Here is a 56,486-nt window from a genome sequence, read left to right as displayed (position 1 = left end):
GAACTACCTAGGCGTCTGCATCGCAGGCAAGCCAGCTCCCACATTGACCGTGTTCCAACAGTGGGAGCGGTGTTGAGTTAGATATCCGCGAGCGCCGACACCAGAATCGCCTTGATGGTATGCATGCGGTTTTCCGCCTGCTCAAACGCGATGTTGGCCGGCGACTCGAACACGTCTTCGGTCACTTCCACGCCATTGGCCAGGTTCGGATAACGCGCGGCGATGTCCTTGCCGACCTTGGTTTCGCTGTTATGAAACGCCGGTAGGCAGTGCATGAATTTCACTCGAGGGTTGCCCGAGGCTTTCATCATCTTGGCGTTGACCTGGTACGGCAGCAGTTGCTCGATTCGTTCGTCCCACGCTTCCACCGGCTCGCCCATCGACACCCAGATGTCGGTGTGGATGAAGTCCACGCCTTTCACCGCTTCTTTCGGGTCTTCGGTGATGGTGATGCGCGCGCCGCTTTCGATGGCAAACGCCTGGCACTGCTTGATGAAGTCTTCATGCGGCCACAGCGCTTTTGGCGCGCCGATGCGCACGTCCATGCCCAGCTTGGCGCCGATCATCAACAGCGAGTTGCCCATGTTGTAGCGCGCGTCGCCCAGGTAGGCGTAGCTGATGTCGTGCAGCGGCTTGTCGCTGTGCTCGCGCATGGTCAGGGTGTCGGCGATCATTTGGGTTGGGTGGAATTCGGCGGTGAGGCCGTTGAACACCGGCACACCGGCGAACTTGGCCAGCTCTTCGACGATTTCCTGCTCAAAGCCACGGTATTCAATCGCATCGAACATGCGGCCGAGTACGCGGGCGGTGTCTTTCATGCTTTCTTTGTGGCCGATCTGCGACGACACCGGGTCGATGTAGGTGACGTGGGCGCCTTGGTCATGGGCCGCCACTTCGAACGCGCAACGGGTGCGGGTCGAGGTTTTTTCGAAGATCAGCGCGATGTTTTTGCCCTGCAGGTGCGGACGCTCGGTGCCGGTGTATTTGGCGCGCTTGAGGTCGCGGGACAGGTCCAGCAGGTAGTTCAGCTCGCGCGTGGTGTGGTGCATCAGCGAGAGCAGGCTGCGGTTGCGCATGTTAAAAGCCATGGTGGATCTCCTTCTGTTTAGGTTATCCCCTTGGCCGGCGCCTTGTGAGCGGCGGCCAAGGCCTGAAAGTTAGTAGTCGATTGGGTCGGTTGCGCATGTTAAAAGCCATGGTGGATCTCCTTCTGTTTAGGTTATCCCCTTGGCCGGCGCCTTGTGAGCGGCGGCCAAGGCCTGAAAGTTAGTAGTCGATTGGGTCGCGGATGATCGGGCAGGTCATGCAGTGGCCGCCGCCACGGCCGCGGCCGAGTTCACCGGCGCTGATGGTGATGACTTCCACACCGGCCTTGCGCAGCAAGGTGTTGGTGTAGGTGTTGCGGTCGTAGCCGATCACCACGCCTGGCTCCAGGGCGACCACGTTGTTGCCGTCGTCCCACTGCTCGCGTTCGGCGGCGAAGCTGTTGCCGCCGGTTTCGACGACACGCAGGGCCTTGAGGTTGAGTGCGGCGGCCACGGTTTCGAGGAAGTTGGTTTTCTCCCGTTGAATATCGATGCCGTGTGGCTTGCTTTCATCAGGGCGCAGAGTGAAGGGCACGATCTGGTTGACCACTTCGGGGAAGATGGTGACCAGGTCGCGGTCGCAGAAGCTGAACACGGTGTCCAGGTGCATCGCCGCGCGGGATTTCGGCAGGCCGGCAACGATCACGCGTTCCACGGCTTTGTTTTTGAACAGGTTACGCGCCAGTTGGCCAATGGCCTGGTGGGACGAGCGTTCACCCATGCCGATCAACACGACGCCATTGCCGATAGGCATCACGTCGCCGCCTTCCAGCGTGGCGGCACCGTGTTCCTGGTCGGGGTCGCCGTACCAGATCTGGAAGTCCGCGTTGGTGAACTCGGGGTGGAATTTGTAGATGGCCGAGGCCAGCAGGGTTTCCTGACGTCGCGCCGGCCAGTACATCGGGTTGAGCGTCACGCCGCCATAGATCCAGCAGGTGGTGTCGCGGGTGAACTGGGTGTTGGGCAGAGGCGGCAGAATGAAACTTGAGTGGCCGAGGAAGTCGCGGAACATCTCGATGGTTTTGCCACCGAAGCTGCTCGGCAGGTCATCGGCCGACACGCCACCAATCAGGTACTCGCTGATTTTGCGCGGTTCCAGGCTGCGCAACCAGGAGCCGACTTCATCGACCAGGCCCAGGCCCACCGTATTCGCGGTGATCTTGCGTTCCAGGATCCAGTCCAGGGCTTCGGGGATGGCGACGATATCGGTCAGCAGGTTGTGCATTTCCAGCACATCAATGTCCCGCTCGCGCATCTTGGTGACGAAGTCGAAATGGTCGCGCTTGGCCTGGGCCACCCACAGCACGTCATCGAACAGCAGTTCATCGCAGTTGTTGGGGGTCAGCCGCTGGTGGGCCAAACCTGGGGAGCACACCATGACTTTGCGCAGTTTGCCGGCTTCGGAATGTACGCCGTACTTCACTTTTTCCGTGGTCATTACAGATCCTCCAGTGAAAGCTAGAAGCCGTCGTAGAGGCCATAAGCAGCCACCAGGGCGCCAATGACGACGGCGGCGAAAATCAGCTTCTCGACGTTGGTGAAAATCGGTTTGCCCAGTTCATGCTTGGCCTTGGCGAACAGGATCACGCCGGGGGCGTAGAGCAGGGCGGAGAGCAGCAGGTATTTGGTGCCGCCGGCGTAGAGCAGCCAGACCGCATAGATCAACGCGATGGCGCCGATGAACAGGTCTTTCTTGCGTTCGCGCAGGGCGTTTTCGTAGGTCTCACCGCGCACCGCCAGCAGCAGGGCGTAAGCCGCCGACCACAGGTAAGGCACCAGGATCATCGAGGTGGCGAGGTAGATCAGCGACAGGTAAGTGCTGGCGGAGAACAGCGTAATCACCAAGAAAATCTGCACCATGGCGTTGGTCAGCCACAGGGCGTTGGCCGGCACATGGTTGGCGTTCTCGCGGCGCAAAAACTCCGGCATGGTGTGGTCTTTGGCAGCGGCGAACATGATCTCCGCACACAGCAACACCCACGACAGCAGTGCGCCGAGCAGCGAGATGATCAAGCCGACGCTGATCAACACCGCGCCCCAGTGGCCGACCACATGCTCAAGCACGGCCGCCATCGACGGGTTCTGCAGCTTGGCCAGTTCCGGCTGGGTCATGATCCCCAGGGACAATACGTTCACCAGCATCAGGAACAGCAGCACGGTGATAAAGCCGATCACGGTGGCCTTGCCCACGTCACTGCGTTTTTCCGCACGGGAGGAGAAGATGCTCGCGCCTTCGATGCCGATGAACACCCACACGGTGACCAGCATCATGTTGCGCACCTGGTTCATCACACTGCCCAGGTCCGGGTTTTTCACGCCCCAGATGTCAGCGGTGAAGATATCCAGCTTGAACGCGAACAGCGCGATCAACACGAACAGCACCAGCGGCACGATCTTGGCGACGGTGGTCACCAGGTTGATGAACGCGGCTTCCTTGATCCCGCGCAGCACCAGAAAATGCACGGCCCACAGCAACACCGAGGCGCCAATCACTGCCGCCGGCGTGTTGCCTTCGCCAAAGATCGGAAAGAAGTAACCGAGGGTGCTGAACAGCAACACGAAGTAACCGACGTTGCCCAACCAGGCGCTGATCCAGTAGCCCCAGGCGGACGAGAAACCCATGTAGTCGCCGAAGCCGGCCTTGGCGTAGGCGTACACGCCGCCGTCGAGGTCAGGTTTGCGGTTGGCCAGGGTCTGGAACACGAAGGCGAGGGTCAGCATGCCGATGGCGGTAATCACCCAACCGATCAACACCGCACCCACGTCGGCGCTGGCGGCCATGTTTTGCGGCAGTGAGAAGATTCCGCCACCAATCATTGAGCCCACGACCAGTGCAACCAGTGCGCCTAATCGAAGTTTTCCGGGAGATTCAGACATTGCATGACTCCAATGCAGGAGAAGAGAGACCACAGAATAATTCCGTGCGCTGTTCGAACAGCTGACTTAGATCAGGTCATTGGCACATTCCATTGTGAATTAATGACTTAGGAGTAAAATCCTGGGGCGATACTTTTCCTCGCAAAAGCGCGTTCCAGAGCGCTTCTGCGTTGCAGTGATCATGTCGTCAAGAGAGTGGACTGTTGAAACTAGCCCTTTCTGCTGAATGTGCAATCTATTTCGGGACGGGTTACCAAATAGTCAGAGGCTGGCAAAGTGCCTGCCTTATTTAAAATCTAAATAAACCTAAACTTCATAAACAGTCATACCAATGCGTTATGAGCTTGACGGTTTTATCGCTGTCTTTAATAAACGCTACACTCGCTGAATTAATTAGTTGAGTGCACGCTTGTTAGCTCAATTGTTATTTATTCAGGAGTTTGCATGTCTCAACCGGCCCCAAAGCTCAAACTCAGCGCGCTGATCGCGCTGGTGGTGGGTTCGATGATCGGCGGGGGGATTTTCTCTTTGCCGCAGAACATGGCCGCGCGCGCGGAGGTGGGCGCCGTGTTGATCGGCTGGGTGATCACCGCCGTGGGCATGCTGACCCTGGCGTTCGTGTTCCAGACCCTGGCCAACCGTAAACCCGAGTTGGATTCCGGGGTGTATGCCTACGCCAAGGCCGGGTTTGGCGATTACATGGGGTTCTCGTCGGCCTGGGGTTATTGGATCAGCGCGTGGATGGGCAATGTCGGTTACTTCGTGTTGCTGTTCAGCACCCTCGGCTACTTTTTCCCAGTGTTCGGCCAGGGCAATACGCCGGTTGCCATCGGCTGCGCGTCGCTGTTGCTGTGGGCTGTGCATTTTCTGGTGATGCGCGGGATCAAGGAGGCGGCGTTCATCAACCAGATCACTACCGTGGCGAAGATTGTGCCGTTGGTGATGTTTGTGGTCATCGCCGCCGTGGCGTTCAAAGCCGATATCTTCACTCGCGATATCTGGGGCCTGGGCAACCCGCAATTCGGCAGCGTGGTTGATCAAGTGCGCAACATGATGCTGGTCACCGTATTTGTATTTATTGGTATCGAGGGCGCCAGCGTGTATTCGGCGCGGGCCGAGAAACGTTCGGACGTCGGCCGGGCCACGGTTATAGGATTTCTTGGGGTGCTGGCGCTGCTGGTGCTGGTGAATGTGTTGTCCCTGGGGATCATGAGCCAGCCGGAGTTGGCGCAATTGCAAAACCCGTCCCTGGCGGGTGTGCTGGAACATATCGTCGGGCCGTGGGGCGCGATGGCGATCAGCATCGGCCTGGCGGTTTCGTTGCTCGGCGCCTTGCTGTCCTGGGCGCTGCTGTGTGCGGAAATCCTCTACGCCACCGCCCATGACAAGACCATGCCGGCCTTCCTGAAGAAGGAAAACGCCAACCAGGTACCGGTCAACGCGCTGTGGCTGACCAATGTAATGATCCAGATCTTTCTGGTGATCACGCTGTTTTCCCACAGCACCTACACCACGCTGATTTACCTGGCCTCGTCGATGATTCTGGTGCCGTACCTGTGGTCGGCGGCGTATGCGGTGCTGCTCAGCGGGCGCGGCGAAACCTACGAAGGCGCCCGGCGCCAGCGCATGCAGGACTTGCTGGTGGGCCTGATCGCGCTGGTTTATGCGCTGTGGCTGCTCTACGCGGGGGGCCTGAAGTACCTGATGCTCTCGGCGCTGCTGTATGCGCCCGGTGTGATCCTGTTTGCCCTGGCCAAGCGCGAGCAGGGCCAGCCCTTGTTTACCCACGTGGAAAAAGGCATTTTCAGCTGCGTGGTCGCGGGCGCGGGGCTGGCGGCGTATGGGCTGTATAGCGGGGTGTTGTCGTTGTGAGACTGGCGTATCAGGCGCCCTATGACTGGGCGGCGATGGTGGGCTTTTTGTCGGCGCGGGCGATCACGGGGTTGGAGACTGTTGAGGCTGGCGTCTATCGGCGCAGTATCAGCGTGAATGGGCTGCTCGGCTGGATCAGCGTGGCGCCGGGCGCGGGCGACTGGCTGGAAGTGGATGTTGAGTTTCCTGACGCTGCGGCGCTGCCCGAGATCGAGCGGCGCCTGAGGGCTATGTTCGATCTGGATGCCCAGCCCGAGTTGATCAATGCGCAATTGGCTGTTGACCCGCTGATGGCGCAGTTGGTTGCGGCCCGCCCCGGCCTGCGCGTGCCAGGCACTTGGGACGGGTTGGAACTGGCAATTCGCGCAGTCCTGGGCCAGCAGATCACGGTGGTCGCGGCGATTCGCCTGGCGGGCAAGTTGGTGGCCCAGTATGGCCAGCCATTGCAAACCCCATACGCCGGTATCACGCACGTTTTCCCGACGGCTGAAGTTTTGGCAGCGGCGGATTTGGCCACGCTGGGCATGCCGAAAGCACGGGGGCGCACCTTGTCCGGGGTGGCCCAGGCGTTGTTGGATGATTCGCAGCTGTTTGAGCCCAAGGCCAGCCTCCAGGAAGGCGTGGCGCGGTTGGTGGCCTTGCCGGGGATTGGTGACTGGACGGCGCAGTACATCGCCATGCGCCAGTTGCGTGAGCCGGATGCGTTTGCGTCAGGGGATATTGGCTTGATCAATGCGTTGGCGGCGCTGGAGGGTGGGCCGGTCAGTGCTCGACAGTTGCTGGCGCGGGCTGAGGCGTGGCGGCCGTTGAGGGCGTATGCGGCGCAGCATTTGTGGACGTCGTTGAGCCGGGTGGATTAGTGGCGTCTGGGAGGGCCTTATCGCGGGCAAGCCCGGCTCCCACCGTTGACCGAGTTGTCTGAACGGTACTCGGTCAACGGTGGGAGCTGGCTTGCCTGCGATAGCGGACTTCAAGTCACCACTGAGCCCGATGTGAACCCAATTCCCCCGCCGGCAAATCCCACTGCAACGGCGTACCACTGATGCTCACCGGCGCCAGCAACCGATGGGCCAGGCCCCACGCCGTCTGCTCCTCCACCACACCTTGATCACTCGGTTCTTCGGCCCGCAACGCCGGCTGCTCCGGCACTTGCCCGGCCTCCACCAGCAACTTCGCCGTACGTGCCAATGATAACCGCGCCGCGCCGCCACGCCCGGTGTTCAAGCGTTCGCTCAACGCCTGAATCGCACTGGCCGCCATCAAATACCCAGTGGCATGATCCAACGCCTGCAACGGCAGCGGCACCGGTTTGTCCGCGTGTTTCCAGGCCATGCCCGCGTCGGCAATCCCGCTGCTCATCTGCACTAGGCTGTCGAAGCCGCGCCGATTGCGCCACGGGCCGCTCCAGCCATAGGCGTTGAGGCTTACGTCGATCAGGCCGGGGGCGAGGGTTTGCAGTTTAGCGGCGGTGTAGCCCAGTTGCTCAAGGGCGTCGGCGCGGTAGCCGTGGAACAGAATGTCGGCGGACTTGAGCAAGCTTTCAAACACTTGTCGGCCTTTGGGGCTTTTCAGGTCGAGGCGTGCGCAGCGTTTGCCCAGGGTCATTTCCGGCACTACGCCGGGTTCGTTCCAGGTCGGTGAGTCGATGCGCAGCACATCGGCGCCCAGCCCCGCGAGGAAACGACTGGCCACGGGGCCGGCCAGCACGCGGGTCAAGTCCAGCACTTTAATGCCCGCCAGCGGGCGCGCTACCGAGCCGAGCCAGGGTTTGTCGGTGGTGGGGTCGAAGGTCTGGCGCTGCACCAGCGCTTCGGTATTCACCGCCAACCCTTGGGGATGGGTTTGCCAGGCCTGCCATGAACGCATCTGCGCCGCGCAGCCGCCGGCCTCGACAATCGCCTGTTCCAGTTCGGCGGCGTTCCATGTCGCAACGTTGCTGGCCATCTCGGCGCGGTCATTGACCTTGCCCAATACGCGCTCGGCGGCGGCTCGGTGGTGCGGCGCATTGGTGTGTAAACGAATCCAGCCATCGGCGCTGGCGTAGTCACCGGCTACCGGGTCCCATAACGGCGGCGTTTGCCAGCCCACGGGGCGAATCGAGGACGAGAACCAGAAGGAGGCGAGGCGCCGGTCCACACTGACGCTGGGCAAACGCCCGGTCTGTTGGCGGATCAATTCGGCGATGGCCTGGCCGGCAGCGCCGAGGCTGGCACTGGCCAGTTCGGTCACGGCAAAGGCCGAGGGCAAGGCGCCAGCCTCTGTGAAGGTCAATGGGGTGTGTGGTAGGTCGAGTGCGGCTTGGATGGGAGTCAGCAGGTCAGTCATCAAAGGCCCTCCGTAAGAGAAGGGCCACTATAGAAGATCCTCACACCGGTGTGACAACCCCCGGCGCCAACGGCAGGTCGATGCTGGCGATAAAACCACCGTCGGGGTGGTTGGCCAGGATCAGGCTGCCGCCATGGCGTTCCGCCGCGCGCCTGGCAATCGCCAGCCCCAGGCCGTGGCCTTGGGCCGTTTGGCCGGGGGCGCGGTAAAACGGCTCGCCCAGTTGGTTCAGGTGTTCGGCGTCGACACCGGGGCCATGGTCACGCACGCTGATCAGAATTCGCTCGCCTTGGCACTGCGCGCGTAACTCGATCGGCAAGCCCTGCGGGTTGAAGCGCTGGGCGTTGCGCAGCAGGTTATCCACCGCGCGTTCGATCATGGTCGGCCAGCCCTTGAGTAGCAGTTCGTTGTCGGCGGTCAGTTGCACCGTCTGGTCGGGCGCGCTCAGCTGGGCATCCTTTTGCAGGGTCTTGAGCAGCGTGTTGAGGTCCACGTCTTCGGCACTGGCGTTGTCGGCATCGACGCGGGCCAGCACCAGGATTTCGCTGATCAAGGCTTCCAGGCGATCACATTCACGGGTCAGGCGTGGCCAGAGTCTTTCGCGTTCTTCGGGGCTGGCGCGTTCGGCCAACGCCAGGGCGATGCGCAAACGGGCCAGGGGCGAGCGCAGTTCATGGGACACGTCGCGCAGCAACTGGCGCTGGCTGCCGATCAGGCTTTGCAGGCGTGCGCCCATGCGGTTGAAGTCGGTGGCCAAGACGCCGAACTCATCGCGCCGGTTGGCCAGGCGCGCCAGGCTGTTTTGCTGGTAGGTGGTCTGGCCCAAGTCATGCACCGCGCCGCGCAGGCGGCTGAGTGGGCGGGTGATGGACAGCGTCACCAGCAGGCTGAACAGGGTCAGTACCACCAGCGCAATCGCCAGCGCGCTCAGCGGCCAGAGCAGGCTGCTGCGGTGCCAGGCGTCCAGTTCCGGGTGTGGGATGCGGTAGATCAGCAGGTAGGTGTCGCCGGTTTTCTCGCTGGTGTACTCGGCGGTCAAGCGGCGCCAGGGCAGGTGGCCGTCCTGGCTGTCATTCTGGCGCGCCTCGAAGGCTGCGGCGCGCCGGGGGAAGGTGCCGCGCACCACCGGCTCGCCGCTTTCATTCAGCACTTGCACGTCGATGTGATACTGGCGTTTGCGTTGTTGCAGCAAATCCTGGGCAGCGTCCTCGCCCTGGGCTTCGTAGAGTTGCGTCCACTCTTGCGCCAGGTTGTTGAGGCCGGGGTGGCGGCTGAGAATCCAGGCGTCCTGGTTGAGCATGTGCCCAAGCAGGATCGACAGCCCGGCAACCAGGGCGATGGCCAGCCAGAAACTGGCCAGGATGCGCCAGAACAATGAACGCACAGGAAACCCTCAAACAGGAAAAGCCCAGCGGCGTGAGCCACTGGGCTGGGGGAGTTAACGCTCGCGCATTATTGCGCTTTTTGCGGCTGCTGGGCTTTCCAGGCTTGGAATTCCTTCCACTCGGCGCGACGTTCGGCTTGTTTCTTGACGATCTCGTCGAATTTCTTCTGTTGATCGGGTTTCAGCACGGCGCGGATGTCGGCCTGGGTTTTTTGCTTGCCAGCGGCGATTTCGTCCTGCATGGCTTTCTGGTCTGCGGCTGGGAGTTTGTCCAGGTACTTTTTGACCAGGTCTTTGCGAGCGTGCCATTGGTCGCCCATCAGTTTGCCGATTTGCTGGCGTTGTTCGCGGCTCAGGTCGAGCTGGCTGAAGGGGCCGCCTTTGCCACGCGGACCGTGTTCGCCGCCGTGGCCTGGGCCACCCATCATGTGGCCTTCAGGGCCGCCCATCGGGCCTGGGCCTTCTGGCATGGCGGCCATGGCGATGGTTGGCAGGGCAGCGGCGAACATCAAAGCGATAAGGGTCTTGCGCATGGTGATTCTCCTGTCTCTATTCCGGTGAGTCCGGATGTGAGTAGGTTACGCAGATCAAGGTCAGCGGCGGTCAGGTGAGGGTAAAGCTTGGGTAAAGAGGGTTTTGGTGGGGGCTGACAAAACCATTGAGGGTTGCGTTCAGAGGCTGTAGTAGTACCCGCGACTACGCAACGCCACGATCCGTGGCCGGCCATCCGGGTGTGGGCCGATCTTCTTGCGCAGGTTGCTGACGTGCATGTCCAGGCTGCGATCGTAAAGGGTCAGCTTGCGGCCCAGGGCGATCTGCGCCAGTTCCTGCTTGTCCAGCGGCTCGCCGGGCTGGCGCAGCAAGGCTTCGAGCAGGCGGCTTTCGGAGACGGTGAGGGCGAATTCCTGTTCATCGATGGTGACCACACCGCGCACTGGGCTAAAGCACAGGTCGCCCAGTTCCAGCTGGGTCGACACGGCGGTCGGGTGGCTGCGGCGCAGCACGGCACGTAGGCGCGCAGTCAGTTCGCGCGGGTCGCAGGGCTTGGCCAGGTAATCATCGGCACCCAGTTCCAGGCCGAGGATGCGGTCCAGCGGCTCGCCACGGGCCGAGAGCATCAGCACCGGCAAGTCCGGGTGGTCGTTACGCAGCTGTTTGAGCAACTCCAGGCCACTGCCGTCTGGCAGCATCACGTCAAGCACCACCGCCGCCGGGGCGCTGTCGGCCAAGGCTTTGCGCGCGCTCAAGCCGTCGTGGCAGGCGCGCACCTGGAAACCTTCCTGGCTCAGCCAACTGGTCAGCAGCTCACAGAGCTCCTGGTCATCATCTATCAGTAACAGCTCGCTCATGACTCACTCAATTTAGCCATTGTCGACGGCGACGGTGCCCACCGCTGGCGAAGATCCCGCACAGCAACGCGATCAGTGCGACGGCCCCACCAGTGACAAACCACTGCTGTTGCTCGGTCAGCCAGCGGGTCAAGGCGCCGCCCTGTGTTTCTTTGAGTTGCTGGGCCAGGCGTTGGTTCTCCTGGCGCAAGCGATTCAGTTGGGCGCTTTCGCGAGCAGCGTCTGCGGTTTGCAGTTGCTTGCTCAACGCTTCACGCAGGCGTTCGCTTTCTTTCAAACGTTGCTGCAATTCGGTGATCTGGCTGCCGGCACTCAAAGACAAGGGCGTGGAACTGCCGGTGTTCGAGGTTTCTTCAGCGTGGGCCGTAGCCCCGATCGTTAACACTGCCAACAGACACAACTGACGTAAGCGCATCGGAACTCCTGATTCCACACGAATATTCAGAACGTTGTCGGCAGGTTACCCAGAATAATGAGCAATTAGGAGCGCGCCGAACGCAATTGCTTCGGCGCGACTTTACTCAAGAAAGCTTGTTTAAGGCAGGACTTGCTTAAACGGCTTGATCACCACATCCGCGTAGACACCCGCCGCGATATACGGGTCGGCCTTGGCCCAGGCTTGGGCGTCGGCGAGGGAGGCGAACTCGGCGATGATCAAGCTACCGGTGAAACCCGCCGCGCCTGGGTCATTGCTGTCCACTGCCGGGTGCGGACCGGCCAGCACCAGGCGGCCTTCGGCTTGCAGTACTTTGAGGCGCTCCACGTGAGCCGGGCGCACGCTCAGGCGTTTTTCCAGCGAGTTGGCAACGTCGGTAGCAATGATGGCGTAGAGCATGTCAGTCCTCGGTTTTCGGCGTAGTAGGGTCGGTGTCATGCAGGTGGCGCGACAGGTAGATGCCCTGGCCGATCAGGAACAATACGGTCAGGCCCAGGCTGCCGAACACCTTGAAGTCAACCCAGTAGTCTTGGAAGGTAAAGGCCACGAACAGGTTGGCGGCGCCGCAGAACAGGAAAAACACGACCCAGGCCACGTTCAAACGTGTCCACACCGGCTCCGGCAGGGTCAGCGCGTGGCCCATGATCCGCTTGATCAGCAGGCGATCACCGATGAAGTGGCTGCCGATAAACGCCAGGGCGAACAGCCAGTTCACCACCGGGGCTTTCCATTTAAGGAAGGTTTCGCTGTGGAAGGCCAGGGTCAGGCTGCCGAAGACCAGGCAGGCGACCAGGGTCAGCCATTGGCTTTTCTCGAGTTTGCGTTGGGAGATGAAGAGGGCGCCGTAGACCACCAAAGAGCTGATGATCAGTACCGCGGTGGCGCTGTAGATGCCTCCGACGTTCAGCTCATGGCCGGCGATATCGATGACCCTGGGGTCGAGTTTGTAAACGATGAAAAACAGCAACAGCGGGATGAAGTCGATGAATTGTTTCACAGTAAGAGCCAGAAGCTGGATGTGGCGGCATAATAACAAACATCCTTGGTAGCGAAAGCGCCAGCTGACTTGAGGTTACACACTTCCGTGAATGTTGATTTGCACTGCCACAGCACGGCCTCCGACGGCGCCCTGGCGCCCGCGGTACTGGTTGCGCGTGCGTTTGAAAAAGGCGTGCGAGTTCTGTCGTTGACCGACCACGACACCCTCGAAGGCCTCGATGAGGCCCGTACGGCGGCGCATGTGTTGGGCATGCAGCTGGTCAACGGCGTGGAATTGTCCTGCACCTGGGGCGGCGCCACTATTCATGTGCTCGGTTACGGCTTTGATCAAAACGCTCCAGCGTTAGTCGCAGCCATCGCCCAATTGCACGATGGCCGCTGGCTGCGGTCCGAAGAAATAAGCCGCAAGCTCGGCCTTAAAGGCATGCCCAATGCCCTCGATGGCGCCCGCGCCATCCAGCAGGAACTGGGCGACAGCGGCAATGCACCGGCCCGGCCGCACTTTGCCGACTGGATGGTGCGTGAAGGTTTTGTTAAGGACCGCGCCGAAGCGTTTCGCAAATGGCTGGGCGCCGGCAAGTTGGGTGACGTCAAGCAACACTGGCCGACCCTGGAAGACACCGTCGGCACCCTGCGGGCCGCCGGGGCATGGGTTAGCCTGGCGCATCCTTGGCATTACGATTTCACCCGCAGCAAGCGCCGCAAGCTGATTGCCGACTATATTGGAGCGGGTGGCCACGCAATCGAAGTGGTCAACGGGCACCAACCCGCCGAACAGGTGGGCAGCCTGGCGATTCTTGCGCGCGAATTTGGTCTGCTGGTCAGCGCCGGCAGTGATTTTCATGGCCCAGGCGGCTGGTCCGAGATTGGCGAGTATCGCCAGGTCCCGGAAGACCTGCCGCTGTTGTGGGGGCGATTCAAGCATGACCCCATTATTGCCACCGTCTGAACAGGTAGAGCAAGTGAGTCAATTCTTCCAGATTCATCCGGAAAACCCGCAAGCGCGCCTGATTAAACAGGCCGTGGAGATCATTCGCGCCGGCGGCGTGGTGATCTACCCAACCGACTCGTCCTACGCGATTGGTTGCCAGATCGGCGACAAGAACGCGGTTGAACGGGTCAGACGCCTGCGTAACCTGGACAAGAACCACAACTTTGCGCTGATCTGCAGCGATTTGTCCCAGTTGGGCCTGTTCGCCAAGGTCGACACCGGCACCTTCCGCCTGCTCAAAGCCCATACGCCGGGGCCTTACACCTTTATTCTGAATGCCACCCGCGAAGTGCCGCGGCTGTTGCTGCACCCTAAGAAGCGCACCATCGGCCTGCGCGTGCCGGAACATCCGATTGCCCTGGCGTTGCTGGCTGAGCTGGGTGAGCCGTTGATGAGCGTGTCGTTGATCCTGCCCGGCGAAGAAGAGCCGTTGTACGACCCTTACGAAATGCGCCGCCTGCTGGAGAAACACGTCGACCTGATCATCGACGGCGGCTACGGCGGCAATAAAGCCTCCACCGTGATCAACCTGGCCGATGGCGAGCCGCAAGTGGTGCGGGTGGGCTGCGGCGACCCGACGCCCTTTATGGTCGAGGCCTGAATGTCGGTGGTGGAAACTGTCGACAGCCAGGCCGGCGCCCAGCAGGAACTGCCCTTTGCCATGGTCTATGGCCAGGCAGTCCTGGAAATGCCGCTGGATTTGTACATCCCGCCGGACGCCCTGGAGGTGTTCCTTGAAGCCTTCGAAGGCCCGCTGGACTTGCTGCTGTACCTGATCCGCAAACAGAACATCAACATCCTCGACATCCCCGTGGCGGAAATTACCCGCCAGTACATGGGCTATGTCGAGTTGATGCAGACGGTGCGCCTGGAGCTGGCGGCCGAGTACCTAGTGATGGCCGCCATGCTCGCCGAGATCAAGTCGCGCATGCTGTTGCCGCGCTCGGAGACCATCGAGGCCGAAGAAGACGACCCGCGCGCCGAACTGATCCGCCGCCTGCAAGAGTACGAGCGCTTCAAGGCGGCTGCCGAAGGCATCGACGGTTTGAGCCGCGTTGGCCGTGATGTGGTGGTGCCCAAGCTCGACGCCCCGGAAGCCCGGGCGCGCAAGCTATTGCCGGACGTGAGCCTGGAAGAATTGCTGATGTCCATGGCCGAAGTACTGCGCCGTGGCGACATGTTTGAAAGCCATCAGGTCAGCCGCGAGGCCCTGTCGACCCGCGAGCGCATGAGCGATGTGCTTGAACGCCTCAAGGGTGGCGGGTTTGTACCCTTTGTCGAGCTGTTCACCAAAGAAGAAGGGCGTCTGGGGGTGGTGGTGACCTTTATGGCGGTGCTTGAACTGGTCAAGGAGTCCTTGGTCGAGCTGGTCCAGAATGAGCCTTTTGCGGCTATCCACGTGCGGGCGCGAGCCGAATAAAGAGCTGAATCGATGAATTTGACTGAACCCCGCGAACTGGCGCCGCTGCTGGAAGCCTTTCTCCTGGCCTCGGGTAAACCACAATCCCTGGAGCGCCTGTTCGAACTCTTTGAAGAGGCCGAGCGCCCTGAGCCGCCTGTGTTCAAGAAGGCCCTGGAAATCCTGCGCAAGTCCTGCGACGGCCGTGCGTTTGAGTTGCGCGAAGTGGCGTCGGGTTATCGCCTGCAGATTCGTGAGAAGTTTTCCCCGTGGGTCGGTCGCTTGTGGGAAGAGCGCCCGCAGCGTTATTCACGGGCAATGCTGGAGACCATGGCGTTGATCGCCTATCGCCAGCCGATCACTCGGGGCGAGATCGAGGACGTGCGCGGCGTGGCGGTCAACAGCCACATTGTCAAGACACTGCTGGAGCGCGAGTGGATCCGCATCGTCGGCTACCGTGACGTGCCCGGCAAGCCGGCGATGTTCGCCACCACCAAGGTGTTCCTCGACCACTTCAACCTGAAAAACCTCGACGACCTGCCGCTGTTGGCCGAACTGCGCGAGATGGAAACTGAGCCGGTGCTGGACTTCGACGACGCGCCGGTCCCGGCCAGCTTGCAGGAACTGGCAGACGCCACGGCAGAGCCGGAAGAACCAAAGGATGAAACCAGCTTCCACACCTTGTTGCTGGAACTGGACGACATGGAGCAGGGGATCAAGACCGACTTCGACGACTTGCTGCGTGACGGTGCGGTTGAGCCTGAAACTCAGGTGAACGTTGAAAACGAGCCTGAGGTCGATAGTGAAGCTGAGGCCGAACCCGAAATCGAGCCTGAGGAAGACATTCTCGGTGTGGCCGAAGCTCGCGAGAAGCTCCTGGCCGCTGTCGCCGCCTTGGGGCAACCCGAATTGAGTGACGAAGAGGCTGAAGCACAAGCGTTGGCCGAAGCCATCGAAAACGAGCGCCGCTCGTTTGAGCCCTGACTCACCGCCAGCGGTAAGGTATTCAGCGTCAAGCGCCTCTGATACAGGCCGCTGTGTTTTGATCGTTCCCACGCTCTGCGTGGGAACGCCGCCTGGACGCTCTGTGTCCGTTTGTGACGCGTAGCGTGGGAACGAGAGTTATAGCGATGATTTCCACCAAAGACCCTTGCATCAGCATCTGCAAATTCAGCGACGACATCTGCGTCGGCTGTGGCCGCAGCAAGGGCGAAATCCGCGCCTGGAAGAAACTCGACAAAGTCGACAAACGCACGGTACTGGCCGAAGCCGAGCTGCGGCTGCTGGCGCTGGGCGCCACCGGTCGGCGGAAAAGCAAATGACTTGGGCGTTATCGACTAGTCTCTGATGCGTAATGCGCGCTATGCGCGTATGATTCGCGACCCTTTGGCGACGTATTCGGCCAAAGCCCCGCTTTCAACACTCTTCAGGCCACGCCTGGATCGACCCACCGGGAGGTGCTTAAGATGAACGACCAAGACCAGAACGACAGCCAGGAAATCGGCCCAGCAGGCGAAAAACTGCAAAAGGTGCTGGCGCGTATCGGCGTGGGCTCGCGCCGCGACGTCGAAGCCTGGATCACCCAGAAGCGCATCAAGGTCAACAGCGTAGAAGCCACCCTTGGCCAGCGCGTCGACCTGCACGATGCAATCACCATTGATGGCAAGGTCATCAAGCGTGAAGAGGCCGCCGAATCGGTGCGCCGCGTGATCATGTACAACAAGCCTGATGGCGAAATCTGCACCCGTGACGACCCGGAAGGCCGTCCGACCGTGTTCGACAAGATGCCTAAGCCTAAAGAAGGCCGCTGGATCAACATCGGCCGTCTGGACATCAACACCACCGGCTTGCTGATGTTCACCACCGACGGTGAACTGGCCAACCGCCTGATGCACCCGTCCTACGAGATGGACCGCGAGTACGCGGTGCGTGTACGTGGCGAAGTCGATGACGAGATGATCGAGCGCTTGAAAGCCGGCGTGGTCCTTGAAGACGGCCCGGCCAAGTTCACCGACATCAAGCAGGCGCCCGGCGGCGAAGGTTTCAACCACTGGTACCACTGCGTGGTGATGGAAGGCCGTAACCGTGAAGTACGTCGCCTGTGGGAATCCCAGGGCCTGGTGGTTAGCCGCCTGAAGCGCGTGCGTTTCGGCCCGGTGTTCTTGAACTCCGACCTGCCGATGGGCCGCTGGCGCGAAATGAGCCAGTACGAAGTCGACATCCTCAGCGCCGAAGTCGGCCTGACGCCGGTTGCTATGCCGCAGATGAACGCCAAGAGCAAAGACAAGCTTGAGCGTATGCAGCGTAAATCGTCGCGCCCTGTGGCGCGCACCGAACGTGTTGCCCGCACCCTGCGCCCCGCGCTGAATGCACCGGCTACCGGCGGTCGTATCTCCCGTGAGCCACACATCGAAGGCGAGCGTCGCCCAACGGCGCCGTCCCGTCAGGAAGGCGAGCGTGCACCGCGCACCCCGCGCCCTGCGCGTGGTGGCGAAGCCCCAAGTGGCGGTCGCGGTAACCGTGGTGAAGGCCGTGGTGCTCCGGCATCCGACCGCCCAGCCGACAGCGCCAACACCAAGCGCCCAGCCAAGCCCGCGCCGAAAAAGCGTCCAGGCTTGAAACTGGTCGCCGACGAGCCATCGGGCAAGCGCCGTGGCGCCCCGGCGGGTTCCGGTCAGCGTCCTGGTTTTGGTCGCAAGAAGCCGCAGTGATGTAACGGCTGCACAAAAACGCCAACCTTAGGGTTGGCGTTTTTTTTGGTCTCAATTTGGTAGTCCATTCAAGTGTGGGAGCTGGCTTGCCTGCGATGGCATCACCGCAGTCTGTCTGATAGACCGAGGTGCCTATATCGCAGGCAAGCCAGCTCCCACATTGATCCTCAGTGTCTCTGGTATTTGGGTTCTAAAACGCAAACGTCCCATCAAACACTGGCTTGTCATCCAGTGCCAACACCCCGCTGGCAAAGATCAAATCCAAATGATGGCTGCCTTTCTGCCCGCCACCCAAGCCCAGGTGCAAACCGCAGTGGCGCTCTTCAAACCCGGCGTTGCGCGCATACAAATCCTTGACCCCTTCATTGGTGCCAATCCCCAGCTCTTCCACGCGGCGGTTGGACGGGTTGGCATTCAGGTATTTGTTGAAGTCATCCGCCAGCCCCGGCACGTCGCTGGCCACGCTGCAAATCGTCGAGTTCTCGATCCACAGCTCCAGCGGTGATTGCAGCACGCCGTATTTGCGCGCAAACGGGATGGTGCTCAGAAAGGTGCCGACAAACCGCACCTGGCCGTTGATGGCCTCGCTGTGGGTGGCGATCTCGCCTGGCGCCAGGTCGTGGTTGCCGACGCCGTTGATATTGGTCCACTTCTTGATGCTGCTCATCGGCGCTTCCAGGCGTGAGCCGTGCTTGTCGGTAAAGCTCAGCACGTTGGCCTGGGACATGCGCCGGATCAGCGTGGCGTTGAGGTCGGCAATGCGCTGTGGCTCGACGCTGAAGGTGTCGTAGAAGTAGTCGCCATAATCCTTGAACAGCAGGGATTTCTTCCAGTGCTCAGCCATCACGCCGTGCAGGGCGCGGATGAAGTCCGGGCCTTCAGCGCGTGGGTTGGGCAGGGTCGAGGAGTCGTAGAGAAACAGGTACAGGTCGCAGGCTTCGATGGCTTGGGCCAGGGTCTCGCTGGCGGCCAGGTCCAGGCGCTGCACCTGGAAATTGAAGCGGGCGGCGCTGCCATGGGTGATCGTTTGGGCGATGGCGTCGTAGCGCTCAGTATGGCCCAGCAGCACGGTAGGGCGGCTCAGGCCGTTGAGGGCCGGGTGGTGTGCGAGGTAGTAGAGAAAGTGTTCGACGGCGCGGGCCTTGTCCATGACGTGTGTCCTTGTGTGCCTTGGGTAAGGGGGCAGATGCCGTGCACTGCATCTGCCGGATGCCTACCGGGTGTTAGAAAGGCCACATCGCCGTGCCAAATGGCACAACGGCATCGGCTTGCATCATTTCAACGGCGGCCTCATGGGTCGGCGCTTCAAACCAATCGTCGAGTTGCAGTTCGGTTTCCAGGTCGTTTTCCAGTGCTTGCATGGTGTATCTCCTAGAGGACGTTGTTTGAGAACGGCTTGCCAGCGGGCTTCGCTGGGCAAGTGGAAGAACCTAGGCGAGAGTGTTTCGGAATGCAAAAAATTTATTGACACGGTCTCATTTGGATTTTTTCTTCTGTTTTTTCATCGCTTATGTTTTTCCAGAAAAAACAGCGAGCTGGCTGAACCGATTGATCAGAAATTGCCCGCCGACAATTTTCTGGAGGGTGACGGATTCAGCTGCCTGTAACGCTGGGTTTACGCGATGTAACGTAAAAATTACGCAATGGGCCAGTCATTTATGGGCGGTGTCTTGCTGTAAGGAATCTCTGACAGATTGTCGCAAGCGCTCTGCGGGGGCGCCCAGAAGCTGTCGAGCGATGTACAATGCGCCGCGTTTTACTGTGACCCTCCTTGCGTTCCCACGCAAAAGGCCAAGACCCAGGGTTTACCCACCCTGATCACTCCGCCCTGCCACGAGCCGGACGGGTTCGATTTCGTCACAGATAAAAACAAACAGGTGACGCATGACCGTTAGAAAGACGCTGTACTCCTGGTGCCTGCGCTGGGGTTTGAGCGGCGCTGCTTGAGTCGAGATTCAAGGCAGCAACGTGCATTCAACATCATCAAACCTTGCGTGAGACCCTTTTCATGAGTGGACCCCATTCCCCTTCAGGCGAGCTGAAACGCGGCCTGAAAAATCGGCATATCCAGTTGATCGCCCTCGGCGGCGCCATCGGCACCGGCCTATTCCTGGGCTCGGCTGGGGTGCTCAAATCCGCCGGCCCTTCGATGATCCTCGGCTATGCCATCTGCGGCTTTATCGCCTTCATGATCATGCGCCAGCTCGGCGAAATGATCGTCGAAGAGCCGGTCGCCGGTTCCTTCAGCCACTTTGCCCACAAGTACTGGGGCGGTTTCGCCGGCTTCCTGTCGGGCTGGAACTGCTGGATCCTGTACATCCTGGTCGGCATGTCGGAGCTGACGGCTGTCGGCAAATATGTGCACTACTGGTGGCCTGAGATCCCGACCTGGGTCTCGGCAGCAGCGTTTTTCGTGCTGATCAACCTGATTAACTTGGCTAACGTCAAAGTCTTTGGTGAAGCCGAATTCTGGTTCGCCATCATCAAGGTGGTGGCCATCGTCGGCATGATCGCCCTGGGCAGCTACTTGCTGGCCAGCGGCAGCGGCGGCCCGCAAGCTTCGGTCAGCAACCTGTGGGAGCACGGTGGGTTCTTCCCACACGGCGTGGGCGGATTGGTGATGGCCATGGCGATCATCATGTTCTCCTTCGGCGGCCTGGAAATGCTCGGCTTTACCGCAGCCGAAGCTGACCAGCCACGCACCGTGATCCCCAAGGCGATCAACCAGGTGATCTACCGCATCCTGATCTTCTACATAGGCGCACTGGTAGTGCTGTTGTCGCTGACGCCATGGGACAGCCTGCTGGCGTCCCTCAACGCGTCCGGCGATGCCTATAGCGGCAGCCCGTTCGTGCAGGTGTTCTCGATGCTGGGCAGCAACACTGCCGCGCATATCCTCAACTTCGTGGTGCTCACTGCGGCGCTGTCGGTGTACAACAGCGGCACCTACTGCAACAGCCGCATGCTGCTGGGCATGGCCGAGCAGGGCGATGCGCCCAAGGCCTTGGCGAAAATCGACAAGCGCGGCGTACCGGTGCGTTCGATTCTGGCCTCAGCGGCGATCACCCTGGTGGCGGTGCTGATGAACTACCTGATCCCGCAACACGCGCTGGAACTGCTGATGTCGTTGGTAGTGGCCACGCTGGTGATCAACTGGGCGATGATCAGCTTCTCGCACTTCAAGTTCCGCCAGCACATGAACCGCACCGGCCAAGTGCCGTTGTTCAAGGCGCTGTGGTACCCGTACGGCAACATCCTCTGCGTGGCCTTCGTGGTGTTTATTCTGGGGACCATGTTGATGATCCCGGGCATTGACCGTTCGGTGTACGCAATCCCGGTGTGGGTGGCGTTCATGGGGCTGTGCTACTGGATCAAGAACAAGCGCAGCGCCGAAGCGGCACTGACCGCGACGAGTGCGGCGTTGAAGTAAGCCGTATCGCATCAACAGAAAACCCGGCGCCTTGCCGGGTTTTTTGTGGGCGTCGACAGGTTAAACTCGCGACCTTGTTTTTATCGACCCTTGCCTAGGAGGCCCCATGCAGCACACCGACATCGACGGCGGCAGCTTGCAGCGCGATGCGCTGGAAGACTTGATCGACCAGCACAGCGGGCCGTTGCGCCTGATTGGCGTGGACCTGAGCGGGGCGGATCTGTCGCGCATGGTGCTGGACCACTGGGTGTTCGAGCGTTGCATTCTGGTGCAGACGTCCTTCCTGGGTTCGCGCCTTGAAGGCACCCAATGGACCAGTTGCCGCGCAGCCCACGCCATATTCGAGGCGGCGAACCTGTTGGAGGCGCAGTTCAACAGCTGTGACCTGAACAACACCCGCTGGCAGCGCAGCAAACTGTCCCAGGCCAGTTTTGCCCACTGCAAGCTGACCGGCGCCAACTTCACCCACTGCGCGTCCCTGGGCTTGAGCTTCAGCGAAACCCGCCTTAACAGCGCGTTTTTGTCCGGCCTGTCGTTTGCCCGAACGGTGCTGAATAACTTGGACTTTTCCGACAGCGACTTGTCGGATGCTGACTTTCGCAAGGCCGAATTGATCGACTGCAGCCTCGCCCATGCGCGTATCAACGGCGCCAATTTTGCCGGTGCCGACCTGCGCGGTGCGGATTTGAGCGGTTTTCGCCTCAATGATGCCAAACTGTTCAAAGGCGCCGTGATTTCCAAAGCCCAGGCGTCGATGTTGTTGTCCGAGTTGGGCTTGTCCGTTGCCTAAGGTTTTTGAGTGATGCTGGTTATTTCCAACAACGTGCACCTGCCCGATGCCGAGATCGAGCTGACCGCCATTCGCGCCCAAGGCGCCGGTGGGCAGAACGTCAACAAGGTCTCGAGCGCGGTGCACTTGCGGTTTGATATTCCGGCGTCGTCGTTGCCGGACTTTTACAAGGAACGGCTGCTGGCGCTGCGCGACAGCCGTATCACCAGTGAAGGCGTGTTGGTGCTCAAGGCCCAGCAATACCGGACCCAGGAACAGAATCGCGCGGACGCGCTGGAACGCTTGGTGGAGTTGATCCTCAGCGCCACTAAAGTCGAGAAGAAGCGCCGCCCGACCAAACCGACGTTGGGCTCAAAGAAGCGTCGCCTGGAGTCCAAGACCAAGCGCGGCAGTATCAAGGCCGGGCGCGGTAAGGTCGACTTCTAGGCGTCGCGCATCTCGCGGGCTTTGGGCGCTTTCCGGTACAGGTACACGCTCAGCAGCAAGCCACCGGCGGCGGCGAGGGCGGCGAAGAGGAAGATCGAGGCAAAGCCGAAGCCTGCCGCCACTGCACCCGCCAGTGGGCCGGTGATGCCCAGCGACAAGTCGATAAACAGCGAATAAGCCCCCACCGCCGAACCACGGCTGGAGGCTGGCACCAGATTGACCGCCTCCACCCCCAGGGCCGGAAACACCAGGGAAAAGCCAAACCCGCTCAACGCCGCGCCAGCCAAGGCCAGGTGAGCATCCGGTGCCAGCCACAGCAACAACAGGCCGAGGATCTCCACCGACAGGCAGGCAATCGCTACGCGAAACCCACCGATACGGTTGATCAAGTTGCCGAACAGCAGGCGTGCGCCGATAAAACTGGCGCCGAACAGGCTCAGTGCCCACACCGCGTTGTCCCAGTGTTGGGTGGTGTAATACAGCGTGATAAACGTGGCGATGGTGCCAAATCCGATCGAGCCCAAGGCCAAGGCGCAGCCGTGAGGCAGCACGCGGCCCAGCACGTTCATGAACGGCAGGCGCACACCGGCCACAATCGGTGCCGCGACCTTGTTCCAGGCCAAGAGCACGCCCAGCACTGCCAGCACAATGATGCTGACGCCCATACTCCATAAGCCGAAATGACTGACCAGCACCACCCCAAGCGGCGCGCCGACGGCCAGCGCGCCGTAACTGGCGATACCGTTCCACGAGATGACCTTGGCCGTGTTGGCTGCGCCGACCCGGCCAATGCCCCAGCCGATGGCGCCTGAACCCACCAGGCTTTCTGCGCTGCCCAGCACCAGTCGCCCGATCAGCAGGCTAATCAGGCTGACGGCCGGCAGGCTGGAAAACCACGCTGCCAGCAACATGAACACGCCGCTCAGGCCGCAGCCCGCCAAGCCGATCAACACCGCGCGCTTGCTGCCCAGGTTGTCGATGATTTTGCCCGCGTACGGGCGGCTCAGCAGCGTGGCCAGGTATTGCACGCTGATCACCAAGCCGGCGATAACGGCGCCGTAGCCCAGTTCACTGTGCACATAGCCCGGCAACACGGCCAGGGGAATGCCGATATTCAGGTAACCGATAAAGGTGAACAGCACGATGGAAACGACTTGCAGCGTGACCGCCATCGGGCGCTGGGTATCTGGCATGGGAGAGGTCCACTGTCGCAGCAGGTAAAGATAGGCTGCTAATGATACCGGCGCGGGGGCCGGGCGGGGCGGCAAAACAGCAAAAACTTCAGATTACCCAATGATCAGGGTTTGGCGGGCGTCAGCATTTGCGTGGTCACCAGGGCGGCCAGGGCGTTTTCCTGGGTGCCAAAGCGCTTGAGCAGCAAGGCTTGTTTGTCGGCGCTGAGGCGGTTCCAGACGTCGACCATCTGCAGGGCGGCGTCGAGTACAGCGGCGTCCGGGGTATCGGGGGACGTGTTGAGGTCGTTATCGGTCATGGCGGGTATCTCGTGATTCAGGCTGTGTGGAAAGCGCTCAATGGTGCGCTTTCCACACGGTCTGGTACGGCGTCAGTCCTGGCGTTTGCTGTCGACTGGTTTTGCTTCTTTGGCCTCAGGCTGTTTGTTGCTGGCCTGATGTGGTGTTGGCTGCTCAGTTGGGTGCAGGCTTGGGAAGGGGAGATTAGGTATCTCGTGCATCGTCGTCGCTCCTCGCAAGGTCTGTTTTATCAATCGCAGTGTGATTGCGCGCTCTCAAAAAGCCTTGGCAGGATACAGCACTGAAAATGACAAAAAGAATTTTATGTCGACGGATGTACTAATTTTAATTTTTAAAGCAAGTGACAAGAGTAGAAGGAGGTCACAGGTAAAAGCGCGCACTAGAACGGCACCTTGCCCAAAATCATGTCGCGGTACATCACAAAATCGCCCAACAGGCTGTAGAACGGGTGTTGAAACGTCGCCGGGCGGTTCTTTTCGAAGAAGAAGTGGCCGATCCAGGCAAAGCTGTAGCCGGCGATCGGCAACGCCAGCAGCAGGCCCAACGAACCTCTGCCAATCGCATACGCCAGAATGCCGATCACCAATGTGGTGCCGATAAAATGCAGGCGCCGGCAGGTGCTGTTGCCGTGTTCGCTCAGGTAGTAAGGGTAGAACTCGGCGAAGCTATTGAATTGTTTGATGTTTTGCACAATGTCCGGCCCTTGGGTGGTTGTGCCGCCCAACAGATGTTCGGCGGGGAGCTTATTTGAGTCTAGAGTGATCAGTGGTAACAGCCAGTGACAATAGATGCCACTTTAGTATCCTTGGCTTCCTGGCTGCCGGTTGAGCCTGCTTTTTTCAAGAAGACGCCATGAGCGAACGAACAACTTCTGCAAGCTGGGCGATGGGAATAGTCAAGGCGTTGGAAATGGACGGCCTGGATTGTCGTGTCTTGTTCAAGCAGCTGGGCCTGGACTACGCCGCCCTCAGTGACCCGGACGCGCGTTTTCCGCAAGACTCCATGACCCGGCTGTGGCAACGGGCGGTGGAGCTGTCGGGCAACCCGGCGATTGGCCTGAACATGGGCAAGGTGGTGCGCCCGGCGTCGTTTCATGTGGCCGGTTATGCGCTGATGTCCAGCAACACCCTGGCCGAAGGCTTTATGCGCCTGGTGCGCTACCAGCGCATCATCGCCGAAAGTGCTGACCTGAGTTTCCGCCTGTTACCCGAAGGCTATGCGCTGATTCTGACGGTACACGGCGATCATCTCCCACCCACCCGACAAAGCGCCGAAGCCTCGCTGGCCAGTGCCTTGGCATTGTGCGGCTGGTTGACCGGCCGCAGCCTGCAACCGCGCAAAGTGGTGTTGCAAGGCGATCAACCGGCCGACCTGGCGCCTTACAAACAAGCCTTCCATGCGCCCCTGGAATTCAATGCGCCTTATGACGCGCTGATTTTCGAGCAGGCCGACATGGATGCGCCGCTGCCCACGGCCAATGAGGCCATGGCGCTGCTGCATGATCGGTTTGCCGGTGAATACCTGGCGCGGTTTTCCGAGAGCCGCGTGACCCACAAGGCCCGCCAGGTGCTGTGCCGTCTGCTGCCCCAGGGCGAGCCCAAGCGCGAAGTGGTCGCCCAGACCTTGCACCTGTCCCAGCGCACCTTGCAGCGGCGCTTGCAGGAGGAGGGCACCAGTTTCCAGACCTTGCTCGACGACACCCGTCGCGAACTCGCCGAGCAATACCTGGCGCAGCCGAGCATGACCCTGCTGGAAATTGCCTACCTGTTGGGCTTTGCCGACCCGAGCAATTTCTTCCGCGCGTTCCGCCGTTGGTTCGATGCCACGCCCGGCGAATACCGGGCGCGGTTGCTGGAAGCGTCGACGTTCAGTGCCGCCAAAATGCCGGAATGCACAGAACAAAGACTGTAATGATCTCCAGCCTTCCGAGCAGCATGCCCAGCGACAAGATCCACTTGGCCGCATCCGGCAGGCTGGCGAAGTTGCCGGCCGGGCCGATGGTTTCGCCCAGGCCCGGGCCAACGCCCGACACAGTGCTGGCGGCGCCGGTCAACGCGGTCATCCAGTCCAGCCCCAGCAGCGACAGAGCCAGGGCAATGGCGCAGATGGTGATGGCGAAGAAAAACGAGAACGTCAGGATCGAACGCACGATCTCTTCATCGAGGCGGTGGCCGTTGTACTTCTGCTTGATCACCGCACGCGGGTGAATCAGCTGGTTCAAGTTGGCCTTGAGCAGGATATAGGCGACCTGGAAGCGGAAGATCTTGATCCCGCCCGCCGTGGAGCCCGAGCAACCGCCGATGAACCCCAGGTAGAAGAACAGCATCAGTGAGAAGTTGCCCCAGATGCTGTAGTCCCCGAGTGCAAAACCGGTAGTCGTCACCACTGACGTCACGTTCACCGCTACATGGCGCAGCGCCTCCAGCCAATGCAAATCGGTGGTCCACCAGTACCAGGTGCCGAGCACCAGCCAGGTCACCAGCAGCAAACCGAGCATGCCTTGCACTTGCTGATCTTTGATCAGTGCCCTTCGGTTGCCGCGCAACGTGGCCACGTACAGGGTGAACGGCAAGCTGCCGAGGATCATCACCACCACGGCGACCCAGTGCACGGCAGGCTGTTTCCAGTGGGCGAGGGATTCATCGGAGGTGGAAAAGCCCCCGGTGGAAATCGCCGACATCGCGTGGTTGATCGCATCAAACAAGCCCATCCCAGCCCACCAGAACGCCAGGCTGCCGAAGATGGTGATGCCCACATACGCCGCCACAATCAGCCGCGCCACCATGTGCGAGCGCGGCATGACTTTTTCTGAGCGGTCGGAGGATTCGGTCTGGAACAGGCGCATGCCACCAATGCGCAGCAGCGGCAGGATCGCCACCGCCATGCCGATAAAGCCGATGCCGCCCAGCCAGTGCAGCATCGAGCGCCACATCAGGATGCCGGGGGACATGCTGTCCAGCCCGCTCAATACCGTGGACCCGGTAGCGGTGATGCCGGACATGCTTTCGAAGAATGAGTCGGTGTAGCTGATGTGCTGGGTCAGCAAGAACGGTAGCGCGGCGAACACGCACACCACCACCCAACTGCTGACCGTGAGCAGGTACATGTCTCGGGGGCGCAGGTGCACGTGCTCGGGGCGGCCGGGGATGACCAGGGCCAGGCCGGCGAGAAAGGTGATCAGGCTGGCCCACAGGAACGAGGGCAGGTCGCTGGTGCGCTCGAAGATCACCAGGGTGGCCATCGGGATAACCATGGCGATCGCGAGGGTGATCAGGAAGATGCCGATGATGAAACCGATGATGCGTAGGGTCGGCAACGCCATGAAGTTCGCTCGGGTGCTGGAGGACAGGCGCCATTCTACCTGGGGTGCAGGGCATGTAAACCTGAAGCCTGAGATCAATGAAGATCAACAGTGGAAGCTGGCTTGCCTGCGATGGCGGTGTGCCATTCGATAACTCAGTTGCCTGACACACCGCTATCGTAGGCAAGCCAGTTTCCACAGAGGTCACGGGGTATTCGAGAGGGCGCATAAAAAAGGCGGCCCGAAGGCCGCCTCATTCAACTCACGCCTGATCAGAACTCGTGATCAGCGCTGTCCGGGTTCAAGTCGCTGATACCCAGCTTGCCGGCAGCTGTTTCGATCGAACCGGTCTGCTTGACCAGCGCGGCAATCGCATCACGCACGATCTGGTTGCCGGCATCGTTACCCGCAGCAATCAGCTGGTCGTAGTGCTCACCCTGGTTGGCGTGGTCAACCATGACCTGGATCTTCGCTTCGGTCGACGCCAGGTCGGCCTTCAGTGCGGTGTCGGCAGCCGGGTCGGCCTTGGCCACCAGCGACGACAAGCTCGTGCCGGTCATCTTGGTACCGTCGACGCGGGTGTACTCGCCCAGGTAAACGTTACGAATACCCTTGGCATCGTAGAAGTGCGAGTTGTGCGTGTTGTCGCTGAAGCAATCCTGCTCGTCTTCCGGCGAGTTGGCTTCCAGCGAAACCTTCATGCGCTCACCGGCCAGCTCGCCGAGGGAGAGGCTGCCCATGCCGAACAACATTTTGCGCAGGCCGTCGGTGGCAGGTTCGGCTTCCAGGGTGGCGCGGTAGTTGTCTTCGACGTTGGGTTTCCAGTTGCCGACCATTTCTTCCAGGTCGCTGACCAGCAACTGAGTCACCGCGCGCAGGTAAGTGCGACGGCGCTCGTTGTGGCCGCCAGTGGCGCCATCACCGGTCATGTAGTCGGAGGCGGGACGGTTGCCCGCGCCAGGGCCGGTGCCGTTGAGGTCTTGGCCCCACAGCAGGAACTCGATGGCGTGGTAGCCGGTGGCGACGTTGGCTTCGGAGCCGCCCAGCTCATTGAGGCTGGCGAGTTTGTCCGGGGTGATTTCCTTGACGTCGATCTTGTCTTCGCCGACTTGGATCTGGGTGTTGGCGATGATGTTGGCGGTGGCGCCTGGGTTACCCAGGGCGTGCTCGTAGGATTTGTCGGTGTAGTCGATCAGGCCTTCGTCCAAGGGCCAGGCGTTCACCTGGCCTTCCCAGTCGTCGATGATGGTGTTGCCGAAGCGGAACACTTCGCTCTGCAGGTACGGTACGCGCGAGGCGATCCAGGCGGTACGGGCTGCTTTCAGGGTTTGGTCGTTCGGGTTGGCGAGGAACGTGTCGATTGCGGTTTGCAGGGTTTTCGCAGTGGATTCGGCATCGCTGTACACCGCGAACACCATGTCAGCGTAATGCGCGACCACGGCCTTGGCGGCCGCTTCGTCGACCTTGCCGGCAGGTGCGGCAGCCGCTGGAGCGGTAGTGCTGGCTGCCGGCGTCGGCGCTTGAGGCGCGGCGGCCTTGTCTTTACCTTCGCCGCAACCGGCGAGAGAAATGGCAATGGCCAGCAGACTGGCGGTGGCCAGGGGCATACGAATCATGGCGAACATCCTGCTTCGGTTGTTGATAGGACGCGCGGGGGCGCGCAAAAGCTGCGACATAATGCGAAAGATTTGCATTTTGTGTAAAGGGTTATACGCGGGAAATATTTAGTATTGCTTTGACCGTTCAGAGAATCGCTGCGTTATTGCGCTCGGACTGTTTCAAGTAAGCGGCCAACTCTCGGGCCGGCAATGGTTTGCTGTAGTGGTAACCCTGACCTTCGTGGCAGCCCTCGGAAATGATGTAGGCCTCTTGCTCGGCGGTTTCCACGCCTTCAGCGATCACCTGCATGCCGAGGCTTTTGCCCAGTTGAATGATGGCGCGAACGATGGTTGCATCGTCGTCGTCATCCAGCAGGTCCTGAACGAAGCTCTTGTCGATCTTGATCTTGTCCAGGGGCAAGCTTTTGAGGTAACTCAAGGACGAATAGCCGGTGCCGAAGTCATCAATCGCGATCAGCGCCCCGGAACGTCGCAGGCTCAGCAAGTGCTGGGCGGCGGTGCTGATGTCTTCCATCAGGCCGGTCTCGGTCACTTCCAACTCAAGGCTGCGTGGCGGCAGGCGGTAGATCTGCATCAGGTTGTTGACCACCCGTGGCAGCTCGGTGTGGTGCAACTGCACGGTGGACAGGTTGACCGCCATGCGCAGGGTGGTGAAGCCCAGGTCATGCCACTCGCGCAATTGCCGGCAGGCTTGGTCCAGCACCCATTCGCCAATCGGAATAATGGTGCCGTTCTGTTCCGCCAACGGGATGAACAAGTCGGGCGGCACCAGGCCGTGCTCCGGGTGCTGCCAGCGGATCAGCGCTTCGACGCCGACCACGCGGTGGTCGCGGTAGCTGATTTGCGGCTGGTACACCAAGTGAAACTGGTCACGGCTGAGGGCATCGCGCAGGTCTTTTTCCAGCTCGCGGCGCCGGCGCATTTCACTGTCGACGCTGGCGATATAGAACTGATAGCGGTTGCGCGAGCGGCTCTTGGCCAGGGTCATGGTCTGCTCGGCTTTTTGCAGCAGCTTCTCGGTGCTGTCGCCGTCTTCGGGGAACAGGGTGATGCCGATAGTGGCGCGCAGGCGAATCTGCTCATGATCGAGGGCGAATTCGGCTTCCAGGTCGTCCAGGATGCTTTGCGCCAGTTCGGCGGCTTCGTAAGGTTGGTCGATATCGGCCTGCACCAGCGCAAACTGGTCGCCGCCCAGCCGGGCCAAGGCGCCGAGGCGGCCGCTGTGGGCACGCAGACGGTCGGCCAGGGCCAGCAGCAATTTGTCGCCGGCCTGGTAGGTGAACTGTTCGTTGACGCTTTTGAAGTCATCCAGCCCTACGCACAACACCGCAACGCGACGTTGGCGGCGGCCGGCGTCGATCAGAATTTTGTCCAGTTGCTCCTGCAACTTCTGGCGGTTGGGCAGGCCGGTGAGAAAGTCGTACTGGGCCATGCGCAGCAGGCTGGACTCGGCCTCGTGGCGCAAGTGGGTGTTGCGCTCGATGGATTCAAGCAACTGGTTGGCGGTGTTGATCCACAGCCCCAGTTCGTTACGTTCGTGGCCTTTGAGCTGGGGAATCTTGTGTTCGCTGGGCCGGTCCGGGTTGATCGAGGTCAGGTGCTCGATAATCCGCGATAACGGCTTGGTCAGCAGCCAGTGATAAACCAGGTACAACACCAAGCCCATGGCCAGGGCACGCAATACACCGGAAATAAAGATGATCACCGAGCTGACCAGAAAGCCTTTGCCATAGGTGGCCGTGTCGAGGGTGATGCTCAGGTCGCCGTAATACTCGCTGTAGGGGCCTTTGCCGACCAATGACGTGGTGAAGGTGCGTTCCTGGCCAAGAATCAGGTCGGTCAGCCAGCGGGTGGGCGATTGCTGCAACGCGCGAGTTTTTTCCGCGAGCATGGTTTCGTTGGGGTGGCCGATGGAGGCCATGCGCACGGCTTCGTCCTGAAACAGGCCTTCGATCACCTGCATACCCATCTCGCGGTCCAGGCTGTAGACGGCCTGGGTCGAGGGGTCGCGAAACATGTCGAGGATGCGCTGGGCATCACCGGCCACGGCCTGGCGCGTCTTGTAGGCATCGAACACGATCTGCGCCGCGCTCAGCGCCACGCCCACGATCAATGCCGACAGCAGCACAACCCGTAGCAACTTCACCGACAAGCTGTTTTTGAGTTCCAGCTTCAAAGGGGCATTCCTTGTTCCATGCGGGTGGCCTCAATATGCCATGAGTATTGGCAATCTCGTGATGGCAGTCAAAGGAACATTAGGGCATCGGCGGGTTTGGTGACGAACTTGAAGGGAGGGTGACAGCGAAGGGGGAAGGCGGGGGGCAGGCGGATGGGGAATCCGCCTGCCTGAGACAGCTCCCTAAGAGCACAGGGCGCTTGGGGAGCGAATGCGCTCATGTCTCTATCAGCTGTGCTGATTGATATTGATATTCATCGATTGCGGGGCGTCATAAAATCTGACGGGGTAAAACCTGTGATTTCTGACAGTTTTTTATAGCGATTGGCTATAGACCGGGCTGTTTAATAGCAGCGATGGGCGAGGGTGTGCGGCGGGCATAAAAAAACCGGAGCCCTTGGCGGGGCTCCGGTTTTTAAGCAGATCACGGATTATTGATTAATCACACAAGTGATCAGCGGTACAGCAAGGTGTGCTTAAGCAGTAAAGGTCTTGCCTTCGAACTGCTCAGCCACGAACTTCCAGTTGACCAGGTTCCAGAACGCTTCCACATACTTTGGACGCACGTTGCGGTAGTCGATGTAGTAAGCGTGTTCCCAGACGTCGCAGGTCAGCAGCGGGGTGTCGCCGCTGGTCAGCGGGTTGCCGGCGCCGATGGTGCTGGCCAGGGCCAGGGAACCGTCAGCCTTTTTCACCAGCCAGCCCCAACCGGAACCGAAGGTGCCGACGGACGTCTTGGTGAATTCTTCTTTGAACTTGTCGAACGAACCGAACGCAGCGTTGATGGCATCGCCAAGTGCGCCGGTTGGTTGGCCGCCGGCGTTTGGCGCCAGGCAGTTCCAGTAGAACGTGTGGTTCCAGACCTGAGCGGCGTTGTTGAAGATGCCGCCCGAAGAGGACTTGACGATTTCTTCCAGGGTCTTGCCTTCGAACTCGGTGCCTGGCACCAGGTTGTTCAGGTTCACGACATAGGTGTTGTGGTGCTTGTCGTGGTGGTATTCCAAGGTTTCCTTGGAGATGTGCGGCTGCAGGGCATCGTGTGCGTAGGGCAGCGGCGGCAATTCGAAAGCCATGATGATTCTCCTAATCAGGTCAGTTGCGGTGAGCGCAAGGCCGATCACGGGCGGCCAAACAAGCGCCGGGGAGTTTGTACTCTTTGCGGCGCAGGGTCCGGATCATAGCACCGGGGGTGCGGCAAAACCACGCAACAACTGTGTGGGATAGAGGTTCCAGAGCGTTTTGGAATATTCATCAAGCACTGATCAATTGATACGCCACGCTGAACATCATGACCGCCACCAAAAGGTCCAGCAGCCGCCAGGTAGCAGGGCGTGCCAGCCACGGCGCCAACCACGCGGCGCCTAATGCCAGGGTGGCGAACCACAGGAACGACGCGCTGGCCGCGCCGGCCACGTAGGCGCCGGGTTCAGTTTGCTGAGCGCCTAAAGAGCCAATCAGCAAGACGGTGTCCAAATACACATGCGGATTGAGCAACGTCACCGCCAGGGCGCTGAGTAACACCGCGCGCAGGGAGCGCACCTTGAGGTTTTCGCCTTGACCTAGGCTTTGCTTGGAAAACGCGCGACGCAGCGCCAAGGTGCCGTACCACAGCAGGAACGCCGCGCCGCCCCAACGGGCAACCGCCAGCAGCAGCGGGTTTTGTGCCAGCACTGTGGCCAGGCCGAATACCCCGGCAGCCACCAGAATCGCATCACATACGATGCACAGCGCCGCCACCGGTAGGTGATGCTCACGGCGCAGGCTTTGCGCCAACACAAACGCATTCTGGGTGCCGATCGCCATGATCAGGCCGAGGGCTACCAGCAGCCCGTTCACGTAGCTTTGCCACATAACCTTTACTCCGCGTTTGCTGCCAAGTGGCGCAATACATCCATGGCTCGCTCAGCATCGCTGCGGCCGACAAACAGGTGGTCGTGATAAAAGCCGGCGATCACGTTGCAACTGATGCCGGCCTTGCCCAAGGCGCTGGCGAAGGCAGCGGTCAGGCCTACCGCCTCCAAGGCCGAATGCACGTTCAAGGTGATCCACGCGGCGACATAGTCGAAGGCCAATCCGGCCTGTTCAGCGTGTTGGCGGTCCAGGATCAACGTCAGGCCTTCCTGCTCGCGGAAGCTGCCGATCACCTCGCAGCCGGGCGGGATACGGTTGTCGGGCAGGGTGCAGAACACATAATCGCCCTCATTGAGCTGTGGGCTCATGCTGCGCAGCAGGGTTGCCAGGGCGGTTTCGCCAGCCATGTGTGGGTTCCTTAATAGAGAGAGACTCAATGCTGGTCATTCTCATGGGCTAGGCTGTATAAGAAAAACCAATATTGCTGATCGCCCATTAGAGAAACTGATGTTCGACTATAAATTGCTTTCCGCCCTGGCGGCGGTGGTGGAACAGGCCGGCTTTGAGCGCGGCGCCCAGGTGCTGGGGTTGTCGCAGTCGGCGATCTCCCAGCGCATCAAGTTGCTTGAGGCGCGTGTCGGCCAGCCGGTGCTGGTGCGGGCCACACCGCCCACACCTACCGAAATCGGCCGGCGCCTGCTCAACCATGTGCAACAGGTGCGCTTGCTCGAGCGCGACCTGCAAAGCCAGGTGCCGGCGCTGGACGAGGAGGGCATGCCCGAGCGCCTGCGCATCGCACTGAATGCCGACAGCCTCGCCACTTGGTGGGCTGAGGCTGTCAGCGACTTTTGCGCCGAGCAGCATTTGCTGCTGGACCTGGTGGTGGAAGACCAGACTGTGGGCCTTAAACGCATGCGCGCCGGTGAAGTGGCGGCCTGCATTTGCGCCAGCGAGCGCCCCGTGGCCGGCGCGCGCAGCCTGTTGCTCGGTGCCATGCGCTATCGCGCGCTGGCCAGCCCGGCTTTTATTGCGCGGCATTTCCCTGAGGGCGTGCGTGCCGATCAATTGGCGCGAACGCCGGCGCTGGTGTTCGGCCCGGATGATTTCCTGCAGCACCGTTACCTGGCGTCCTTGGGCGTGGACGGCGGTTTCGAACACCATTTATGCCCATCCTCCGAAGGCTTTATCCGCTTGACGGAAGCCGGCCTGGGCTGGGGGCTGGTGCCGGAATTACAGGTGCGCGACCAGCTGCAAACCGGCGTATTAGTCGAGTTATTGCCATATAAGCCCATCGATGTGCCGTTGTACTGGCATCATTGGCGCAGTGGCGGGCAGTTGTTGGGCCTGTTGACCGACCATCTGGCCCAGGCCTGTGGCCAATGGTTGGTGCCCTATCAGCAGTAACAAGCGTCAAGCTGCAAGCTGCAAGAGAAAAGCTTGCGGATCGTTTTTAACTTGTGGCTTGAAGCTTGACGCTGGCAGCTGCATCCGTAGGAGGCTACATGAAGATTCTGGTCACCGGCGCAAGCGGCTTCATCGGCGGGCGCTTTGCGCGTTTCGCTCTGGAGCAAGGCCTGGACGTGCGGGTCAACGGGCGGCGCGCCGAAGGTGTGGAGCACCTGGTACGGCGCGGCGCCGAGTTTATCCAGGGTGATTTGAACGACGCCGATCTGGTGCGCCACCTGTGCCGCGATGTTGAAGCCGTGGTGCATTGCGCCGGCGCCGTCGGGCTGTGGGGCAAGTATCAGGACTTCCATCAAGGCAATGTGCTGGTCACCGAAAACGTGGTTGAAGCCTGCCTCAAGCAACGCGTCGGGCGACTGGTGCACTTGTCATCGCCGTCGATCTACTTCGACGGGCGCGACCACCTCGGCCTGACGGAAGAACAAGTGCCCAAGCGCTTCAAGCATCCCTACGCCGCCACCAAGTACCTGGCGGAACAGAAAGTGTTCGGCGCCCAGGAGTTCGGCCTGGAAGTGCTGGCCCTGCGCCCGCGCTTTGTTACCGGTGCCGGTGACATGAGCATCTTCCCGCGCCTGTTGAACATGCAGCGCAAGAACCGCCTGGCTATCGTCGGCGACGGCCTGAACAAGGTCGACTTCACCAGCGTGCACAACCTCAATGAAGCGCTGCTGAGCAGTTTGCTGGCCACCGGTTCGGCGCTGGGCAAGGCCTACAACATCAGCAACGGCACGCCGGTGCCGGTGTGGGATGTGGTCAACTACGTGATGCGCCAGATGGACATGCCCCAAGTCACGCGTTATCGCTCTTACGGTTTGTCCTACAGCGTGGCGGCGTTGAACGAGGCATTTTGTGCGATGTGGCCGGGGCGCCCGGAGCCGTCACTGTCGCGGTTGGGCATGCAGGTGATGAACAAAGATTTCACGCTCGATATCAGCCGGGCGAGGCATTATCTCGACTACGAGCCCAAGGTCAGCTTATGGACTGCACTCGACGAGTTCTGCAGTTGGTGGCGAGCCCAGGCTCCGGGGCGCCAGTAAGCTCACACCCGGCAACACTTCGGGAACCGAATTCGCGGTTCCGGGTCGATCAGTGCGGCGCAAGCGCGGTTTATACTCGCGCTGCTCGGCTTTTCAGGTAGCTATCTCACCGATTCAGGGTTGATTCATGCGTAACGATGCTAAAGACGATTTCGACAACGTTCCCAGCCTGCGGGCCGACATCGGGGACGATGATGATTTCGAGCCGAGCCCCGCCACGTCGGTGCGCTCGCGCAATCCGAAGGTGGTCAAGGTCAAGAGCGCCAGCACCGGCCCGCTGTGGGCTTTGGTCGGCGCGCTGTTGATCGCCTTTGCGGGTCTTGCCTGGTGGAGCTTCCAGCAGATTTCCCTGATGGGCCAGCAATTGGTCGCTACCCAGGAAAGCTTTGCGCGCATCAGCGAAGAAGCGGCGGGGCGCCTGCAGGATATTTCCGGCAAGGTGGTGGCCAGCCAAGCCAGCGTGAACAACGGCAGTGAAGCGCTCAAGTTGCAGATCAAGCAGTTGGAAGCGCAGTTACAGGAGCAAGGCAAGCAGCAGGTCGGCGTCGCCGGCCAGGCCTCCGAACTGGACCAGCGCCTGGCACAAATGACCGCCAGCACCGCCGACCTGTCGAGCGCGAATGCCAAGTTGCAGGGCCAGGTGCAGGCGCTGACCGACGCAGTGGCAACCCTCAAAGCGGCGCAAGGTGAAGTCAAGGATCTGTCTGCCGACGTGGCCACCCTGAAGAAACAGGGCAACCCGAGCGCGGCCATTGCCCGCCTGGAACAGGACCTCGTGGTGCTCAAAAGCGCGCAGGACAACCCGACGGTTAACAGCGATGCGCCGACCAATAAAGAGTTTGATGTGTTCCGCATCCAGACCACGCGCAATATCACCACCCTGCAAAGCCAAGTGCAAAACCTGCAGCAACAGCTCAACGCGCCAGCGAAGATCAGGGACCATCTTTTGAATTGTCACCGGCTGGTGACATTTCCGTTCCCCTTCGTTACTTGCCCTGATCTCACCCTTGTTTAGACTCCGGTCATCCCATAAAAAATAATAAGGGCTACCTATGACCACGCAACCACTGCCTGCCAGCAGTTGGCTGAACGCACCTGCCCATCACACTTGGCTCGCCCACGAAGGCCTGCGCCTGCTAGCATTCGCCAAGGCCTCGCGCCTGCCAGATGGCTTCGGCAACCTCGACGACAACGGCCAACTGCCGGCCGATGCCCACGCCGAAACCATGAACACCGCCCGCATGACCCACAGCTTCGCCATGGCCCACGCCATGGGGTTGCCCGGTTATGCCGACCTGGTGGCGCACGGCGTTGCGGCGCTCAGCGGGCCATTACGCGATAGCGAGCACGGCGGTTGGTTTGCCGCGCCCCATGCCGTGGATGGCAACCGTGGCAAGGCCGCTTACCTGCATGCGTTCGTCGCCCTGGCCGCCAGTTCGGCGGTGGTGGCGGGCGCGCCCGGTGCACAAAACCTCTTGAACGACGCCGTGCACATCATCGACCAGTTCTTCTGGAGCGAGGAGGAAGGCGTCATGCTCGAATCCTTTGCCCAGGGCTGGAGCGGTGTTGAGGCTTATCGCGGCGCCAACAGCAACATGCACGCCACCGAAGCATTCCTGGCCCTGGCCGATGTGACCGGTGACACGCGCTGGCTCGACCGCGCATTGCGCATCGTCGAACGTGTTATCCACACCCACGCCGCCGGCAACCAGTTCATGGTCATTGAGCACTTCGACGCCCACTGGAAGCCACTGCTCGGCTACAACGAAGACAACCCTGCCGACGGTTTCCGCCCTTATGGCATCACCCCCGGCCACGGTTTTGAATGGGCGCGGCTGGTGCTGCACCTGGAAGCCGCGCGCCTGCAAGCCGGGTTGGCCACGCCGGACTGGCTGGTAACCGATGCTCAAGGCCTGTTCGCCAGCGCCTGCGAATACGCCTGGGCCGTAGATGGTGCGCCCGGCATCGTCTACACCCTGGACTGGAACCACCGCCCGGTGGTGCGCGAGCGCCTGCACTGGACCCATGCCGAAGCCAGCGCCGCCGCCCAAGCGTTGCTCAAGCGCACCGGTGAGCTGCATTACGAAACCTGGTATCGGCGGTTCTGGGAGTTCTGCGAAAGCCACTTTATCGACCGCATCCGTGGCAGCTGGCACCACGAACTCAGCCCACACAACCAACCCAGCAGCAAGATCTGGGGCGGTAAACCGGACCTTTATCACGCCTGGCAAGCGGTGGTGCTGCCTGCGCTACCCTTGTCACCCAGCATGACCAGTGCGTTAGGGCAGGGCTGCTATGTCACCAAGTGGTGACATTTGTACGTCCCTTTGTTACCTGCGCCTGGAAAATCCCTGTTTAAACTCCGTGCAGCGCAAGCTCTAGACTTGCATGCATAACAACAAGAAAAGGTACTCAGATGAACGCGATTAATCGCCTCGCCGTTGCTATTTCCATTGCCTCGTTGTTTCCCCTCAGTGCATTTGCCGCCGACTCGAAAGGGACGGTTGAAGTTGTGCATTGGTGGACCTCCGGCGGTGAAAAGGCGGCTGTAGATGTCCTGAAGGCCCAAGTTGAAAAAGACGGCTTCACCTGGAAAGACGGTGCCGTCGCAGGTGGCGGTGGTGCCACCGCGATGACTGTGCTGAAAAGCCGCGCAGTCGCCGGCAACCCACCCGGCGTTGCCCAGATCAAAGGCCCCGACATCCAGGAATGGGCGTCCACCGGCTTGCTCGACACCGACGTGCTCAAAGACGTCGCCAAAGAAGAAAAGTGGGACTCCCTGCTCGACAAGAAAGTCTCCGACACCGTGAAGTACGAAGGTGACTACGTCGCCGTACCGGTCAACATCCACCGCGTTAACTGGCTGTGGATCAACCCGGAAGTCTTCAAGAAAGCCGGTATCACCAAGAACCCGACCACCCTCGAAGAATTCTACGCAGCCGGTGACAAGCTCAAGGCCGCGGGCTTCATTGCGCTCGCCCACGGTGGCCAGCCTTGGCAGGACAGCACCGTATTCGAAGCGGTCGTACTGTCGGTGATGGGGGCTGATGGCTACAAGAAAGCCCTGGTCGACCTGGATAACGCTGCGCTGACCGGTCCTGAAATGGTCAAGTCCCTGACCGAGCTGAAGAAAGTCGCGACCTACATGGACGTCGACGGCAAAGGCCAGGACTGGAACCTCGAAGCAGGCAAGGTCATCAACGGCAAGGCCGGCATGCAGATCATGGGTGACTGGGCCAAGTCCGAGTGGACTGCCGCCAAGAAAGTCGCCGGTAAAGACTACGAGTGCGTAGCCTTCCCAGGCACCGACAAAGCCTTCACCTACAACATCGACTCCCTGGCGGTGTTCAAGCAGAAAGACAAAGGCACTGCTGCCGGTCAGCAGGACATCGCCAAAGTCGTGCTGGGTGAGAACTTCCAGAAAGTCTTCAGCATCAACAAAGGCTCGATTCCGGTTCGGGTCGACATGCTGAACAAAATGGAATCGTACGGGTTCGACTCCTGCGCCCAGACCGCAGCCAAAGACTTCCTGGCAGACGCCAAAACCGGCGGCCTGCAGCCAAGCATGGCGCACAACATGGCCACCACCCTGGCTGTGCAAGGTGCGTTCTTTGATGTCGTGACCAACTTCATCAACGACCCGAAAGCCGACCCGGCCGACACCGCCAAGAAACTCGGCGCTGCGATCAAGTCTGCCAAGTAACGGTTAGCAGCTGGTCCTTGTGAGGGGAAACCCCCTGACCCCTCACAAGGCTTGTTCCTGTAGTCCTTTTCTCTGTACTGGATTTTCCCATGAGTTCTGTTGCTGTGTTCAGCAAGGCCTCGCCGTTCGATGCACTGCAGCGCTGGCTCCCTAAACTGGTGCTGGCGCCCAGCATGCTCATCGTGCTGGTGGGCTTTTATGGCTACATCCTGTGGACGTTCGTTCTGTCGTTCACCACTTCCACGTTCCTGCCAAGCTACAAATGGGCGGGGCTTGCGCAATACGCGCGGTTGTTCGACAACGACCGCTGGTGGGTAGCGAGCAAGAACCTGGCTGTTTTTGGCGGGATGTTTATCGGCATCACCTTGGTGATTGGCGTGACCCTGGCGATTTTCCTCGACCAGAAAATCCGGCGCGAAGGTTTTATTCGCACCATTTACCTGTACCCGATGGCGCTCTCGATGATCGTCACCGGTACTGCCTGGAAATGGCTGCTCAACCCGGGCATGGGCCTGGACAAACTCCTGCGTGACTGGGGCTGGGAAGGCTTCCGCTTGGATTGGCTGATCGACCCGGACCGCGTTGTGTATTGCCTGGTGATTGCTGCCGTGTGGCAAGCCTCCGGCTTCATCATGGCGATGTTCCTCGCTGGCCTGCGTGGCGTTGATCAGTCGATCATCCGTGCCGCCCAGATAGACGGCGCGAGCCTGCCGCGTATCTACTGGAGCGTGGTACTGCCAAGCCTGCGTCCGGTGTTCTTCAGTGCGGTGATGATCCTGGCGCACATCGCCATCAAGAGCTTCGACTTGGTTGCGGCAATGACCGCCGGTGGCCCGGGCTACTCGTCCGACTTGCCCGCGATGTTCATGTACTCGTTCACCTTCAGTCGTGGCCAGATGGGCATGGGCTCTGCCAGTGCAATCCTGATGCTCGGTGCGATCCTCGCGATCATCGTGCCTTACCTGTACTCCGAGCTGAGGACCAAGCGTAATGACTAGTCTCGCTTCCAAACCAACCATCAGCCTGAGTCGCATCGCGATCTACACGGTGCTGATCCTTGCTGTGCTGCTGTACCTGGTGCCGCTGGTGGTGATGCTGTTGACCAGCTTCAAGACCCCGGAAGACATCAGCACCGGCAACCTGCTGAGCTGGCCCACCGTGGTCACCGGCATCGGCTGGGTAAAAGCTTGGGCCACCGTCGATGGCTACTTCTGGAACTCGATCAAGATCACCGTTCCGGCGGTGCTGATTTCCACTGCCATCGGCGCATTGAACGGCTACGTGCTGTCGTTCTGGCGCTTCCGTGGTTCGCAGCTGTTCTTCGGCCTGCTGTTGTTCGGCTGCTTCCTGCCGTTCCAGACCGTGCTGCTGCCGGCCTCTTTCACCCTCGGCAAGATGGGCCTGGCCAGCACCACCACCGGCCTGGTGTTTGTGCACGTGGTCTACGGGCTGGCATTTACCACACTGTTCTTTCGTAACTACTACGTCAGCATTCCGGATGCGCTGATCAAGGCGGCACGACTGGACGGTGCAGGGTTCTTCACCATCTTCCGGCTGATCATTCTGCCGATGTCGACGCCGATCATCATGGTCTGCCTGATCTGGCAGTTCACCCAGATCTGGAACGACTTCCTGTTCGGTGTGGTGTTCTCCAGCGGCGACTCGCAGCCCATCACGGTGGCGCTGAACAACCTGGTCAACACCAGCACCGGGGCCAAGGAATATAACGTGGATATGGCGGCGGCGATGATCGCCGGGCTGCCGACCCTGCTGGTCTATGTGATCGCAGGCAAGTATTTCGTGCGCGGCCTCACGGCCGGCGCGGTCAAGGGGTAATCATGGCTACGCTTGAACTTCGCAATGTAAACAAGACCTATGGCGCCGGCCTGCCCGACACCTTGAAGAACATCGAACTGTCGATCAAGGAAGGCGAATTCCTGATCCTGGTCGGCCCTTCGGGGTGTGGTAAGTCCACGCTGATGAACTGCATCGCCGGTCTGGAAACCATTACCGGCGGCGCCATCATGATCGGTGATCAGGATGTGAGCGGCATGAGCCCCAAGGACCGTGACATCGCCATGGTGTTCCAGTCCTACGCCCTGTACCCGACCATGAGCGTGCGCGAGAACATCGAGTTCGGCCTCAAAATCCGCAAGATGCCTCAGGCGGATATCGACGCCGAAGTGGCGCGCGTGGCCAAGCTGCTGCAGATCGAGCACCTGCTTAACCGCAAGCCAGGCCAACTGTCCGGTGGCCAGCAACAGCGTGTTGCCATGGGCCGCGCCCTGGCGCGTCGGCCGAAGATCTACCTGTTCGACGAACCGCTGTCCAACCTCGACGCCAAGCTGCGCGTCGAGATGCGCACCGAAATGAAGCTGATGCACCAGCGCTTGAAAACCACCACTGTCTACGTCACCCACGATCAGATCGAAGCGATGACCCTGGGCGACAAAGTGGCGGTGATGAAGGACGGCATCATCCAGCAGTTCGGCACGCCGAAAGAGATCTACAACGACCCGGCCAACCTTTTTGTGGCAAGTTTTATCGGTTCACCTCCGATGAACTTCATTCCTTTGCGCCTGCAGCGCAAGGACGGTCATCTGGTGGCGCTGCTCGACAGCGGCCAGGCCCGTTGCGAGCTGCCGCTGAGCATGAATGACACCGGCCTTGAAGACCGTGACGTGATCCTGGGCCTGCGCCCGGAGCAGATCGTGTTGGCGGCGGGTGAAGGTAATGGTTCGTCGAGCATTCGTGCCGAAGTCCAGGTCACCGAGCCGACTGGCCCGGACACCCTGGTATTCGTGCAACTCAACGACACCAAAGTCTGCTGCCGCCTGGCACCCGACGTGGCACCGCAGGTGGGCGAGACCCTGACCCTGCAGTTCGACCCGGCCAAGGTCTTGCTGTTCGACGCCAAAACCGGCGAGCGCCTGGGCGCTGCTGCTTCATTGCCTGCACACGGGCATGCCGACAATGTGGCCCAATTCAAAGGCCGCTAATGCAGATAAGTTGTTGTTTTAGATAAAAATGTAACCCGCGTTAGATAAAAACAGTTTAATAACAATAAAGACGAGGATGTAGGGATGAAAAAGCAACACAACAACACCCGGCTGATCTGCCAACTGTCAGCAGCAGCAGCCCTGGTATTGTCCGCCAATGCGATGGCGGCCGATGCATTCAGCGCCGACTCCAAGTGGATGACCGGCGATTGGGGCGGCGAGCGGACCAAGCTCATCGAGCAAGGTATCGACATCAAGGCTGACTACGTTGGGGAAGTGGGCGCCAACCTGCGCGGCGGCTACAACGACGACAAAACTGCCCGTTACGCTGACCAGTTCGGCCTGGGCGTAGCACTGGATCTGCAAAAGCTGTTTGGCTGGGATAACACCCAGGCCAAGATCCAACTCACCAATCGTAACGGCGCGAACATTTCCAATGACCGTATTGGTGACCCGCGTGCCGGCACCTTGAGTTCGTCTCAAGAAGTTGATGGCCGAGGCCACATGGTGCGTCTGACCCAGTTCTGGATTCAGCACCAGATGTTCGACAACAAGTTGGACGTCAAACTCGGTTACTTCGGTGAAGGCGAAGACTTCAACACCTTCCCATGCGACTTCCAGAACCTGTCGTTCTGCGGCTCGCAAGTGGGTAACTACGTTAACACCTGGTACAACTGGCCGGTCAGCCAGGCCGCGATCCGCGTGAAGTACAACATCACGCCTGAGCTGTATGCGCAAATCGGTGCTTACAACCAGAACCCATCGCAACTGGAGCACGGCAACGGCTTCAAACTCAGCGGCAGTGGCACCAAGGGCACCGTATTGCCGGTGGAATTGGTCTGGTCGCCGAAGGTCAATGGCCTGCCGGGCGAATACCGTGTGGGTTACTACAAGAGCACCGCCGACGCTACCGACGTACGTGAAGACGTCAACGGTAACGACGCTGGTACCACCGGCGCGGCCTTCCGCGTTCGTAGCAGCAAGAGCGGCTACTGGGGCGTTCTGCAACAGCAGCTCACCACGCACAATGGCGACGCTTCACGCGGCTTGAACATCGCGGCCAACGTGACCTTCCATGACAAAGACACCAACGTCGTCGACAACTACCAGTCGCTGATGCTTGTGTATAAAGGCCCATTCGACGCGCGCGCCAAAGATGACATCGGTATCGGTGTTGCGCGTATCCATGCCAACAGTGACGTGAAGAAAAACGCCGAGTTGCTCAATGCCGCTGGCGGCTTCACCGATTACGACCAACTGGGTTACGCGCCACTGCGTAACACCGAGTACAACGTCGAGCTCAACTATGGCGTCCACGTCACCAATTGGCTGACCGTGCGTCCTAACTTGCAATACGTCGTCCACCCAGGTGGCGTGAACCAAGTCGACAACGCGCTGGTAGCGGGCCTGAAAATTCAGTCTACGTTCTAACGCTGTTGCGATAAGCTCCTTCTCTCTGTGCGCATTTCGCGGATAGCCATGGCTATCCGCTTTTTTTTGGGCAGCACGAATCGACCGTGGCACATGCATGAGCATCCGCTGCAACGTTTTTTCAAATCCCTGCGCGAGCGTCCGGTGTTCGCCTGGGAGCGCTTTCAGATGCGCGATGTGTTGGTGATCGACCATCCGCTGTGCCAGGCGGTGTTCAGTCGCCAGGGCGCGCAACTGCTGCATTTTCAGCCCCGTGGCCAGAAACCCTGGCTGTGGTGCGCGGCCAAGTGGCCGCAAGTCGGCGCCATCCGTGGCGGCGTGCCGGTGTGCTGGCCATGGTATGGGCGCCACCCGAGTGAAAACGCGTGGCCGTCCCATGGCTGGGCGCGGCTGATTGATTGGAAACTGCTCGACAGCAGTACCGACGACGATGGCGTGCGCCTGCATTGGCAATTGCAGCTGTGCGACTGGCAGGTCGACCTGCACGCGCACCTGGGCGAAACCCTGGAACTGCGCCTGTGCACAGAGCATCAGGACGAGTTGCCGTGCCAGCTGAGCCATGCTTTGCACGCTTATTGGCGGATCGGCAATGTCGGTGAGATAGCGCTGTCTGGGCTCGATGGAGCGCAAGGTTATGACCAGCTCAATCGCCAGGTTTGCCAGCAGGAAGGCGAGTTACGCGTGGACGGCGGTTGCCAGCGAGTGTTCCAGCATGACGGCGAGCTGCACCTCAAAGACCATGCCTGGCAGCGCGAGCTGTGCATTGATACTGGCGACAGTGCCGACACGGTGGTGTGGCACCCGGGCAGCCGGCCACTGTTGGGCGTGAGCTTCAACGAGGCGTCGGGGTTTGTGTGCGTGGAGTCGGCGATGGCTGGGGCCAGTTTGGCGCCGGGGGAGAGGGCGCATTTGAGTCTGCAGGCCAGGGCTGGGGTTTAGCGGTGTGGCTTATGGCCTCATCGCGGGCAAGCCCGGCTCCCACAGTGGAATGCATTCCAGTGGGTACGCAGAGCGTCACTGGATGCATTCCCACGCAGGGCGTAGGAACGATCTGGAACTAGTTAAACTCATCCCCAACCGGATACCGGCTGTCATTCAAACTCTCTTTGATCTTGCGCAAATGCGGCTGGAAATCCACGCCACGGCGCAACGTCATGCCCGTTGCCAGCACATCCAGCACCGTCAGCTGGATAATCCGCGACGTCATCGGCATGTAGATGTCGGTGTCTTCCGGCAGCGGAATGTTCAGGCTCACCGTACTGGCCTTGGCCAGCGGCGAGTTCTCGGCGGTTACGCCCAGTACCGATGCGCCGTTTTCCCGCGCGATACGCGCCACTTCCACCAGCTCACGGGTACGTCCGGTGTAGGAAATAATCACGAACAGCTCACCCGTATGCGCCACCGACGCGAGCATGCGCTGCATCAGCACGTCGGCGTGTGCGGTCACGGCCAGGTTGAAGCGGAAGAATTTGTGCAGCGCATCCATGGCCACCGGCGCCGAGGCGCCCAGGCCGAAGAAGTGGATCTGCCGCGCTTGGATCAACAGGTCTACGGCCTTGCTGATCAGCGCCGGGTCCAAGGCTTGGCAGGCGCTGTCCAGTGACGCAATGGCACTGCCAAAGATCTTCTGGGTGTAGGCCTCAGGGTTATCATCGGCCTCCACGGCGCGGCTGACATACGCCGCACCACTGGCCAAACTTTGCGCCAGCTGCAATTTAAGTTCAGGGTAACCGCTGACGCCGAACGAACGGCAGAAACGGTTGACCGTCGGTTCACTGACCGAGGCGGCTTGGGCGAGGGCTGCGATCGAGAAGCGGGTCGCCTGCTGCGGGTTGAGCAGGATGACCTCGGCGACTTTTTTCTCAGCCTTGTTCAATTCTTCGAGGCGGTTCCGGATTTGTTCCAGAAGATTTCGCACGCGGTCCATTCAGTCTTTCCTTCGGGCGACGATGCAACTATAGGGCGGTAACCAATCGACGAGTGGCCCTTTGCGGTGGCCTATCCTACTGAGGGTAGCTGAACACCACCACTCGGAATGCATATTTTGGGAAAATGTTGTGGTTATTACTACATTTTTCCTTGAGTGATGCCTTGAAAAAAGGTATTTGTAGCTTAACTTGATAAAAGAACAAACATCATGCCTTCGATAACCGTAGAACCCTGCACCTTTGCCCTGTTTGGCGCGTTGGGTGATCTGGCGCTGCGCAAGTTATTTCCTGCCCTCTATCAACTCGATGGCGCAGGCCTGCTGCACGACGACACGCGCATCCTGGCCCTGGCCCGTGAAGCCGGCTCCGAGCAGCAGCACTTGGCGCATATCGAAAAAGAACTGCGTAAATACGTCGGCAAGGAACTGGACGAAACCATCGCCCAGCGTTTCCTGGCTCGCCTGACGTACCTGCACGTCGACTTCCTGAAGGCTGACGACTACGTCGCCCTGGCAGAGAGCGCCGGCACCGAACAGCGCCTGATTGCCTACTTCGCCACCCCGGCGGCGGTGTACGGCGCGATCTGCGAGAACTTGTCCAAGGTCGGCCTGGCGGAAAACACCCGCGTCGTCCTGGAAAAACCCATCGGTTCGGACCTGGAGTCGTCGCGCAAAGTCAACGACGCCGTGGCGCAGTTTTTCCCGGAAAACCGCACCTACCGCATCGACCACTACCTGGGCAAAGAAACCGTCCAGAACCTTATTGCGCTGCGTTTCGCCAATAGCCTGTTTGAAACCCAGTGGAACCAAAACTACATCTCCCACGTGGAAATCACCGTGGCCGAGCAGGTGGGTATTGAGGGCCGTTGGGGTTACTTCGACAAAGCCGGTCAGCTGCGCGACATGATCCAGAACCACCTGCTGCAGCTGCTGTGCCTGATCGCCATGGACCCGCCGGCCGACTTGTCCGCCGACAGCATCCGCGACGAGAAGGTCAAGGTGCTCAAGGCCCTGGCGCCGATCAGCCCAGACGGCCTGACCACCCAAGTGGTACGTGGCCAGTACATCGCCGGCTACAGCGCCGGCAAGCCGGTGCCGGGTTACCTGGAAGAAGAGAATTCCAACACCCAGAGCGACACCGAGACGTTCGTTGCCCTGCGTGCCGATATCCGCAACTGGCGTTGGGCCGGGGTGCCGTTCTACTTGCGTACCGGCAAGCGTATGCCGCAAAAGCTGTCGCAGATCGTTATCCACTTCAAGGAACCGTCCCACTACATCTTCGCCCCCGAGCAGCGCCTGCAGATCAGCAACAAGCTGATCATCCGCCTGCAACCGGACGAAGGTATTTCCTTGCGTGTGATGACCAAGGAGCAGGGCCTGGACAAGGGCATGCAACTGCGCAGCGGCCCGCTGCAACTGAATTTTTCCGACACCTACCGCAGCGCGCGCATCCCTGATGCCTACGAGCGGTTGTTGCTGGAAGTGATGCGCGGCAATCAGAACCTGTTTGTTCGCAAAGATGAAATCGAAGCCGCGTGGAAGTGGTGTGACCAGTTGATCGCCGGGTGGAAAAAATCCGGTGATGCGCCCAAGCCGTATGCGGCTGGGTCCTGGGGGCCGATGAGCTCGATTGCACTGATCACGCGGGATGGGAGGTCGTGGTATGGCGATATCTGAATTGAAACTGCCTCAGGGTGTGACTGCCCATGAGTACCGTACGCCCGTGCTGCTGGCGGACGGCCTGGCCAATGACGTGGCCGAGCAACTGCGCGGGGCCATCAGTGCCCGTGGCGAGGCCACCCTGGTCGTGTCCGGTGGCCGCAGCCCCGTGGCGTTTTTCCAGAACCTGGCCAAGCAGAGCCTGGACTGGTCCAAGGTCACCATCACCCTGGCCGACGAGCGCTGGGTGCCGGTAGAGCACGCCGACAGCAATGCTGGCCTGTTGAAGAAGTATTTGCTGCAAGGCCCGGCAGCCAAGGCCACGTTCCTCAGCCTGTACAACGTTGCCGCGAACCTTGAAGACGCCGCCGAACTGGCCGACCGCCAGTTGGCAGAGTTGTCAGCCATTGATGTGCTGGTACTGGGCATGGGCGATGACGGCCACACCGCGTCGCTGTTTCCCAACAGCCCGAACCTCACCGAAGCCCTGCAGGCCGACGGTACCCGCCGTTGCTGGCCGATGCTGGCGCCGACCGTGCCGCACCAGCGCCTGACCATGAGTCGCGCGTTGCTCGCCACGGCCCACTACACCGTGCTGTCGATTGCCGGCAGCTCGAAATTGACCACCTTGAGCGCCGCGCTGGCCAGTGACGACGTTGCTGCCATGCCGATTCGCGCGTTTTTGCAACCTACTTTAGAGATTTACTGGTGCCCATGAGCCAAGGATCAGCCGCTATGAAAAGCCCTCAACCGACCGTGTCCATGGCGGAAAAAGTTGCCTTGATCGACAGCCTCTGCGCCAAGGCGCGGATCCTGCCGGTGATCACCATCGCCCGCGAACAGGACATCTTGCCGCTGGCCGATGCCCTGGCCGCGGGCGGTTTGACCGCATTGGAAGTGACCCTGCGTTCCGAGTTCGGCCTCAAGGCTATTCAGGTACTGCGCGAGCAACGCCCTGAACTGTGCACCGGTGCCGGCACCGTGCTCGACCGTCACATGCTCGAAGCGGCGGAAGTAGCCGGCTCGCAATTCATCGTCACCCCAGGCATTACCCGCGACCTGCTGGAAGCCTCGGTGCATAGCCCGATCCCGCTGCTGCCGGGCATCAGCAATGCCTCCGGCATCATGGAAGGCTATGGCTTGGGTTATCGCCGCTTTAAGCTGTTCCCGGCTGAAGTCAGCGGTGGCGTAGCGGCTATCAAGGCCCTGGGCGGCCCGTTCGGCGAAGTGAAATTCTGCCCAACCGGCGGCGTTGGCCCGGCCAACATCAAGAGCTACATGGCGTTGAAAAACGTGATGTGCGTGGGCGGTAGCTGGATGCTCGATCCGCAATGGGTCAAGAACGGCGACTGGGCCCGTATCCAAGAAGTCACCGCACAGGCGCTGGCGCTGCTGGATTGAGCTGATTTACCGAATCGTTGTTGCTGTGCTTAACGGCATTTTTGCGGCGCACTTGGTCGGTGTGCCGCTTTTTTTTGCCTGTAGAAAAACTTGAATTCAACGCCGATCAGTTGTGGGAGCTGGCTTGCCTGCGATAGCGGTGTAACTGCCACTGCAATGTGGCTGACCCACCACACGCCATCGCAGGCAAGCCAGCGCCCACAGTTTTAATCTTTGTTGAGTTCGGTAATCGCGTTGATCAACACATTGATATCCGCCGCCGACGTCACCAGCCCCGGCGTCACTCGAATACAGGTGCCAAACGCCGCACCCGTTCGAAGGGTGGTAAACACGCCATGCTCCTTGAGCAACCGGTCCACCATCGCCTGCTGATCCCGCCCTGTGAACTTGAACGCAGTGATCCCGCAATACAGGCGTGGATCATCCGGCGTCAGTACCTCAACCCCCGGCAACGGCCGCACCGGGCTCACCCACAGATCCCGCAGGTAATTGACCCGCGCACCTTTAGCGGCCGAGCCACCCAAGGCGCGGTGTTCTTCCAGCACCAGCGGCAAGGTCATCAGCGCCGGAAAATTCGGTGTGCTGTAGGACGTACGCGCGCGTACATCGGTGGCCGGGTAATGAAATTCGCCCATGTCCGGGTCAATATCGGCCAGGCGTTCCGGTGCTATATACAGAAAGCCAAGGGTCAGCGGCGCGCCGATCCATTTATGCAAATTGAAGCCGGCGAATTGAATACCCAGCTGCGCGAGGTTGAAGTCGATCTGGCCCAGGGCGTGGGCGCCATCGAGGATCACATCGACGCCATGCTCACGCGCGGCCTGGGAAATCGCCTCCACCGGCATCACCAGCCCGGTGCGATGGGTGACATGGGTCAGGGCCATCAGCTTGAGGCGCGGGTACTGAGCGAACGTATCGCGATAGGCCTGCACCAGGCTGTCGAAACTGGCCGGGTGAGTGCGGGAAATCTCAATAACCTCTACACCGCGATAGCCCGCCAACCAGCGCATTGCGCCTTTGACCGTGTCGTACTCCAGGTCGCTGATCAGCACCTGATCGCCCGGTTGCAGGCAGTTGTAGTTACGGATCAGCGACTGCAAGGCTTCGGTGGCATTGCGGGTGAAGGCGACCGCCTCGGGGTCGGCATCGATCAACCCGGCCAGTTGGCGGCGGATCTCGACATGTTCACCTTGCTCGAAGCGCTGGCGCACATACAGCGAGTTGCTGCGGTTGATAAACGCAACGTGCTCCAGGTACTGCGCGCTTACCGCGCGGCTCATGCGCCCAAAGTAGCCGTTTTCCAGGTTGATCGGGCCAGGCTCCAGCGCATAGCGCTGGGCGATGGCCTGCCAGTGAAGTTCGTTATCTGCATTCCTTGGCATGGCGTGGGCTCTTAATGACGGGGGGCGGGTTTGCCGTGTTTTGCCCGTAGAGGTTCCAGCAGTTCGGACAGGCCGTTGTGGTCGATTTCCTGCATCAGTGCCAGCAACCCGCCCAGTTCGCCGTGGGGGAAACCTTCACGGGCAAACCAGTTCAGGTAAGGGCCGGGCAGGTCAGCGATGATCCGTCCCTTGTACTTGCCGAAGGGCATTTCGCGGGTGATCAGCAGTTCGAGTTTTTCGGGGTTCATGGGCTTCAGTGGTTTGAGTCGAGACCTTGGAAAATACAGGCATTCTGCATGAAGGCCAAATGACAGATCATGCAAATAACGTACATACAGATGGTTCAATAATTTTCAAGTTATTGAAATATAAGGAAAAAGTAATTTTTCAAAACCTGGCACGGGCGCTGCAATCATTAAGACACGTTTCTTAACCCGCACAAGGAATTGAAAAATGACTGACATCAATAAAGAATCGATCTCCGTACTGAACGACCTGATCGAGACCAGCAAAGACGGCCAGAAAGGCTTCGCGACTTGTGCTGAAGATATCAAACATCCAGAGCTCAAAGCCCTGTTTGTGAAGCGCTCCGCTGACTGCGCGACCGCAGCTGCCGAATTGCAAACTGCTGTGAAAGCGTTGGGCGGCGACCCGGAAAAATCCGGCTCGGTTGCCGGTGCTCTGCACCGTGGCTGGGTGGACGTGAAGTCGCTGGTCACCGGCAAAGATGAAGAGGCTGTGCTCAACGAAGCTGAGCGCGGCGAAGACCATGCCTTGAAGGCTTACAAAGAAGCGATCGAGAAGATCAACAAGCACAACCTGTTGGGCATTCGTGACCTGGTTGAACGTCAGTTCCACGGCGCGCAACGCAACCACGACCAGGTGAAAGCCCTGCGTAACCAGGCTCGCGCTCAGTCGTAAGACCTGCTGCGTAACACCTGTTGTGAAAAAAAATGTGGGAGCGGGCTTGCCCGCGATTGCGGTGAGTCAGTCACTCTATCCAGTGACTGACACTCCGACATCGCGGGCAAGCCCGTTCCCACATTTGCTTGGTATCGACCTCGAGATTGCAATCAGCCAATGCTGATCGGCGGCAGCTCAGTCAACGTCACAACCTGCTGCTTGCGTGGCGCGAGGATTTCCGCCTCGCCGTCCACCACCAGCTCATCGCGCTGGTTGAACACGCGGGTGGCAATGCGCACGCGAAACTTGGGCAGCTTCTCGAGGATTTCCAGACGCACGGTCAGGGTGTCGCCGATTTTTACCGGCTTCTGGAAGGTCATCTGCTGGCCGATGTAGATAGTGCCTGGCCCAGGCAGCTCGCACGCAACGGCCGCGCTGATCAGGGCGCCGCTGAACATACCGTGGGCGATACGCTCCTTGAACATGGTCGCCTTGGCGTACTCGGCATCCAGGTGCACCGGGTTGTGGTCGCCGGACATGGCGGCGAACAACTGGATATCGCGCTCTTCGACGGTCTTGCTGTAACTGGCGGTCTGGCCGACTTCGAGGGCTTCGTACGGGGTGTTGGTTACCTGAGTCATCTAAAGGTGCATCCTGTGGCTAATCGGTAATGTAACTATCTGATTTTAAACGGTTGATTTTAAGGGGCTGATTTTAAAGGAGCAGTTACTCGCAGCGGGTCGGCCTGTGCAACGCCAGGGCCTGCTCGAGCCACCTCAGCACATCTGCTGTGACTTCGTCGCGATTGGTTTCATTGAACACTTCGTGACGCGCCTGCGGGTAAATATTCAGTTGCAGGTTCTGGCAGCCGGCCTCACGCAGTGCATGGGCCAGACTTTTGAGACGCTTGCCTTCACTCACCGGATCACATTCGCCGCCCATTATCAGGAGCGGCAGGCCCGGGTCGATCTGCGTGAGATTGGACGCTTTGCTGATTTGCTGCAAGCCGCCCAGCAGGTCGATCCATAGCTGGTTAGTGCAACGGAAGCCGCAGAGCGGGTCGTTGATGTACTTGTCGACTTCAACCGGGTCGCGGCTGAGCCAATCAAAGGCGGTGCGGGTAGGCTTGAACGCCTTGTTGAACGAGCCGAACGACAGGAACTCGATCAGCGCACTGCGCCCGCGCAAGCCCTGGCGTGCGCGTTCGATTCTGGCAATGACCTTAGCGGCGCGGTACAGCGCCACCGGCTGGAAATTCGAACCACTGAGAATTGCGCCATTCAAACTGGCGCTGTGGTGCAACAGGTAGGCCTGGGCGATATAACTGCCCATGCTGTGGCCCAGCAAAATGATCGGCAAACCCGGCTGCTGCTGGCCGATGTGCTGGTTGAGGCTGGCGAGGTCGCCCACCACTTTGGTCCAACCATCCTTTTCGGCGTATAGCCCCAGCGTCCCTTCGTCGGCGGTGCGGCCGTGGCCGCGCTGGTCCAGGGCGTACAGGCCGTAGCCGGCGGCGCACAAGGCCTCGGCTAGGCGCGCATAACGCCCGCTGTGCTCGGCCATGCCGTGGGACAGCATGATCATGGCCCGGGCTTGGCCTTCCGGCAGCCATTGATTGACGTACAGGCGGCTGCGGTCATTCGCGGTCAGCCAGAAGGTGCTGTGGTTCATGGCGCTTCCTTTGCTCAGAGTCGTTGCAGTGTATAGCTCATCTGCCAGAGGCTGGTGTATCTGCCTACACGTTGGGCGCAAGATTCATACAATAAATGACACAGTTGGTTGTATTTCTTGGTATGCCTGTTTGGCCATAGCTGCTAACGTCCTCAAAGCTCCGCTTTTTAAACCTTCATAAAAGCGGCCGGACACACTCAGGTAAGAGGACAAGAATAATGCAACCTGATTTCTGGAATGACAAACGCGCGGCGGGCGTTCCCAATGCCATCGACCTCACCACGTACAAGTCGGTGGTGGAAGTCTTCGAACGTTCCTGCAAAGCCTTTGCCGACCGTCCGGCGTTCAGCAACATGGGCATTACCCTGACTTACGCCGAGCTTGAGCGCCACAGTGCGGCGTTCGCCGGTTACCTGCAACAGCACACCGACCTCAAGCCGGGCGACCGTATCGCGGTGCAGATGCCCAACGTGCTGCATTACCCGATTGCCGTGTTCGGCGCATTGCGCGCCGGGCTCATCGTGGTCAATACCAACCCGCTGTACACCCCGCGCGAGATGCGCCACCAGTTCAAGGATGCCGGCATTCGCGCGTTGGTCTATCTCAACCTGTTTGGTTCGCGGGTGCAGGAAGTGTGCGCCGATACCGAGATCGACTACCTGATCGAAGCTAAGATGGGTGACTTCATGCCGGCCGCCAAAGGTTGGTTGATCAACACCGTGGTCGACAAAGTCAAGAAGATGGTCCCGGCCTACAACCTCCCACGCGCTGTGTCGTTCAAACGCGCCTTGCGCATGGGCGCGGGCCAAAGCCTGACCCGGCACCCGGTGACCCTGGATGACATCGCCGTGCTGCAATACACCGGCGGCACCACCGGCCTGGCCAAGGGCGCGATGCTCACCCACGGCAACCTGGTCGCCAATATGCAGCAGGTGCGGGCGTGCATGTCCCAGGTCGGCGATGACGGCCAGCCGCTGATCAAGGAAGGGCAGGAGGTGATGATCGCGCCGCTGCCGCTGTACCACATCTATGCATTTACGGCGAACTGCATGTGCATGATGGTGACCGGCAGCCACAACGTGTTGATCACCAACCCGCGCGACATTGGCGGCTTTATCAAGGAACTGAAAAAGTGGCGGTTCTCCGGTCTGTTGGGGCTGAACACGCTGTTCGTGGCGCTGATGGACCACCCGGATTTCAAGACCCTGGACTTCTCCCACCTCAAGATCACTAACTCTGGCGGCACCGCCTTGATCAAGGCCACGGCCGAGCGCTGGAAGGCGCTGACCGGTTGCTCCATCGGCGAAGGCTACGGCCTGACCGAAACCTCACCGGTGGCCAGCACCAACCCCTACGGCGGCCTATCGCGCCTCGGCACCGTAGGCATTCCGGTGCCCGGCACGGGCATCAAAGTGATTGATGACGAGGGCCACGAGTTGCCGTTGGGCGAGCGCGGCGAACTGTGCATCAAGGGCCCGCAGGTGATGAAGGGCTACTGGCAGCAACCGGCCGCCACCGCCGAGGCCTTGGACGCTGAAGGCTGGCTGAAAACCGGTGATATTGCGGTGATCGACGCCGATGGCTACGTGAGCATTGTCGATCGCAAGAAGGACTTGATCATCGTCTCGGGCTTCAACGTATACCCCAACGAGATCGAAGACGTGGTGATGGCCCACCCGGCGGTCGCCAACTGCGCAGTGATCGGCGTGCCGGATGACCGTACCGGTGAGGCGGTGAAGCTGTTTGTGGTGGCGCGTGCCCAGGGTGTGAGCCTTGAAGAACTGAAGGCGTACTGCAAGACCAACTTCACCGGGTACAAGGTGCCCAAGCACATTGTGTTGCGCGAGTCATTGCCGATGACGCCGGTGGGCAAGATTCTGCGCAGGGAGCTGCGCGACATCGCTTGATGTGAAATAGGCTTCAAAAATGTGGGAGCGGGCTTGCCTGCGATAACGGTGTATCAGTCACCTAATTCATCGACTGGACGTTCCAAGCCCGCTCCCACATTGTTATTTATCGCGCTGAAAGGCCCATTCCAGAGCGACTTTCAAAGATATAGAATCTTTGCTCTAAAAATGACCACTGGGTATTCTTGAGTCATGTTTATGACTGTAGGGCCCTCTCTTGGCTCTAGGCGGCCCTTGGCAAAGCTGCTACTCTCGGCGCGCTTTGTGACTTCTCGGCCTGCTTGAAAGCGCCAGACTCACCTTAAAAAAACATACACCAATAATAATCGCATCAAATGCGATGATGAATTCGCGTCGCTGAGGAGTGGGCTTCCATGAACGAAGACTTTTGGAAGGATAAGTACCCCGCCGGGATTGCTGCAGACATCAATCCAGACGAGTATCAAAATATTCAGGCGGTACTGAAACAGTCCTGCCAGCGCTTCGCCAACAAACCGGCTTTCAGCAACCTGGGCAAGACAATCACCTACGGTGAACTGTACGAATTGTCCGGCGCTTTCGCCGCCTACCTGCAACAGCATACCGACTTGAAGCCTGGCGATCGAATCGCCGTGCAACTGCCCAACGTCCTGCAATACCCGGTTGCCGTGTTCGGCGCCATTCGTGCTGGCCTGATCGTGGTCAACACCAACCCGCTGTACACCGCGCGGGAAATGGAACACCAATTCAATGATTCCGGGGCCAAGGCCCTGGTGTGCTTGGCGAACATGGCGCACCTGGCTGAAAAAGTCGTGCCCAAGACCGCCGTCAAACATGTGATCGTCACCGAAGTCGCTGACCTGTTGTCGCCATTCAAGCGCCTGCTGATCAACAGCGTCATCAAGTACGTGAAGAAAATGGTCCCGGCCTATCACCTGCCCAAGGCGATCAAGTTCAACGACGTGCTGGCCAAGGGGCACGGCCAACCGGTCAGCGATGCCAGCCCGGCGAGCGACGATGTCGCCGTGCTGCAATACACCGGCGGCACCACCGGGGTGGCTAAGGGCGCGATGCTCACCCACCGCAACCTGGTCGCCAACATGTTGCAGTGCAAGGCGCTGATGGGCTCCAACCTCAACGAAGGCTGCGAGATCCTGATCACGCCGCTGCCGCTGTACCACATCTATGCCTTCACCTTTCATTGCATGGCGATGATGCTGATCGGCAACCACAACATCCTGATCAGCAACCCGCGCGACTTGCCGGCGATGGTTAAGGAACTGTCGAAGTGGAAGTTCAGCGGCTTTGTCGGCCTGAACACCCTGTTCGTGGCGCTGTGCAACAACGAAGGCTTTCGCAAGCTGGATTTTTCCGCGCTGAAAGTCACCCTGTCGGGTGGCATGGCGCTGCAATTGGCAGCTGCCGAGCGTTGGAAAGACGTGACCGGTTGCAACATCTGCGAAGGTTACGGCATGACCGAAACCAGCCCTGTGGCGACGGTCAACCCGATTCAGAACATCCAGATCGGCACCATCGGCATTCCAGTGCCATCGACGGTGTGCAAAGTCATCACCGATGACGGCGTCGAGTTGGCCCTCGGTGAAATCGGCGAGCTGTGCGTCAAAGGCCCGCAAGTGATGAAGGGCTACTGGCAGCGCGAAGATGCCACCGCCGAGATCCTCGACAGCGAAGGCTGGTTGAAGACCGGTGACATCGCGATCATCCAGCCGGATGGCTACATGCGCATTGTCGACCGCAAGAAAGACATGATTCTGGTCTCCGGCTTCAACGTCTACCCCAACGAGCTGGAAGACGTGCTGGCGACCCTGCCGGGCGTGCTGCAATGCGCGGCCATCGGCGTGCCGGATGATAAGTCCGGGGAGCACATTAAGATCTTCATCGTGGTCAAGCCGGGGGCGACCCTGACCAAGGACCAGGTGATGGAACACATGCGCGCCAATGTCACCGGCTACAAGGTGCCCAAGGCCGTGGAGTTCCGTGATGCGTTGCCGACCACCAACGTAGGCAAGATCCTGCGCCGTGAGTTGCGCGATGAAGAACTGAAGAAGCTGGGACTTAAAAAGTAACCCAATAAGAAACCCCGCCAATGCGGGGTTTTTTATTGCCTGCTGCTGGCGAAACACTAGCCTCTGTGGGAGCTGGATTGCTGCGATAGCTCTGCCACTGCAATGTGGCTAACCCACCGCCATCGCAGGCAAGCCAGTTCCCACATTATTTTTACCGCGTTGTTACAGGGCGAACTGCGCGAAGCTCACGCCAGCACCCGCCGGGCGCACATCTTTCAAGAACGAATCTTTGTCCGCACTCAACTCCAGGGTGATCTCCGGCTTGCGCTTGCCTGCATTGCGCACCACCAGCCCTTCGAACTTTTCACGCAGGAACGCCGTCGGCACCTTCAGGTGCAGCAACTGGTCGGACTCGGCGTTGTGCATCAACAGGTGAACCCACTCGAACTGGCCCACGGCAATACGGCCCACCGGCAGGTCGA

The 56,486-nt window shown here is 60.1% G+C and carries 54 protein-coding genes and 1 pseudogene (1 of these 55 running past the window's edge); 28 read left to right on the top strand and 27 right to left on the bottom strand.

The features are described 5' to 3' along the window. Nucleotides 1-77 precede the first annotated feature (77 nt). The 3 genes from GJU48_RS18935 to arcD (GJU48_RS18925) all read right to left on the bottom strand — a co-directional run bounded on the left by GJU48_RS18935 (nt 78) and on the right by arcD (GJU48_RS18925) (nt 3,962). Nucleotides 78-1,088, bottom strand: coding sequence for an ornithine carbamoyltransferase (locus tag GJU48_RS18935; protein WP_094950808.1), 1,011 nt, complete (start codon nt 1,086-1,088; stop codon nt 78-80). 178 nt (nt 1,089-1,266) lie between these two features. Beyond that, the gene (gene arcA, locus GJU48_RS18930; RefSeq protein WP_094950809.1) at nt 1,267-2,523 is read right to left on the bottom strand and encodes an arginine deiminase; all 1,257 of its coding nucleotides are present in this window, start codon (nt 2,521-2,523) and stop codon (nt 1,267-1,269) included. A 20-nt stretch (nt 2,524-2,543) separates the two neighbouring features. Beyond that, nucleotides 2,544-3,962, bottom strand: a complete 1,419-nt coding sequence (arcD, locus tag GJU48_RS18925; protein ID WP_155296069.1) for an arginine-ornithine antiporter — start codon at nt 3,960-3,962, stop codon at nt 2,544-2,546. A 444-nt stretch (nt 3,963-4,406) separates the two neighbouring features. Here arcD (GJU48_RS18925) and arcD (GJU48_RS18920) point away from each other — a divergent pair, with 444 nt between their 5' ends. Then, nucleotides 4,407-5,834 (top strand): arginine-ornithine antiporter, encoded by a 1,428-nt coding sequence (gene arcD / locus GJU48_RS18920; RefSeq protein ID WP_094950811.1) that lies wholly within the window; start codon nt 4,407-4,409, stop codon nt 5,832-5,834. Further along, the gene (locus GJU48_RS18915) at nt 5,831-6,694 is read left to right on the top strand and encodes a DNA-3-methyladenine glycosylase family protein (protein WP_094950812.1); all 864 of its coding nucleotides are present in this window, start codon (nt 5,831-5,833) and stop codon (nt 6,692-6,694) included. The genes arcD (GJU48_RS18920) and GJU48_RS18915 overlap by 4 nt, the downstream gene beginning before the upstream one ends. Nucleotides 6,695-6,809: 115 nt before the next feature. Here the strand turns inward: GJU48_RS18915 and GJU48_RS18910 are convergent, their stop codons facing one another. The 7 genes from GJU48_RS18910 to GJU48_RS18880 form a co-directional block, all read right to left on the bottom strand. Then, complete coding sequence (locus GJU48_RS18910; protein ID WP_094950813.1) at nt 6,810-8,159, bottom strand: CoA transferase; 1,350 nt, start codon at nt 8,157-8,159, stop codon at nt 6,810-6,812. 40 nt (nt 8,160-8,199) lie between these two features. After that, nucleotides 8,200-9,543: a sensor histidine kinase gene (locus GJU48_RS18905; RefSeq protein WP_094950814.1), complete on the bottom strand. Its 1,344-nt coding sequence runs from the start codon at nt 9,541-9,543 to the stop codon at nt 8,200-8,202. Between the two features lie 68 nt (nt 9,544-9,611). Next, nucleotides 9,612-10,076 (bottom strand): LTXXQ domain protein, encoded by a 465-nt coding sequence (locus tag GJU48_RS18900; RefSeq protein ID WP_094950815.1) that lies wholly within the window; start codon nt 10,074-10,076, stop codon nt 9,612-9,614. A 138-nt stretch (nt 10,077-10,214) separates the two neighbouring features. After that, nucleotides 10,215-10,892 carry a response regulator transcription factor gene (locus GJU48_RS18895; RefSeq protein WP_094950816.1) on the bottom strand — a complete coding sequence of 226 codons (678 nt, stop codon included), beginning with the start codon at nt 10,890-10,892 and terminating at the stop codon, nt 10,215-10,217. A 7-nt stretch (nt 10,893-10,899) separates the two neighbouring features. Beyond that, entirely contained in the window at nt 10,900-11,307 is a 408-nt protein-coding gene (locus GJU48_RS18890) for a translation initiation factor 2 (RefSeq protein WP_094950817.1), read from the bottom strand. Nucleotides 11,308-11,427: 120 nt separating this feature from the next. Beyond that, the gene (locus GJU48_RS18885; protein ID WP_094950818.1) at nt 11,428-11,727 is read right to left on the bottom strand and encodes a YciI family protein; all 300 of its coding nucleotides are present in this window, start codon (nt 11,725-11,727) and stop codon (nt 11,428-11,430) included. 1 nt (nt 11,728) lies between these two features. Further along, on the bottom strand, nt 11,729-12,325 hold the full coding sequence (locus GJU48_RS18880) for a septation protein A (protein WP_094950819.1): 597 nt from the start codon (nt 12,323-12,325) through the stop codon (nt 11,729-11,731). 87 nt (nt 12,326-12,412) lie between these two features. On the opposite strand from GJU48_RS18880, the gene GJU48_RS18875 reads away from it, so the two are divergent. The 6 genes from GJU48_RS18875 (at nt 12,413) to rluB (ending at nt 17,428) form a co-directional block, all read left to right on the top strand. Beyond that, nucleotides 12,413-13,276, top strand: a complete 864-nt coding sequence (locus GJU48_RS18875; RefSeq protein ID WP_094950820.1) for a PHP domain-containing protein — start codon at nt 12,413-12,415, stop codon at nt 13,274-13,276. 13 nt (nt 13,277-13,289) lie between these two features. Further along, nucleotides 13,290-13,919: an L-threonylcarbamoyladenylate synthase gene (locus GJU48_RS18870; protein WP_094950821.1), complete on the top strand. Its 630-nt coding sequence runs from the start codon at nt 13,290-13,292 to the stop codon at nt 13,917-13,919. 120 nt (nt 13,920-14,039) lie between these two features. Beyond that, nucleotides 14,040-14,738, top strand: coding sequence for a segregation and condensation protein A (locus GJU48_RS18865; RefSeq protein WP_173667140.1), 699 nt, complete (start codon nt 14,040-14,042; stop codon nt 14,736-14,738). A gap of 12 nt (nt 14,739-14,750) precedes the next feature. After that, nucleotides 14,751-15,701 carry an SMC-Scp complex subunit ScpB gene (gene scpB, locus GJU48_RS18860; RefSeq protein WP_094950822.1) on the top strand — a complete coding sequence of 317 codons (951 nt, stop codon included), beginning with the start codon at nt 14,751-14,753 and terminating at the stop codon, nt 15,699-15,701. A gap of 146 nt (nt 15,702-15,847) precedes the next feature. Continuing rightward, complete coding sequence (locus tag GJU48_RS18855) at nt 15,848-16,039, top strand: DUF1289 domain-containing protein (protein ID WP_094950824.1); 192 nt, start codon at nt 15,848-15,850, stop codon at nt 16,037-16,039. Nucleotides 16,040-16,183: 144 nt separating this feature from the next. Further along, on the top strand, nt 16,184-17,428 hold the full coding sequence (gene rluB, locus GJU48_RS18850) for a 23S rRNA pseudouridine(2605) synthase RluB (protein WP_094950825.1): 1,245 nt from the start codon (nt 16,184-16,186) through the stop codon (nt 17,426-17,428). A gap of 190 nt (nt 17,429-17,618) precedes the next feature. Here the strand turns inward: rluB and GJU48_RS18845 are convergent, their stop codons facing one another. After that, nucleotides 17,619-18,578: a M29 family metallopeptidase gene (locus GJU48_RS18845; RefSeq protein WP_094950826.1), complete on the bottom strand. Its 960-nt coding sequence runs from the start codon at nt 18,576-18,578 to the stop codon at nt 17,619-17,621. A gap of 73 nt (nt 18,579-18,651) precedes the next feature. Then, on the bottom strand, nt 18,652-18,789 hold the full coding sequence (locus GJU48_RS24965; protein WP_003175756.1) for a hypothetical protein: 138 nt from the start codon (nt 18,787-18,789) through the stop codon (nt 18,652-18,654). 647 nt (nt 18,790-19,436) lie between these two features. Between GJU48_RS24965 and GJU48_RS18840 the strand changes: the two genes are divergently transcribed. From GJU48_RS18840 to arfB, 3 genes are all read left to right on the top strand, one after another. Next, a complete protein-coding gene (locus GJU48_RS18840) occupies nt 19,437-20,858 on the top strand; it encodes an amino acid permease (protein ID WP_094950828.1) in 1,422 nt (473 codons plus the stop codon). A gap of 106 nt (nt 20,859-20,964) precedes the next feature. Further along, the gene (locus GJU48_RS18835) at nt 20,965-21,648 is read left to right on the top strand and encodes a pentapeptide repeat-containing protein (protein WP_094950829.1); all 684 of its coding nucleotides are present in this window, start codon (nt 20,965-20,967) and stop codon (nt 21,646-21,648) included. A 12-nt stretch (nt 21,649-21,660) separates the two neighbouring features. Further along, complete coding sequence (gene arfB / locus GJU48_RS18830) at nt 21,661-22,074, top strand: alternative ribosome rescue aminoacyl-tRNA hydrolase ArfB (RefSeq protein WP_034109044.1); 414 nt, start codon at nt 21,661-21,663, stop codon at nt 22,072-22,074. Here arfB and GJU48_RS18825 read toward each other — a convergent pair. The 3 genes from GJU48_RS18825 to GJU48_RS18815 all read right to left on the bottom strand — a co-directional run bounded on the left by GJU48_RS18825 (nt 22,071) and on the right by GJU48_RS18815 (nt 24,258). Continuing rightward, nucleotides 22,071-23,267, bottom strand: coding sequence for an MFS transporter (locus GJU48_RS18825; protein WP_094950830.1), 1,197 nt, complete (start codon nt 23,265-23,267; stop codon nt 22,071-22,073). The two genes, arfB and GJU48_RS18825, sit on opposite strands and share 4 nt — an antisense overlap. Before the next feature lie 104 nt (nt 23,268-23,371). After that, nucleotides 23,372-23,566: a hypothetical protein gene (locus GJU48_RS18820; RefSeq protein ID WP_094950831.1), complete on the bottom strand. Its 195-nt coding sequence runs from the start codon at nt 23,564-23,566 to the stop codon at nt 23,372-23,374. A 380-nt stretch (nt 23,567-23,946) separates the two neighbouring features. After that, complete coding sequence (locus GJU48_RS18815) at nt 23,947-24,258, bottom strand: DUF962 domain-containing protein (protein WP_094950855.1); 312 nt, start codon at nt 24,256-24,258, stop codon at nt 23,947-23,949. A 161-nt stretch (nt 24,259-24,419) separates the two neighbouring features. Between GJU48_RS18815 and GJU48_RS18810 the strand changes: the two genes are divergently transcribed. Further along, the gene (locus GJU48_RS18810; RefSeq protein ID WP_094950832.1) at nt 24,420-25,478 is read left to right on the top strand and encodes an AraC family transcriptional regulator; all 1,059 of its coding nucleotides are present in this window, start codon (nt 24,420-24,422) and stop codon (nt 25,476-25,478) included. Here GJU48_RS18810 and GJU48_RS18805 read toward each other — a convergent pair. The 6 genes from GJU48_RS18805 to GJU48_RS18780 all read right to left on the bottom strand — a co-directional run bounded on the left by GJU48_RS18805 (nt 25,435) and on the right by GJU48_RS18780 (nt 32,921). Then, nucleotides 25,435-26,889 carry a TrkH family potassium uptake protein gene (locus tag GJU48_RS18805; RefSeq protein ID WP_094950833.1) on the bottom strand — a complete coding sequence of 485 codons (1,455 nt, stop codon included), beginning with the start codon at nt 26,887-26,889 and terminating at the stop codon, nt 25,435-25,437. The two genes, GJU48_RS18810 and GJU48_RS18805, sit on opposite strands and share 44 nt — an antisense overlap. A 251-nt stretch (nt 26,890-27,140) precedes the next feature. After that, nucleotides 27,141-28,484 (bottom strand): imelysin family protein, encoded by a 1,344-nt coding sequence (locus tag GJU48_RS18800; RefSeq protein WP_094950834.1) that lies wholly within the window; start codon nt 28,482-28,484, stop codon nt 27,141-27,143. A 127-nt stretch (nt 28,485-28,611) separates the two neighbouring features. Further along, complete coding sequence (locus GJU48_RS18795) at nt 28,612-30,663, bottom strand: putative bifunctional diguanylate cyclase/phosphodiesterase (protein ID WP_094950835.1); 2,052 nt, start codon at nt 30,661-30,663, stop codon at nt 28,612-28,614. Nucleotides 30,664-31,139: 476 nt separating this feature from the next. Beyond that, nucleotides 31,140-31,736 carry a superoxide dismutase gene (locus GJU48_RS18790; protein ID WP_094950838.1) on the bottom strand — a complete coding sequence of 199 codons (597 nt, stop codon included), beginning with the start codon at nt 31,734-31,736 and terminating at the stop codon, nt 31,140-31,142. A gap of 178 nt (nt 31,737-31,914) precedes the next feature. Further along, nucleotides 31,915-32,514 carry a LysE/ArgO family amino acid transporter gene (locus GJU48_RS18785; protein WP_094950839.1) on the bottom strand — a complete coding sequence of 200 codons (600 nt, stop codon included), beginning with the start codon at nt 32,512-32,514 and terminating at the stop codon, nt 31,915-31,917. A 5-nt stretch (nt 32,515-32,519) separates the two neighbouring features. Then, entirely contained in the window at nt 32,520-32,921 is a 402-nt protein-coding gene (locus tag GJU48_RS18780) for an ACT domain-containing protein (RefSeq protein ID WP_094950840.1), read from the bottom strand. Between the two features lie 100 nt (nt 32,922-33,021). Here GJU48_RS18780 and GJU48_RS18775 point away from each other — a divergent pair, with 100 nt between their 5' ends. From GJU48_RS18775 to GJU48_RS18730, 10 genes and pseudogenes are all read left to right on the top strand, one after another. Further along, nucleotides 33,022-33,918, top strand: coding sequence for a LysR family transcriptional regulator ArgP (locus tag GJU48_RS18775; protein WP_094950841.1), 897 nt, complete (start codon nt 33,022-33,024; stop codon nt 33,916-33,918). A 98-nt stretch (nt 33,919-34,016) separates the two neighbouring features. Beyond that, complete coding sequence (locus GJU48_RS18770) at nt 34,017-35,015, top strand: NAD-dependent epimerase/dehydratase family protein (protein ID WP_094950842.1); 999 nt, start codon at nt 34,017-34,019, stop codon at nt 35,013-35,015. Nucleotides 35,016-35,142: 127 nt separating this feature from the next. After that, nucleotides 35,143-35,946 (top strand): annotated as a pseudogene (locus GJU48_RS18765) (ATPase); the annotation flags it as partial. Nucleotides 35,947-36,067: 121 nt separating this feature from the next. After that, nucleotides 36,068-37,327 carry a D-mannose isomerase gene (locus GJU48_RS18760; protein ID WP_094950844.1) on the top strand — a complete coding sequence of 420 codons (1,260 nt, stop codon included), beginning with the start codon at nt 36,068-36,070 and terminating at the stop codon, nt 37,325-37,327. A gap of 104 nt (nt 37,328-37,431) precedes the next feature. After that, nucleotides 37,432-38,718 carry an ABC transporter substrate-binding protein gene (locus tag GJU48_RS18755; protein ID WP_094950845.1) on the top strand — a complete coding sequence of 429 codons (1,287 nt, stop codon included), beginning with the start codon at nt 37,432-37,434 and terminating at the stop codon, nt 38,716-38,718. A gap of 89 nt (nt 38,719-38,807) precedes the next feature. After that, nucleotides 38,808-39,716 (top strand): carbohydrate ABC transporter permease, encoded by a 909-nt coding sequence (locus tag GJU48_RS18750; protein WP_094950846.1) that lies wholly within the window; start codon nt 38,808-38,810, stop codon nt 39,714-39,716. Then, a complete protein-coding gene (locus GJU48_RS18745; protein ID WP_094950847.1) occupies nt 39,709-40,554 on the top strand; it encodes a carbohydrate ABC transporter permease in 846 nt (281 codons plus the stop codon). Before GJU48_RS18750 ends, GJU48_RS18745 begins: the two co-directional genes overlap by 8 nt. A 2-nt stretch (nt 40,555-40,556) precedes the next feature. Then, nucleotides 40,557-41,717, top strand: coding sequence for an ABC transporter ATP-binding protein (locus GJU48_RS18740; protein WP_094950848.1), 1,161 nt, complete (start codon nt 40,557-40,559; stop codon nt 41,715-41,717). 84 nt (nt 41,718-41,801) lie between these two features. Continuing rightward, complete coding sequence (locus GJU48_RS18735) at nt 41,802-43,148, top strand: carbohydrate porin (protein ID WP_094950849.1); 1,347 nt, start codon at nt 41,802-41,804, stop codon at nt 43,146-43,148. A 93-nt stretch (nt 43,149-43,241) separates the two neighbouring features. Next, the gene (locus GJU48_RS18730; RefSeq protein ID WP_094950850.1) at nt 43,242-44,087 is read left to right on the top strand and encodes a D-hexose-6-phosphate mutarotase; all 846 of its coding nucleotides are present in this window, start codon (nt 43,242-43,244) and stop codon (nt 44,085-44,087) included. Between the two features lie 118 nt (nt 44,088-44,205). Here GJU48_RS18730 and GJU48_RS18725 read toward each other — a convergent pair whose 3' ends face one another. Then, nucleotides 44,206-45,066: a MurR/RpiR family transcriptional regulator gene (locus tag GJU48_RS18725; protein ID WP_176462929.1), complete on the bottom strand. Its 861-nt coding sequence runs from the start codon at nt 45,064-45,066 to the stop codon at nt 44,206-44,208. Nucleotides 45,067-45,285: 219 nt separating this feature from the next. Here GJU48_RS18725 and zwf point away from each other — a divergent pair, with 219 nt between their 5' ends. Genes zwf through GJU48_RS18710 form a run of 3 tightly spaced genes read left to right on the top strand, consistent with a single transcriptional unit; the run spans nt 45,286 to nt 48,135 of the window. After that, on the top strand, nt 45,286-46,752 hold the full coding sequence (gene zwf, locus GJU48_RS18720) for a glucose-6-phosphate dehydrogenase (RefSeq protein ID WP_094950852.1): 1,467 nt from the start codon (nt 45,286-45,288) through the stop codon (nt 46,750-46,752). Next, the gene (gene pgl / locus GJU48_RS18715) at nt 46,739-47,452 is read left to right on the top strand and encodes a 6-phosphogluconolactonase (RefSeq protein WP_094950853.1); all 714 of its coding nucleotides are present in this window, start codon (nt 46,739-46,741) and stop codon (nt 47,450-47,452) included. The genes zwf and pgl overlap by 14 nt, the downstream gene beginning before the upstream one ends. A gap of 17 nt (nt 47,453-47,469) precedes the next feature. After that, on the top strand, nt 47,470-48,135 hold the full coding sequence (locus tag GJU48_RS18710; protein ID WP_094950854.1) for a bifunctional 4-hydroxy-2-oxoglutarate aldolase/2-dehydro-3-deoxy-phosphogluconate aldolase: 666 nt from the start codon (nt 47,470-47,472) through the stop codon (nt 48,133-48,135). 206 nt (nt 48,136-48,341) lie between these two features. On the opposite strand, the gene GJU48_RS18705 is transcribed toward GJU48_RS18710, so the two are convergent. Together GJU48_RS18705 and GJU48_RS18700 are read right to left on the bottom strand one after the other, a co-directional pair. Next, nucleotides 48,342-49,517 carry an aminotransferase class V-fold PLP-dependent enzyme gene (locus tag GJU48_RS18705; RefSeq protein ID WP_094953815.1) on the bottom strand — a complete coding sequence of 392 codons (1,176 nt, stop codon included), beginning with the start codon at nt 49,515-49,517 and terminating at the stop codon, nt 48,342-48,344. Between the two features lie 11 nt (nt 49,518-49,528). Beyond that, entirely contained in the window at nt 49,529-49,765 is a 237-nt protein-coding gene (locus tag GJU48_RS18700; RefSeq protein ID WP_003213031.1) for a DUF3820 family protein, read from the bottom strand. Nucleotides 49,766-49,970: 205 nt separating this feature from the next. On the opposite strand from GJU48_RS18700, the gene GJU48_RS18695 reads away from it, so the two are divergent. Then, a complete protein-coding gene (locus GJU48_RS18695) occupies nt 49,971-50,438 on the top strand; it encodes a ferritin-like domain-containing protein (RefSeq protein WP_094953816.1) in 468 nt (155 codons plus the stop codon). A 152-nt stretch (nt 50,439-50,590) separates the two neighbouring features. Here GJU48_RS18695 and GJU48_RS18690 read toward each other — a convergent pair whose 3' ends face one another. Both GJU48_RS18690 and GJU48_RS18685 read right to left on the bottom strand, forming a co-directional pair. Continuing rightward, entirely contained in the window at nt 50,591-51,061 is a 471-nt protein-coding gene (locus tag GJU48_RS18690) for a MaoC family dehydratase (protein ID WP_024077080.1), read from the bottom strand. 85 nt (nt 51,062-51,146) lie between these two features. Further along, a complete protein-coding gene (locus tag GJU48_RS18685) occupies nt 51,147-52,091 on the bottom strand; it encodes an alpha/beta hydrolase (RefSeq protein WP_094953817.1) in 945 nt (314 codons plus the stop codon). A gap of 218 nt (nt 52,092-52,309) precedes the next feature. Between GJU48_RS18685 and fadD2 the strand changes: the two genes are divergently transcribed. Further along, nucleotides 52,310-53,998 carry a long-chain-fatty-acid--CoA ligase FadD2 gene (fadD2, locus tag GJU48_RS18680; protein ID WP_094953818.1) on the top strand — a complete coding sequence of 563 codons (1,689 nt, stop codon included), beginning with the start codon at nt 52,310-52,312 and terminating at the stop codon, nt 53,996-53,998. A gap of 374 nt (nt 53,999-54,372) precedes the next feature. Beyond that, entirely contained in the window at nt 54,373-56,064 is a 1,692-nt protein-coding gene (gene fadD1 / locus GJU48_RS18675) for a long-chain-fatty-acid--CoA ligase FadD1 (protein ID WP_094953904.1), read from the top strand. 162 nt (nt 56,065-56,226) lie between these two features. Here fadD1 and GJU48_RS18670 read toward each other — a convergent pair whose 3' ends face one another. Continuing rightward, nucleotides 56,227-56,486, bottom strand: partial view of a hypothetical protein gene (locus GJU48_RS18670; RefSeq protein WP_094952592.1) — the 3' portion only. 118 nt of this gene lie beyond the right edge of the window; 260 of the gene's 378 nt are visible here — the last part of the coding sequence; its start codon lies beyond the right edge, outside the window — the gene reads right to left on this strand; it ends in the stop codon at nt 56,227-56,229.

Origin of the sequence: Pseudomonas sp. IB20 (assembly GCF_009707325.1) — a bacterium.
GTDB lineage: Bacteria > Pseudomonadota > Gammaproteobacteria > Pseudomonadales > Pseudomonadaceae > Aquipseudomonas.
Note: the sequence above shows the minus strand (reverse complement) of the source record. Positions and strands in the feature narration are given on the sequence as shown.

Bases quoted from the DNA above. Each gene is read 5' to 3' on its own strand.
- fadD1 (WP_094953904.1), top strand. From the start codon at position 54,373: ATGAACGAAGACTTTTGGAAGGATAAGTACCCCGCCGGGATTGCTGCA.
- arcD (WP_155296069.1), bottom strand. From the start codon at position 3,962: ATGTCTGAATCTCCCGGAAAACTTCGATTAGGCGCACTGGTTGCACTG.
- GJU48_RS18935 (WP_094950808.1), bottom strand. From the start codon at position 1,088: ATGGCTTTTAACATGCGCAACCGCAGCCTGCTCTCGCTGATGCACCAC.
- GJU48_RS18885 (WP_094950818.1), bottom strand. From the start codon at position 11,727: ATGCTCTACGCCATCATTGCTACCGACGTTGCCAACTCGCTGGAAAAA.
- GJU48_RS18755 (WP_094950845.1), top strand. From the start codon at position 37,432: ATGAACGCGATTAATCGCCTCGCCGTTGCTATTTCCATTGCCTCGTTG.
- GJU48_RS18840 (WP_094950828.1), top strand. From the start codon at position 19,437: ATGAGTGGACCCCATTCCCCTTCAGGCGAGCTGAAACGCGGCCTGAAA.
- arcA (WP_094950809.1), bottom strand. From the start codon at position 2,523: ATGACCACGGAAAAAGTGAAGTACGGCGTACATTCCGAAGCCGGCAAA.
- zwf (WP_094950852.1), top strand. From the start codon at position 45,286: ATGCCTTCGATAACCGTAGAACCCTGCACCTTTGCCCTGTTTGGCGCG.
- GJU48_RS18890 (WP_094950817.1), bottom strand. From the start codon at position 11,307: ATGCGCTTACGTCAGTTGTGTCTGTTGGCAGTGTTAACGATCGGGGCT.
- GJU48_RS18735 (WP_094950849.1), top strand. From the start codon at position 41,802: ATGAAAAAGCAACACAACAACACCCGGCTGATCTGCCAACTGTCAGCA.
- GJU48_RS18710 (WP_094950854.1), top strand. From the start codon at position 47,470: ATGAAAAGCCCTCAACCGACCGTGTCCATGGCGGAAAAAGTTGCCTTG.
- GJU48_RS18910 (WP_094950813.1), bottom strand. From the start codon at position 8,159: ATGACTGACCTGCTGACTCCCATCCAAGCCGCACTCGACCTACCACAC.
- GJU48_RS18690 (WP_024077080.1), bottom strand. From the start codon at position 51,061: ATGACTCAGGTAACCAACACCCCGTACGAAGCCCTCGAAGTCGGCCAG.
- GJU48_RS18835 (WP_094950829.1), top strand. From the start codon at position 20,965: ATGCAGCACACCGACATCGACGGCGGCAGCTTGCAGCGCGATGCGCTG.
- GJU48_RS18700 (WP_003213031.1), bottom strand. From the start codon at position 49,765: ATGAACCCCGAAAAACTCGAACTGCTGATCACCCGCGAAATGCCCTTC.
- GJU48_RS18775 (WP_094950841.1), top strand. From the start codon at position 33,022: ATGTTCGACTATAAATTGCTTTCCGCCCTGGCGGCGGTGGTGGAACAG.
- GJU48_RS18780 (WP_094950840.1), bottom strand. From the start codon at position 32,921: ATGGCTGGCGAAACCGCCCTGGCAACCCTGCTGCGCAGCATGAGCCCA.
- pgl (WP_094950853.1), top strand. From the start codon at position 46,739: ATGGCGATATCTGAATTGAAACTGCCTCAGGGTGTGACTGCCCATGAG.
- arfB (WP_034109044.1), top strand. From the start codon at position 21,661: ATGCTGGTTATTTCCAACAACGTGCACCTGCCCGATGCCGAGATCGAG.
- arcD (WP_094950811.1), top strand. From the start codon at position 4,407: ATGTCTCAACCGGCCCCAAAGCTCAAACTCAGCGCGCTGATCGCGCTG.
- fadD2 (WP_094953818.1), top strand. From the start codon at position 52,310: ATGCAACCTGATTTCTGGAATGACAAACGCGCGGCGGGCGTTCCCAAT.
- GJU48_RS18855 (WP_094950824.1), top strand. From the start codon at position 15,848: ATGATTTCCACCAAAGACCCTTGCATCAGCATCTGCAAATTCAGCGAC.
- GJU48_RS24965 (WP_003175756.1), bottom strand. From the start codon at position 18,789: ATGCAAGCACTGGAAAACGACCTGGAAACCGAACTGCAACTCGACGAT.
- GJU48_RS18730 (WP_094950850.1), top strand. From the start codon at position 43,242: ATGCATGAGCATCCGCTGCAACGTTTTTTCAAATCCCTGCGCGAGCGT.
- GJU48_RS18785 (WP_094950839.1), bottom strand. From the start codon at position 32,514: ATGTGGCAAAGCTACGTGAACGGGCTGCTGGTAGCCCTCGGCCTGATC.
- GJU48_RS18825 (WP_094950830.1), bottom strand. From the start codon at position 23,267: ATGCCAGATACCCAGCGCCCGATGGCGGTCACGCTGCAAGTCGTTTCC.
- GJU48_RS18760 (WP_094950844.1), top strand. From the start codon at position 36,068: ATGACCACGCAACCACTGCCTGCCAGCAGTTGGCTGAACGCACCTGCC.
- GJU48_RS18740 (WP_094950848.1), top strand. From the start codon at position 40,557: ATGGCTACGCTTGAACTTCGCAATGTAAACAAGACCTATGGCGCCGGC.
- GJU48_RS18895 (WP_094950816.1), bottom strand. From the start codon at position 10,892: ATGAGCGAGCTGTTACTGATAGATGATGACCAGGAGCTCTGTGAGCTG.
- rluB (WP_094950825.1), top strand. From the start codon at position 16,184: ATGAACGACCAAGACCAGAACGACAGCCAGGAAATCGGCCCAGCAGGC.
- GJU48_RS18805 (WP_094950833.1), bottom strand. From the start codon at position 26,889: ATGGCGTTGCCGACCCTACGCATCATCGGTTTCATCATCGGCATCTTC.
- GJU48_RS18900 (WP_094950815.1), bottom strand. From the start codon at position 10,076: ATGCGCAAGACCCTTATCGCTTTGATGTTCGCCGCTGCCCTGCCAACC.
- GJU48_RS18685 (WP_094953817.1), bottom strand. From the start codon at position 52,091: ATGAACCACAGCACCTTCTGGCTGACCGCGAATGACCGCAGCCGCCTG.
- GJU48_RS18800 (WP_094950834.1), bottom strand. From the start codon at position 28,484: ATGATTCGTATGCCCCTGGCCACCGCCAGTCTGCTGGCCATTGCCATT.
- GJU48_RS18810 (WP_094950832.1), top strand. From the start codon at position 24,420: ATGAGCGAACGAACAACTTCTGCAAGCTGGGCGATGGGAATAGTCAAG.
- GJU48_RS18845 (WP_094950826.1), bottom strand. From the start codon at position 18,578: ATGGACAAGGCCCGCGCCGTCGAACACTTTCTCTACTACCTCGCACAC.
- GJU48_RS18750 (WP_094950846.1), top strand. From the start codon at position 38,808: ATGAGTTCTGTTGCTGTGTTCAGCAAGGCCTCGCCGTTCGATGCACTG.
- GJU48_RS18770 (WP_094950842.1), top strand. From the start codon at position 34,017: ATGAAGATTCTGGTCACCGGCGCAAGCGGCTTCATCGGCGGGCGCTTT.
- GJU48_RS18695 (WP_094953816.1), top strand. From the start codon at position 49,971: ATGACTGACATCAATAAAGAATCGATCTCCGTACTGAACGACCTGATC.
- scpB (WP_094950822.1), top strand. From the start codon at position 14,751: ATGAATTTGACTGAACCCCGCGAACTGGCGCCGCTGCTGGAAGCCTTT.
- GJU48_RS18790 (WP_094950838.1), bottom strand. From the start codon at position 31,736: ATGGCTTTCGAATTGCCGCCGCTGCCCTACGCACACGATGCCCTGCAG.
- GJU48_RS18820 (WP_094950831.1), bottom strand. From the start codon at position 23,566: ATGACCGATAACGACCTCAACACGTCCCCCGATACCCCGGACGCCGCT.
- GJU48_RS18705 (WP_094953815.1), bottom strand. From the start codon at position 49,517: ATGCCAAGGAATGCAGATAACGAACTTCACTGGCAGGCCATCGCCCAG.
- GJU48_RS18745 (WP_094950847.1), top strand. From the start codon at position 39,709: ATGACTAGTCTCGCTTCCAAACCAACCATCAGCCTGAGTCGCATCGCG.